This is a genomic window from Pseudomonas sp. HMSC063H08, assembly GCF_001813645.1.
Lineage (GTDB): Bacteria > Pseudomonadota > Gammaproteobacteria > Pseudomonadales > Pseudomonadaceae > Pseudomonas > Pseudomonas aeruginosa.
Genome location: NZ_KV813415.1, coordinates 1 through 54,750 on the forward strand (window position 1 = coordinate 1; position 54,750 = coordinate 54,750).

General features: G+C 67.6%; 51 protein-coding genes and 2 pseudogenes (1 of these 53 only partly in view). 16 read left to right on the plus strand and 37 right to left on the minus strand.

All coding sequences use genetic code 11. The annotated features are described in order from the left end of the window. The first annotated feature begins 187 nt into the window (after positions 1–187). From HMPREF2924_RS09995 to HMPREF2924_RS10005, 3 genes are all read left to right on the plus strand, one after another. Complete coding sequence (locus HMPREF2924_RS09995; RefSeq protein ID WP_003131774.1) at positions 188–2,599, plus strand: glucose/quinate/shikimate family membrane-bound PQQ-dependent dehydrogenase; 2,412 nt, start codon at positions 188–190, stop codon at positions 2,597–2,599. Between the two features lie 131 nt (positions 2,600–2,730). Beyond that, positions 2,731–4,863, plus strand: a complete 2,133-nt coding sequence (locus tag HMPREF2924_RS10000; RefSeq protein ID WP_003131775.1) for a TonB-dependent receptor family protein — start codon at positions 2,731–2,733, stop codon at positions 4,861–4,863. Between the two features lie 120 nt (positions 4,864–4,983). Further along, a complete protein-coding gene (locus HMPREF2924_RS10005; RefSeq protein WP_003089338.1) occupies positions 4,984–5,271 on the plus strand; it encodes a hypothetical protein in 288 nt (95 codons plus the stop codon). Between the two features lie 12 nt (positions 5,272–5,283). Here the strand turns inward: HMPREF2924_RS10005 and HMPREF2924_RS10010 are convergent, their stop codons facing one another. Genes HMPREF2924_RS10010 through HMPREF2924_RS10035 form a run of 6 tightly spaced genes read right to left on the minus strand, consistent with a single transcriptional unit; the run spans position 5,284 to position 10,670 of the window. Then, positions 5,284–5,919 carry a hypothetical protein gene (locus HMPREF2924_RS10010; protein ID WP_003111606.1) on the minus strand — a complete coding sequence of 212 codons (636 nt, stop codon included), beginning with the start codon at positions 5,917–5,919 and terminating at the stop codon, positions 5,284–5,286. Next, positions 5,906–7,450 carry a M48 family metallopeptidase gene (locus HMPREF2924_RS10015; protein ID WP_003131776.1) on the minus strand — a complete coding sequence of 515 codons (1,545 nt, stop codon included), beginning with the start codon at positions 7,448–7,450 and terminating at the stop codon, positions 5,906–5,908. The genes HMPREF2924_RS10010 and HMPREF2924_RS10015 overlap by 14 nt, the downstream gene beginning before the upstream one ends. Continuing rightward, on the minus strand, positions 7,451–8,113 hold the full coding sequence (locus HMPREF2924_RS10020; RefSeq protein ID WP_003131777.1) for a hypothetical protein: 663 nt from the start codon (positions 8,111–8,113) through the stop codon (positions 7,451–7,453). Further along, complete coding sequence (locus HMPREF2924_RS10025) at positions 8,110–8,781, minus strand: hypothetical protein (protein WP_003131780.1); 672 nt, start codon at positions 8,779–8,781, stop codon at positions 8,110–8,112. The genes HMPREF2924_RS10020 and HMPREF2924_RS10025 overlap by 4 nt, the downstream gene beginning before the upstream one ends. Continuing rightward, positions 8,778–10,235, minus strand: a complete 1,458-nt coding sequence (locus tag HMPREF2924_RS10030; RefSeq protein ID WP_003131781.1) for a M48 family metalloprotease — start codon at positions 10,233–10,235, stop codon at positions 8,778–8,780. Before HMPREF2924_RS10030 ends, HMPREF2924_RS10025 begins: the two co-directional genes overlap by 4 nt. Before the next feature lie 6 nt (positions 10,236–10,241). Next, entirely contained in the window at positions 10,242–10,670 is a 429-nt protein-coding gene (locus tag HMPREF2924_RS10035; protein ID WP_003131782.1) for a hypothetical protein, read from the minus strand. Positions 10,671–10,957: 287 nt separating this feature from the next. Between HMPREF2924_RS10035 and HMPREF2924_RS10040 the strand changes: the two genes are divergently transcribed. Further along, entirely contained in the window at positions 10,958–11,812 is an 855-nt protein-coding gene (locus HMPREF2924_RS10040) for a helix-turn-helix transcriptional regulator (RefSeq protein ID WP_003131783.1), read from the plus strand. 12 nt (positions 11,813–11,824) lie between these two features. On the opposite strand, the gene arsH is transcribed toward HMPREF2924_RS10040, so the two are convergent. From arsH to HMPREF2924_RS10065, 5 genes are all read right to left on the minus strand, one after another. Then, a complete protein-coding gene (gene arsH, locus HMPREF2924_RS10045; RefSeq protein WP_003131784.1) occupies positions 11,825–12,517 on the minus strand; it encodes an arsenical resistance protein ArsH in 693 nt (230 codons plus the stop codon). Between the two features lie 11 nt (positions 12,518–12,528). Next, entirely contained in the window at positions 12,529–12,999 is a 471-nt protein-coding gene (locus HMPREF2924_RS10050) for an arsenate reductase ArsC (protein WP_003112098.1), read from the minus strand. Between the two features lie 31 nt (positions 13,000–13,030). Next, complete coding sequence (locus HMPREF2924_RS10055; protein ID WP_003131785.1) at positions 13,031–14,314, minus strand: arsenic transporter; 1,284 nt, start codon at positions 14,312–14,314, stop codon at positions 13,031–13,033. 13 nt (positions 14,315–14,327) lie between these two features. Next, positions 14,328–14,678: a metalloregulator ArsR/SmtB family transcription factor gene (locus HMPREF2924_RS10060; protein WP_003089312.1), complete on the minus strand. Its 351-nt coding sequence runs from the start codon at positions 14,676–14,678 to the stop codon at positions 14,328–14,330. 78 nt (positions 14,679–14,756) lie between these two features. Next, on the minus strand, positions 14,757–15,647 hold the full coding sequence (locus HMPREF2924_RS10065) for an AraC family transcriptional regulator (RefSeq protein ID WP_003110753.1): 891 nt from the start codon (positions 15,645–15,647) through the stop codon (positions 14,757–14,759). Positions 15,648–15,855: 208 nt separating this feature from the next. Between HMPREF2924_RS10065 and HMPREF2924_RS10070 the strand changes: the two genes are divergently transcribed. Further along, a complete protein-coding gene (locus HMPREF2924_RS10070) occupies positions 15,856–16,917 on the plus strand; it encodes an NAD(P)-dependent alcohol dehydrogenase (RefSeq protein WP_003131786.1) in 1,062 nt (353 codons plus the stop codon). 24 nt (positions 16,918–16,941) lie between these two features. Here the strand turns inward: HMPREF2924_RS10070 and pumA are convergent, their stop codons facing one another. Further along, entirely contained in the window at positions 16,942–17,319 is a 378-nt protein-coding gene (pumA, locus tag HMPREF2924_RS10075) for a monooxygenase PumA (protein WP_003089304.1), read from the minus strand. A gap of 77 nt (positions 17,320–17,396) precedes the next feature. On the opposite strand from pumA, the gene soxR reads away from it, so the two are divergent. After that, on the plus strand, positions 17,397–17,867 hold the full coding sequence (gene soxR / locus HMPREF2924_RS10080; protein WP_003089301.1) for a redox-sensitive transcriptional activator SoxR: 471 nt from the start codon (positions 17,397–17,399) through the stop codon (positions 17,865–17,867). A 7-nt stretch (positions 17,868–17,874) separates the two neighbouring features. Here soxR and HMPREF2924_RS10085 read toward each other — a convergent pair whose 3' ends face one another. The 3 genes from HMPREF2924_RS10085 to HMPREF2924_RS10095 all read right to left on the minus strand — a co-directional run bounded on the left by HMPREF2924_RS10085 (position 17,875) and on the right by HMPREF2924_RS10095 (position 20,807). Beyond that, positions 17,875–19,572, minus strand: coding sequence for a peptidoglycan D,D-transpeptidase FtsI family protein (locus HMPREF2924_RS10085; protein WP_003110751.1), 1,698 nt, complete (start codon positions 19,570–19,572; stop codon positions 17,875–17,877). A gap of 121 nt (positions 19,573–19,693) precedes the next feature. Then, entirely contained in the window at positions 19,694–20,209 is a 516-nt protein-coding gene (locus HMPREF2924_RS10090) for a GNAT family N-acetyltransferase (RefSeq protein WP_003089295.1), read from the minus strand. 7 nt (positions 20,210–20,216) lie between these two features. Beyond that, positions 20,217–20,807 carry a TetR/AcrR family transcriptional regulator gene (locus HMPREF2924_RS10095; protein WP_003089292.1) on the minus strand — a complete coding sequence of 197 codons (591 nt, stop codon included), beginning with the start codon at positions 20,805–20,807 and terminating at the stop codon, positions 20,217–20,219. A 146-nt stretch (positions 20,808–20,953) separates the two neighbouring features. On the opposite strand from HMPREF2924_RS10095, the gene HMPREF2924_RS10100 reads away from it, so the two are divergent. Further along, positions 20,954–22,159 carry an MFS transporter gene (locus HMPREF2924_RS10100; protein WP_003131799.1) on the plus strand — a complete coding sequence of 402 codons (1,206 nt, stop codon included), beginning with the start codon at positions 20,954–20,956 and terminating at the stop codon, positions 22,157–22,159. On the opposite strand, the gene HMPREF2924_RS10105 is transcribed toward HMPREF2924_RS10100, so the two are convergent. Continuing rightward, positions 22,123–23,193: a CTP synthase C-terminal region-related (seleno)protein gene (locus HMPREF2924_RS10105; protein WP_003131801.1), complete on the minus strand. Its 1,071-nt coding sequence runs from the start codon at positions 23,191–23,193 to the stop codon at positions 22,123–22,125. The two genes, HMPREF2924_RS10100 and HMPREF2924_RS10105, sit on opposite strands and share 37 nt — an antisense overlap. An 86-nt stretch (positions 23,194–23,279) precedes the next feature. Between HMPREF2924_RS10105 and HMPREF2924_RS10110 the strand changes: the two genes are divergently transcribed. Continuing rightward, the gene (locus HMPREF2924_RS10110; protein WP_003131804.1) at positions 23,280–24,176 is read left to right on the plus strand and encodes a LysR family transcriptional regulator; all 897 of its coding nucleotides are present in this window, start codon (positions 23,280–23,282) and stop codon (positions 24,174–24,176) included. A 99-nt stretch (positions 24,177–24,275) separates the two neighbouring features. On the opposite strand, the gene HMPREF2924_RS10115 is transcribed toward HMPREF2924_RS10110, so the two are convergent. The 8 genes from HMPREF2924_RS10115 to ptxS all read right to left on the minus strand — a co-directional run bounded on the left by HMPREF2924_RS10115 (position 24,276) and on the right by ptxS (position 33,463). After that, entirely contained in the window at positions 24,276–25,595 is a 1,320-nt protein-coding gene (locus tag HMPREF2924_RS10115; protein WP_003131805.1) for a cytochrome c, read from the minus strand. 11 nt (positions 25,596–25,606) lie between these two features. Then, complete coding sequence (locus HMPREF2924_RS10120; RefSeq protein WP_003110747.1) at positions 25,607–27,382, minus strand: GMC family oxidoreductase; 1,776 nt, start codon at positions 27,380–27,382, stop codon at positions 25,607–25,609. Between the two features lie 2 nt (positions 27,383–27,384). Continuing rightward, the gene (locus tag HMPREF2924_RS10125) at positions 27,385–28,101 is read right to left on the minus strand and encodes a gluconate 2-dehydrogenase subunit 3 family protein (RefSeq protein WP_003131807.1); all 717 of its coding nucleotides are present in this window, start codon (positions 28,099–28,101) and stop codon (positions 27,385–27,387) included. A 167-nt stretch (positions 28,102–28,268) separates the two neighbouring features. Beyond that, on the minus strand, positions 28,269–29,255 hold the full coding sequence (locus HMPREF2924_RS10130) for a 2-hydroxyacid dehydrogenase (RefSeq protein ID WP_003110745.1): 987 nt from the start codon (positions 29,253–29,255) through the stop codon (positions 28,269–28,271). 18 nt (positions 29,256–29,273) lie between these two features. Further along, entirely contained in the window at positions 29,274–30,581 is a 1,308-nt protein-coding gene (locus HMPREF2924_RS10135) for an MFS transporter (protein WP_003131809.1), read from the minus strand. Between the two features lie 62 nt (positions 30,582–30,643). Continuing rightward, positions 30,644–31,594, minus strand: a complete 951-nt coding sequence (locus HMPREF2924_RS10140) for a sugar kinase (RefSeq protein WP_003089272.1) — start codon at positions 31,592–31,594, stop codon at positions 30,644–30,646. After that, complete coding sequence (locus tag HMPREF2924_RS10145; protein WP_003110742.1) at positions 31,587–32,369, minus strand: apurinic/apyrimidinic endonuclease family protein; 783 nt, start codon at positions 32,367–32,369, stop codon at positions 31,587–31,589. Before HMPREF2924_RS10145 ends, HMPREF2924_RS10140 begins: the two co-directional genes overlap by 8 nt. A 71-nt stretch (positions 32,370–32,440) precedes the next feature. Beyond that, positions 32,441–33,463, minus strand: a complete 1,023-nt coding sequence (gene ptxS / locus HMPREF2924_RS10150; RefSeq protein WP_003089268.1) for a transcriptional regulator PtxS — start codon at positions 33,461–33,463, stop codon at positions 32,441–32,443. 562 nt (positions 33,464–34,025) lie between these two features. Between ptxS and ptxR the strand changes: the two genes are divergently transcribed. Beyond that, on the plus strand, positions 34,026–34,964 hold the full coding sequence (ptxR, locus tag HMPREF2924_RS10155; protein ID WP_003110741.1) for an HTH-type transcriptional regulator PtxR: 939 nt from the start codon (positions 34,026–34,028) through the stop codon (positions 34,962–34,964). Between the two features lie 233 nt (positions 34,965–35,197). Here the strand turns inward: ptxR and pvcD are convergent, their stop codons facing one another. From pvcD to HMPREF2924_RS10180, 5 genes are all read right to left on the minus strand, one after another. Next, positions 35,198–35,845 carry a paerucumarin biosynthesis heme-binding protein PvcD gene (gene pvcD / locus HMPREF2924_RS10160; protein ID WP_003089261.1) on the minus strand — a complete coding sequence of 216 codons (648 nt, stop codon included), beginning with the start codon at positions 35,843–35,845 and terminating at the stop codon, positions 35,198–35,200. Beyond that, complete coding sequence (pvcC, locus tag HMPREF2924_RS10165; protein WP_003089259.1) at positions 35,838–37,340, minus strand: paerucumarin biosynthesis protein PvcC; 1,503 nt, start codon at positions 37,338–37,340, stop codon at positions 35,838–35,840. The genes pvcD and pvcC overlap by 8 nt, the downstream gene beginning before the upstream one ends. 51 nt (positions 37,341–37,391) lie before the next feature. Continuing rightward, positions 37,392–38,267: a paerucumarin biosynthesis oxygenase PvcB gene (pvcB, locus tag HMPREF2924_RS10170; protein WP_003131813.1), complete on the minus strand. Its 876-nt coding sequence runs from the start codon at positions 38,265–38,267 to the stop codon at positions 37,392–37,394. A 17-nt stretch (positions 38,268–38,284) separates the two neighbouring features. Continuing rightward, positions 38,285–39,271 carry a paerucumarin biosynthesis protein PvcA gene (gene pvcA / locus HMPREF2924_RS10175; RefSeq protein WP_003089256.1) on the minus strand — a complete coding sequence of 329 codons (987 nt, stop codon included), beginning with the start codon at positions 39,269–39,271 and terminating at the stop codon, positions 38,285–38,287. 214 nt (positions 39,272–39,485) lie between these two features. Then, positions 39,486–40,472: an asparaginase gene (locus tag HMPREF2924_RS10180; RefSeq protein WP_003131823.1), complete on the minus strand. Its 987-nt coding sequence runs from the start codon at positions 40,470–40,472 to the stop codon at positions 39,486–39,488. A gap of 249 nt (positions 40,473–40,721) precedes the next feature. Between HMPREF2924_RS10180 and HMPREF2924_RS35470 the strand changes: the two are divergent. The 5 genes and pseudogenes from HMPREF2924_RS35470 to HMPREF2924_RS35480 all read left to right on the plus strand — a co-directional run. Further along, positions 40,722–40,889 (plus strand): annotated as a pseudogene (locus tag HMPREF2924_RS35470) (IS3 family transposase); the annotation flags it as partial. A 250-nt stretch (positions 40,890–41,139) separates the two neighbouring features. Then, a complete protein-coding gene (locus tag HMPREF2924_RS35475) occupies positions 41,140–42,252 on the plus strand; it encodes a hypothetical protein (protein WP_123794460.1) in 1,113 nt (370 codons plus the stop codon). Then, on the plus strand, positions 42,252–42,935 hold the full coding sequence (locus HMPREF2924_RS34220) for a tetratricopeptide repeat protein (protein WP_003131827.1): 684 nt from the start codon (positions 42,252–42,254) through the stop codon (positions 42,933–42,935). Before HMPREF2924_RS35475 ends, HMPREF2924_RS34220 begins: the two co-directional genes overlap by 1 nt. A gap of 68 nt (positions 42,936–43,003) precedes the next feature. Beyond that, positions 43,004–43,500 (plus strand): annotated as a pseudogene (locus HMPREF2924_RS10195) (IS3 family transposase); the annotation flags it as partial. Between the two features lie 198 nt (positions 43,501–43,698). After that, on the plus strand, positions 43,699–44,016 hold the full coding sequence (locus tag HMPREF2924_RS35480; protein ID WP_123794461.1) for a hypothetical protein: 318 nt from the start codon (positions 43,699–43,701) through the stop codon (positions 44,014–44,016). A gap of 105 nt (positions 44,017–44,121) precedes the next feature. On the opposite strand, the gene lpdA is transcribed toward HMPREF2924_RS35480, so the two are convergent. The 4 genes from lpdA to HMPREF2924_RS10215 are packed head-to-tail and all read right to left on the minus strand — an operon-like array spanning position 44,122 to position 49,088. Then, positions 44,122–45,516 carry a dihydrolipoyl dehydrogenase gene (gene lpdA / locus HMPREF2924_RS10200; protein WP_003131831.1) on the minus strand — a complete coding sequence of 465 codons (1,395 nt, stop codon included), beginning with the start codon at positions 45,514–45,516 and terminating at the stop codon, positions 44,122–44,124. Positions 45,517–45,519: 3 nt separating this feature from the next. Then, entirely contained in the window at positions 45,520–46,806 is a 1,287-nt protein-coding gene (locus tag HMPREF2924_RS10205) for a dihydrolipoamide acetyltransferase family protein (RefSeq protein WP_003131834.1), read from the minus strand. Beyond that, positions 46,807–47,859 (minus strand): alpha-ketoacid dehydrogenase subunit beta, encoded by a 1,053-nt coding sequence (locus HMPREF2924_RS10210; protein ID WP_003089248.1) that lies wholly within the window; start codon positions 47,857–47,859, stop codon positions 46,807–46,809. Next, on the minus strand, positions 47,856–49,088 hold the full coding sequence (locus HMPREF2924_RS10215) for a 3-methyl-2-oxobutanoate dehydrogenase (2-methylpropanoyl-transferring) subunit alpha (protein WP_003124669.1): 1,233 nt from the start codon (positions 49,086–49,088) through the stop codon (positions 47,856–47,858). The genes HMPREF2924_RS10210 and HMPREF2924_RS10215 overlap by 4 nt, the downstream gene beginning before the upstream one ends. Positions 49,089–49,397: 309 nt before the next feature. Between HMPREF2924_RS10215 and HMPREF2924_RS10220 the strand changes: the two genes are divergently transcribed. Both HMPREF2924_RS10220 and HMPREF2924_RS10225 read left to right on the plus strand, forming a co-directional pair. Continuing rightward, positions 49,398–49,859 (plus strand): Lrp/AsnC family transcriptional regulator, encoded by a 462-nt coding sequence (locus HMPREF2924_RS10220; protein WP_003089245.1) that lies wholly within the window; start codon positions 49,398–49,400, stop codon positions 49,857–49,859. Positions 49,860–49,930: 71 nt separating this feature from the next. Next, complete coding sequence (locus HMPREF2924_RS10225; protein ID WP_003113727.1) at positions 49,931–50,224, plus strand: inner centromere protein; 294 nt, start codon at positions 49,931–49,933, stop codon at positions 50,222–50,224. Here HMPREF2924_RS10225 and HMPREF2924_RS10230 read toward each other — a convergent pair whose 3' ends face one another. From HMPREF2924_RS10230 to HMPREF2924_RS10245, 4 genes are all read right to left on the minus strand, one after another. Next, positions 50,225–51,226 carry a DNA topoisomerase IB gene (locus HMPREF2924_RS10230; protein WP_003131838.1) on the minus strand — a complete coding sequence of 334 codons (1,002 nt, stop codon included), beginning with the start codon at positions 51,224–51,226 and terminating at the stop codon, positions 50,225–50,227. It lies immediately after the preceding gene. A 55-nt stretch (positions 51,227–51,281) separates the two neighbouring features. Beyond that, entirely contained in the window at positions 51,282–53,015 is a 1,734-nt protein-coding gene (locus HMPREF2924_RS10235) for an FAD-dependent oxidoreductase (protein WP_003131840.1), read from the minus strand. 187 nt (positions 53,016–53,202) lie between these two features. Continuing rightward, a complete protein-coding gene (locus HMPREF2924_RS10240) occupies positions 53,203–54,270 on the minus strand; it encodes an acyltransferase family protein (RefSeq protein WP_003089238.1) in 1,068 nt (355 codons plus the stop codon). A gap of 82 nt (positions 54,271–54,352) precedes the next feature. Further along, positions 54,353–54,750 carry the final stretch of a lipid II flippase MurJ gene (locus HMPREF2924_RS10245; RefSeq protein WP_003131842.1) on the minus strand. It continues 1,012 nt past the right edge of the window, so 398 of the gene's 1,410 nt are visible here — the last part of the coding sequence; the start codon falls outside the window, past its right edge — the gene reads right to left on this strand; the stop codon is at positions 54,353–54,355.

Here is a 54,750-nt window from a genome sequence, read left to right on the forward strand (position 1 = left end):
GGTGGCGGGGATCAAGATCCAGACGGTGTTCTAGGCTGTTGCTTCGGACAACCGCGATTCGGTCATGGCCAGCGGCCATTTCTTCAGCGCCGCCCAACGCGGCGCGGCGGGCTGAACAGCCCGGCGTGCAGAACGTAATAGGAGAGTAAGCAATGCCTGTCATCAACCCCGAAGGGAGTACCGGACGATGAGCGAAGGTAACCACAGTCGATCGCGCCTGCTGCCGAGCCTGCTCGGCCTGTTGATCCTGCTGTCCGGCCTGGCGCTGCTGGCCGGCGGCATCAAGCTGGCGAGCCTGGGCGGCTCGCTGTACTACCTGCTGGCCGGCATCGGCCTGGCCCTGAGCGGGCTGTTGCTGCTGCTGGGCAAGCGTGCGGCGCTAGGCCTGTACGCCCTGGTGCTGTTCGCCAGCACCGTCTGGGCGCTGTGGGAAGTCGGCCTGGACTGGTGGCAACTGGTGCCGCGCCTGGCCCTGTGGTTCGTCTTCGGCCTGCTGCTCTGGCTGCCCTGGTTCCGCCGCCCGCTGCTGGCCGAGGGGCCGGCGCCGCTGGGCACCGCGGCGCTGGGCGTGGCGGTGGTCCTGGCCGGCGCCGCCGCGGTGGGCAGCCAGTTCACCAATCCGGGGCAGATCGTCGGTCGCATCGACCGCGACAGCGGCATGACCAGCACCGCCCCGGCGATGCCGGACGGCGACTGGCAGGCCTACGGCCGCACCGAGTTCGGCGACCGCTACTCGCCGTTGAAGCAGATCACCCCGGCCAACGTCGGCCAGCTCGAGGAAGCCTGGCGCATCCGTACCGGCGACCTGCCGACCGCCGACGATCCGCTGGAACTGACCAACGAGAACACCCCGCTGAAGGTCAACGGCATGCTCTACGCCTGCACCGCGCACAGCAAGGTGCTGGCCCTCGACCCGGACACCGGCGCGGAAATCTGGCGCTTCGACCCGCAGATCCAGAGCCCGGTAGGCTTCAAGGGCTTCGCCCACATGACTTGCCGTGGCGTCTCCTACTACGACGAAGAGCAGTACGCCAGGAGCGACGTCGGCGCGCCGCCGGCCGCGCTCTCCGAGGCCGGCAAGGCGGTCGCCGCCAGTTGTCCGCGGCGCCTGTTCCTGCCCACCGCCGACGCCCGCCTGATCGCGATCAACGCCGACAACGGCAAGGTCTGCGAGGACTTCGGGGTCAAGGGCGCGGTCGACCTGACGGCCGGCATCGGTCCGTTCACCCCGGGCGGCTACTACTCCACCTCGCCGGCGGCGGTCACCCGCAACCTGGTGATCATCGGCGGCCACGTCACCGACAACGAGTCGACCAACGAGCCGTCCGGGGTGATCCGCGCCTTCGACGTGCACGACGGCAAGCTGGTGTGGAACTGGGACAGCGGCAACCCGGACGAGACCGAGCCCCTGGCCCCCGGCAAGTTCTATACCCGCAACTCGCCGAACATGTGGTCGCTGGCCAGCGTCGACGAGAAGCTCGGCCAGGTCTACCTGCCGCTGGGCAACCAGATGCCCGACCAGTGGGGCGGCAACCGCACCCCCGGTGCCGAGAAGTTCAGCGCCGGCCTGGTGGCCCTCGACCTGAACACCGGCAAGCTGCGCTGGAACTACCAGTTCACCCACCACGACCTGTGGGACATGGACGTCGGCAGCCAGCCGACCCTGCTCGACCTGAAGACCGCCGATGGCGTCAAGCCGGCGCTGATCGCGCCGACCAAGCAGGGCAGCCTGTACGTGCTGGACCGCCGCGACGGCACGCCGATCGTGCCGATCCGCGAAGTGCCGGCGCCGCAGGGCGCGGTGGAGGGCGACCATACCGCGCCGACCCAGGCGCGTTCCGACCTCAACCTGCTGCGCCCGCCGCTGACCGAGCGCGACATGTGGGGCAGCAGCCCGTTCGACCAGATGCTCTGCCGCATCCAGTTCCGCTCGCTGCGCTACGAGGGCCAGTACACCCCGCCGTCGGAGCAGGGCAGCCTGATCTATCCGGGCAACGTCGGGGTGTTCAACTGGGGCGGGGTGTCGGTCGACCCGGTGCGCCAGATCCTCTTCACCAGCCCCAACTACATGGCCTTCGTCTCGCAGATGGTGCCGCGCGACAAGGTGCCCAGCGGAAGCAAGCGCGAGGGCGAGACCAGCGGCGTGCAGCCGAACACCGGCGCGCCCTACGCGGTGATCATGCATCCGTTCATGTCGCCCATCGGCCTGCCGTGCCAGGCGCCGTCCTGGGGTGACGTGGCGGGTATCGACCTGACCACCGCCAAGGTCGTCTGGCAGCACAAGAACGGCACCAGCCGCGACAACACCCCGGTGCCGATCGGCCTCACCGTCGGCGTACCGAGCATGGGCGGCTCGATCACCACCGCCGGCGGCGTGGCCTTCCTCAGCGGCACACTCGACCAGTACCTGCGCGCCTACGACGTGAAGGACGGCAAGCAGCTCTGGCAGGCGCGCCTGCCGGCCGGCGGCCAGGCCACGCCGATGAGCTACACCGGCAAGGACGGTCGCCAGTACGTGCTGATCGTCGCTGGCGGACACGGCTCCTTCGGCACCCGCATGGGCGACTACATCATCGCCTACGCCCTGCCCAGGCAATGACCCGCCCACCGGGAGCCCACAGCCGGCTCCCGGCCTTCCGGGCTTCGGCCCGGAAGGGGCTTTGCCAAGGGGAGGCGCGTTCCCGCCCTTGGCAAAGCCCCTTCGATACCTTGCGACCCGCGGAACCCTGCATGCCGTCCCGACCCCGTCCCAGCTTCGTCTCCCACCTGTTGCCCGGCTCCCTCGCGCTCTGCGGCCTGGCCATCGCCTGCGCCGCCCAGGGCGAGGAGCGACGCAGCCTCGAACCCATGGTGGTGACCGGCAGCTACAACCCCAGCGACACCTTCGACCTGCCGTTCTCGGTGGATAGCATCGAGCGCCGGCAGATCGCCGACGGCCAGCTCGGCATCAACCTCTCCGAAGTCCTGCCGCGGGTACCCGGCCTGGTGGTGCAGAACCGCCAGAACTACGCCCAGGACCTGCAAATCTCCTCGCGCGGCTACGGCGCCCGCTCGGCCTTCGGTATCCGCGGGCTGAAGCTGCTCGCCGACGGCATCCCGGCCAGCACGCCGGATGGCCAGGGCCAGGCCGCGACCCTCAACCTCGATGTCGCCGAGCGCATCGAGGTACTGCGCGGGCCGGCCTCGACGATCTACGGCAGCAACGCCGGCGGGGTGATCCAGATGTTCTCCCGCGACGGCCAGGGCGCTCCGCGGGTCGGCGCGGAAACCACCGTCGGCAGCGATGGCCTGAGCCGCAACCACCTGTACACGGAAGGCGAGGGCGACGGGGTCGGTTTCCTGGTGGATGCTTCGCGGATGGACACCGACGGCTACCGCGACCACAGCGCCGCGCGCCGCGACCAGACCTTCGCCAAGCTCAACTTCAGGCCCGACGCCGACAGCCGCCTGGCGCTGATCTACAGCAGCCTGGAACAGAACGACACTGAAGATCCGCTGGGGCAGACCTGGGACGCCTACAAGCACGACCCGCGCTCCGTCACCGCCAACGCCGAGCTGTACGACACGCGCAAGAGCATCGACCACCAGCAGGCCGGGATGAACTACGAGCGCTACTTCGGCGAGGCGACCTTGCAGGTCAACGCCTACGTGGGCAAGCGCAGTGTCGTGCAGTATCAGGCGATACCCAAGCAGATAGGATGCGAGAGTAATCCGCGTTGCCAGAGGAATGGCGCGGTGATCGACTTCGACCGCGACTTCCACGGTGGCACCGTGCGCTGGCTGCAACCGGTACGCCAGGCGCCGGGCGAGCTGAACCTGACCGTCGGCCTCGACTACGACCAGAGCCGCGACGACCGTCGCGGCTACCAGAACTTCAACGGCGACCAGCTCGGCGTGAAGGGCGAGTTGCGCCGCGACGAGGTGGACACCGCCACCAGCCTCGATCCCTACCTGCAGGCGAGCTGGGCCATCGACGCCTGGACCCTGCAGGCCGGGGTGCGCCACAGCACCATGAAGATGGAGGTCGACGACCGCTACTTGAGCAACGGCGATGCCAGCGGCTCGCGGCGCTACCGGAAGAACACCCCATCGTTCTCGGTGATGTACGCCTTCACCCCCGACCTGCACGGCTACCTCAGCGCCGGCAAGGGCTTCGAGACCCCGACCCAGGCGGAGATGGCCTATGCGCCGGTGGCGGCGAACGCGCCGGACGTCTTCAACTTCGGCCTCAAGCCGGCCACCAGCAGCCAGTACGAAGCCGGGCTGAAGGCGCGCCTGTGGGGCAATACGCGGGTCAACGCGGCGATCTTCCAGATCCGCACCGAGGACGAGATCGTCGTCGCCAGCTCCCTCGGCGGTCGCACCAGCTACCAGAACGCCGGCAAGACCCTGCGCCGCGGCTTCGAACTGGGCCTGGAGAGCGAACTGAGCGAGCACTGGAACGCCAACCTGGCCTATACCCGGCTATCCGCCACCTACGATTCGGATTTCGAGGCCGGCGGCAAGACCATCGGCAAGGGCAAGCACCTGCCGGGCGTGCCGGCAAGCAGCCTGTTCGGCGAACTGGTATGGAAGCCCGTGGAGGGCATCAGCATGGGCTGGGAAGGCATGTACCGCAGCCAGGTCTACGTCGAGGACAGCAACAGCGAAAAGGCCGCGCCGAGCTATGCGGTATTCAACTGGCGCACCCGCTTCGAACAGCGCCTGGGGGCCTGGACCTTCCACCAGCTGGTGCGCCTGGACAACCTGTTCGACCGCCAGTACGTCGGCTCGGTCATCGTCGGCGACGGCAACCGGCGTTACTACGAAGCGGCCCCCGGGCTGTCCTGGTACGCGGGAGCCGGGGTCGAATACCAGTTCTGAAGTGCCGGGCGCGCTTGTTCGCGCTACCCGGCCAGCCCTTGTCAGCGTCGTCAATTCCGATTACTGTATGGATGTACAGTAATCGGAAATCGCCTGCCTGCGCGACAAGGAGCACCGATCATGAGCCACAACCTTGCCGAACTGCCGCTGTCCCGACGCCGCGCCCTGGAGCGCGAGAAACAGGCCTGCCTGCGCCTCCACCTGTCCCGCAATCGTGCCAGCGAACGCCTGGAGCGCGCCGTGCGCGACGAAGTCGAGCGCCTGCTGGGTGCCCGCGAACGCCAGGGGGCCGGCTGGCCGGAGTGGGTCAGCGCGGAACTCTGCGTGGCGGACGACCCGCTCTTCGTGCGCAAGGTGGTGGCGCGTCTGAAAGCCGCGGTGGACTGGCAACGCCAGCGCGCAGCCTGAGTGTTGCTCGCTTCAGGCCCCGCTGCCGTCGCTCCCAGGCGCGCGATGATGTTGCAGGGCGCGCTGGCGATGGCCGGCGAGGATGTACCGGTAGATCAGTCGGGCGAGCGGCTCCAGTTCCATTTTCTGGCCGTTCAGCGCGGCGCCGCAGAGTGCCAGCTTGACCCGCTTGCCTCCGGCCACCGCACGGGCTTCGGGGCGGGCGAAAGCCCGCGGGTCGAAACGGGCATGGCTGTCGAAGCGCGGTGCCGTGCAATCGAAGGTGGTCGCGAAGGTGAGTTCCAACCAGCGCCCGCGCTCGATCTCCAGCGACTGGAAGGTGTACATCGGCACCTGCGGCGCGTTGGCGAAGGTGATGCTCTCCGGGGTCAGGGTGAGCGCGACCTGGCCGTGGCGCCGGTAGAGGAACACGCCCGCCAGGCAGGCGTACAGGCCGCCGCCCAGCAGCAGCGCGGCTGGCAGCCAGAACAGCCATTGGCCACTGGCCAGGCGCCAGGCGTGGGGCAGCGAAGCGAGCCAGAGACCGGTGGCGCCAGCCACCAGGCCAGCGAGCAGGGCAACGCAGGCGGTGCCCCGCGAGACCTCGCGGATCTCGCAGCGGGCTTCCAGCGGCGGCAGTTCGTCGAGGGTTTCGTCAGTTTCTTGCATGGGGATTCTCACAGGTCTTGCCGAGCAGGTCGGCGCTGAGCGCTCGGCTCAACGCCAGGGGGGCGCCGAACCAGACGCTCAGCGCCTGGCTCGGCGGTCGTGTCGGAACGGCCCGGCCGGCGGTCCCGGCCCAGGTGCGTTCGAAGCTCTCTCCCAGCGCCGTGCAGCGCAGGCCCAGCGGAGGGTGGGTATCCTGCGGATGGACCTGGAGTCCCTCCGCCCCGGGGTCCGGTGCTTCCAGGCCGGACTGGCCCAGGTAGACGTGGATGGCGTCCACCAGGTTGTCCGGCGCGCGCGCCGGAGCGAGCAGGCAGTGTTCGAGGAACGCCCGTATCGGCGCGCCGGCCGCCGCGCTGCGCAGCAGGGCCGAGGCCATCGCCGGCGCACCGGCCAGTTGTGCGGCGCGGCGGTCGGCGGCGAATTCGCGCAGGCGGCTCCAGTGGTTCACGGCGAGGCCGAAACGTTCGAGGAAGTACCCGGCCAACAGTCGCGCCGGTTCCAGTGCCGCACGTTCGAAGACGTTGGCTTCCTGCTCCTCGATGGCGGCCAGTTGGCTCGCGGCGTCCTGGTAGATCGGCAGGAAGCGCAGGCTGTAATGGGCGTCGCGGCCGGCGAAGTGGGCCAGTTCGTGAGCGATCACTGCACTCAGTTCGGCGCGGTCCAGCAGGCCCAGCAACGGTAGCGAGAGGTATAGGCTGCGTCCTTCCAGATGCTCGCCGGAAGGTTGCAGGCAGACGCGGTTGGTGGTCACGTAGAAGCCGTCGCAGAGACCTACCAACAGGTGCTGCGGGGCTGGCGTATCGAGGCGCGCCGCCAGCTCGCGCAGCAGCGTCCAGAGTTCCGGTGCATCCTCTTCGCCCAGCCGGCGGCCGATGACATCCAGGGCCGGCGCCGGGCGCAGGCGCAAGCGGCTGATCTTCGCCAGCATTTGCCACGCCGACGCCAGCAGGCCGAGCAGGATCAGCGCCACGCTCAGCTGGGTGCGTCCTTCGCTGACCGGAACCTGGCCGACCCGCCACAGCCCGAGGATCTCGAACGTTCCGGCACAGGCCAGGGCCAGGGCGAGCAGGCCGATCTGGGCGAGGAGCAGGCAGGGCAGCAGGCGTCGGCCCAGCTCGAACCACAGGAGCAGGCAGCGACGCGAGCGCAGTGCGCTGCGTGCGGCGCCGGCGATGCCGGCCAGGGAGACGGCTCCCAATACGGCGACCAGCGCCGCCAGGCAGGCTCCGCTATCGGCGAGGACGGCGGCGAAGCGATTCAGGCGCTGTGCGCTTCGTGTGTCGGCGAGTTGCTCGTCGAGCCGCGCCAGGGCCAGGTCGCGCACATAGGCCCGGCCGTCCACCCGGACGCTGGCCCTCGGCGGCAGCGCCCGCGCTTCGGCGAGCGCGCGCTCGACCCGCTGCTGCGCGGCGCCCAGTCGCTCGGCCTGTTGCTCGGCGCGCCAGGACTGCCAGGCGCCGAGCCCCGCCAGCAGCGCTGGAACCAGCACCAGGCAAAGCAGCAGCCTTCGCGGATGGACCGTGCCCTTCACTCAGCCCTGGTTGCGCAGTTGTTGCAGGTAGCGCTGGGCGTGGGCGGCCTGGATGTAGGCGTCGAGGATCGCCGCCATGTCGTCGCAGTCCAGCTTCTTGCCGTCGCTCTGCAGGCCGGCCGACATGATGGTGATGCGCGGGTCCTTGCCTTTGAAGGCCATGGCCTGGGAGGCGAACACCTGGCGTACGGCGCGATGGGTCGGCAGCGGCGTTTCGGGCCGCAGGTGGAGGGTCTGGGTGGTTTGCAGCATGTCGGCCTTGACGCTGAAATCGATGACGTCGGCCAGCTCGACCGGAGCCGACAGGCTGTCGGCCCAGAGCTGGGTACGGGTCAGGCGCATGAAGGGGGTCTTGCCGGAGTTGCGATGCTGGTAGCCGAGGAACAGCCCGAACAGGCCGAGCAGCAAGCCGACGACGCCGACCCCCGGCTTGCCCTGGGAGAACCACATGCCGCTCATGATGAAGGGCACGATGCTCAGCAGCGGACCCAGCACCACGTACTTGCGGGTATTGGTGAACTCGGTGGCCGGCGGCACGTTGGCGATCACCCGCTCCAGGTGGGCGATGACCTCGGCGGTCTTCGCCTGGTTCAGTTCTTCGTGTTCGGCGCCGAGGGTTTCGGCGAGGTTGGAGACGAGGTCCCGGGGTTCCTGGTTGCTCATGGAAATATCCTTGGAGTTGGGAGTGAAGAGGAAGCACTGGGCGGGATTTCGCCCAGTTGGCGGAGCCGGGCCTGGGCGCGGGCGATGTCCAGGTAGAGGTCGATGACCTCCGCGGCCTCCAGTAGCGACAGGTTGCGACCATTGAGGCGCCAGCCGGGGGACAGCAGGCGAACCCGTGGGCCGTCCCGGCATTCGCTGACGGCACGCGCGGCGAACGGGTCGAGCGGGCGCGTGGATGGCGCCGGTAGCGCCTTGCCGTGCAGTTCGAGGACTATCGCGGAGAACCAGACCCCGTCCTCCAGGCGCAGGTCGGCGACCTCCAGCAGGTCCAGCGGCGCCGACAGGCTGCGGGCGCGCAGGCGCCCTTGGCCGAGTACGAGGAACGGCGCGTTCCTGGCGTTGCGCTGCAGGCAGGCCAGACACATGAGGAGGGCGGCCGCCGCCAGCAGGCACAGCGCCGCCGCCTCATGCCCGGGACCGGGGTGGTCGCGCAAGGTCCAGGCGCCGCCGAGCAGCAGCAGGCCGAGCAGGGCGGACAGCGGCGCCGCGCCACGGGCGGCGCCGATGCTTATCCGGTTGGGAACGCTGGCGACGAAGCGCCGCAACCGCGTGGCTTCGTCGTCCCTTGCCCCGGCGGGGCAGGGTGCTTGCGCGCCCGGCGGGATCATCGGCTTTCCCCGTGGCCTGCATCGAGCAGGCGGTTGAGCCACTGCGTGTCGTCGGCGCTGACGATGCGCCTTGCCTGTCGCAGCAGATCGTCGTCGAGCGCCAGGGAAAGGTCCGCGATCCGCTGGTAGGTCGGCGGGTGACTGTCGAAGGGGTGTTCCAGGCGGCGCGCGCTGTCCTGTTCGTCCAGTTCCAGGGAGTTCCCGCGCAGATGGTCGGTCAGCGCATGCACCAGGTTGCGCGTCTGCGGGCTGGCCAGCAGGCGTTCGATCAGCCCTGCCAGGGCGCAGGTGCGTAGCAGCGCGATGGCGAAGACCCGCGCGCCGGCTACCCGCGCCCCGACCTTGTCGGCGGCCAGTTCCTGGCGGCGATTCCAGTGCAGGTAGGCGCGCTCGAAGCGTTCGAGGAAGTACAGCGCGGCCCACAGGCCCGGCTTGCCGAGCAGGCCGACACGCCCATCCTCGGGTGCGGCGATGCGTTCGATGCGCAGGCGCACCTGCCGCTGCAGGAGCGACAGGGAGGCGCCGTGGGCGGTGTCGCCGGCGGCGAAGTGGCCCAGTTCGTGGCCGATGATCGCGGCGCTTTCGGCCTCGCTCATGACCGTGGCGTAGGTCAGCGGGATGTACAGGGTACGCCCCTCCAGCGGAATGCCGCGGGGGGCCAGCAGGATCTTGGCCTGGGTGACGAAGTAGCAGTGCTCGATGCCGGTGACGACATGGTCCGGCAGCGGCGCTCCGGCGCGGTCGGCGATCTGTCCCAGCCATTGCCAGAGGCCGGGCGCGGCGACCCGGTCGAGTTCGCGGCCGAGCAGGTGGAGCACCGGTTCCTCCAGCGGCAGCAGTTCGCCGCGCAGGCGCCGCAGCATGAGCAGGCCGCCGAGGAACAGCAGCCACAGCGGCAGCGAGAAGAGCAGGGCGACGAAGCCGTGGCTGTGCCAGTGGCTGTAGCTCCACAGCGCTTCGTAGAGCAACTGGCTGGCCAGGGCGGCGACCAGCAGGCCGGCGTGCAACGGGACCAGTCGACCGAGGCGCCGCCAGGCCGGCGCGAGGTGGCCGAGCAGGTAGGCTTGCGAGCGCATCGAGCGGCGCCCGTCGTATTCCAGTTTCGCCAGCAAGGCGGCCGCGACCAGCGCCGACGCCAGCGCGCAGAGCTTGCCGATAGCGGCCAGCCAGCCGCGCAGAGCCAGCCAAGGATGGTCGCGGCGGATGGCCTCGGCGTCTTCGGCGAACTGGTGAAGATGACCTTCGACGCCATAGGCCGGACGGAACAGGTGACGGGGAATGGCGCCGGCGGCGTCCGGGTCGTTGCGCGCCGAGGCGCTCCAGTCGCGCATGAAGCGTTCGTCGCGCAGGGTCGAGTCGACCCGGAAGGCCTGCACGGCGGACCAGGCGTAGAGCGCCAGGGGAATCAGGAAGAGGAACGCGAGCAGCCTTACCCGCAGCGTATCGTGGCTCATCCGCGTTTATTTCTGCTCGAGGTAGTCGGTCAGGAACGCCTGGGGCTCGCCTGCGGACGACAGCGCCTCGCTATAGGCGACCTGCCGCGTCTGCTGTTCGCCGGGCAGGTAGAGTTCGCCCCAGCCGTCGCGCACGATCAGGATCACATACTTGCTGCCGTTCAGTTCGGTGGAGTAGCGACTGTCCCTGGCGCTCTTTTCCACCTTTACCTTGTGGATCAGGCGGTCCCAGTCGTGGTCCAGTCCTTCGACCTGCAACAGCGCTTCGCCGGCCGCCGCTTCGCCGATACGCAGGGTCCAGACCTTGAGCCCCTGCTGACCCTGGTAGGCCACCACCTTGTCGGCGACTGGCGGCCGCGCCTGTTCGGCCTGCGCCGTGCAGGATCCCCAGGCCAGCGCGCCCATCAGCAGCGCCGCAGTCCACTTTGCTATCATTCTCGCCCCCTTTGGCAACGCGATGTAAAAGGGGCGCATCTATTAATACAGGCTCGGACCATGAACAACCGAGGCGGCCGCCGCTCACAGGAAAAGTGTCGTCGCCCACAGGTTCGGTTCGATCAGCGCACGGAACCATCCTGGAAAGCCGCTGCCTGAACCGGTTCAGATGGTTGCGTCCCACCGATACCTACGCCATGGAAAGCTGGAATCCCTACCACGACACGGAGCTTTATTTCGACGCTCCTTCGCCCCTGTGCCAGTCGCAGATCCTCGACGCGCGCGAAATGCTCGGCAGCGCCACCGGTCACTACCAGGCGCGGACGGTGCGCCCGTCGATGCAGTATTTCGATTGCGACCTGAGCTTCACCGAGCCGCTGCGAACCCACAAGGTGCTGCCGGAAGGCCTGTGCATCGTGCAGATGTTCGACGGCCAGTGGCGGCACAGCGTCGACGGCGGCGAGCCTTATCTCTACAACCTGGGCGGTCCTTCGGTGCTCGGCACCGGCGAGCCGATGGAGGCCTTCGACATCCTGCCGGCGGGCAGCCGCGTGCGCCTGGGCGGGCTGCGGATCGCCGCCAGCTATCTGGAAGAGGAACTGGAAACCGGCGATGGCGCCCTGCGGCCGCTGGCGCGGCTGAAGGGCGACGGCGCGAGCTTCACCCAGTTGTCCCGTTGCGGCGCCATCAGCGCCCTGTTCGAGCGCCTCTACCAGAATCCATACCGCGGCGCCCTCGGACGCCTGCACGAAGAGAGCCTGACCCTGGGCCTGCTGGTGGAGCTGGCCGCCTACCTGGGTGGCGCGGACCTTCGTCGCGCGCGCACCCCACGCGCCCAGCGCGACCTGGCCCATGAAGCGCGCCGCCTGCTGGAGGCGAACCTCGGTGAGCCGCCTGCCAGCCTCGAACTGGCGCGCCAACTGGGGGTCGGCGAAACCACCCTGCGGCGGATTTTCAAGAACGAGTTCGGTCGCTCGATGTTGCAGTACGTCCGCGACCGGCGTCTCGAGATCGGCCGGCAGATGGTCCGCGAGGGTCGCTGGCAGATCGCGCAGATAGCCTATCGCCTGGGTTACTCCAGTCCGGAAAACTTCACCCATGCCTACCGCGCGCGCTTCGGCCATCCGCCGGGGCGCGAGTGAGGCGGACGCGGTTCAGAGCGAACGCTGGTCGACCCGCGCGGAAAGCTGCTCGGCGCTTTCCTTGCGCTCCGAATAGCGGTCCACCAGGAACTCCGTGCGTTCGCGCAGGAGCAGGGTGAACTTGAACAACTCCTCCATCACGTCGACCACCCGGTCGTAGTAGGGCGATGGCTTCATCCGGCCCGCTTCGTCGAACTCCAGGTAGGCCTTGGGAACCGAGGACTGGTTGGGGATGGTGAACATGCGCATCCAGCGACCCAGCACGCGCAACTGGTTGACCACGTTGAACGACTGCGAGCCGCCGCAGACCTGCATCACCGCCAGGGTCTTGCCCTGGGTCGGGCGCACCGCCCCGAGCGCCAGGGGAATCCAGTCGATCTGCGCCTTGAATACCGCGGACAGCGCACCGTGGCGTTCGGGCGAGCACCAGACCTGGCCTTCCGACCACTGCACCAGGTCGCGCAACTCGCGGACCTTGGGATGCTCCAGCGGTGCATCGTCGGGCAATGGCAGCCCGGAAGGGTCGAAAATCCGCGTTTCGGCACCGAAGCGTTCGAGCAGGCGTGCGGCCTCCAGCACCAGCAGGCGGCTGAAGGAGCGCTCGCGGGTCGAGCCGTAGAGCAGGAGGATGCGCGGCCTGTGCCCGGAGACGGGGGGCGGGTCGCCGAGCAGCGCGGGATCGAGGTTGGGTAGTTGTTCGGACATGCTTCCTCCGGTCAGAGCGAGCCGATGCGCTCCAGCTCACGCTTGAGCTGGTCGCGATCCAGGGTAGCGAAGGGCAGGCCGAGGAAGGCCCGGCAACGCTGTTCGATGCGTGCCAGGGTGGCGTGGAACGCCGCATCCCGCAGGGCTTCGTCGCCATCCAGGGCGGAAGGATCGGCCAGGCCCCAATGGGCCTTCAGCGCTGCGCCGAGATACAGCGGGCAGGCTTCCCCCGCGGCGGCGTCGCAAACGGTGATGACGATGTCCGGCGGTGCGCCTTCGAAGGCTTCGCTGCCCTTGCTGTACAGGCCGTGGGTGGCGATGCCGGCCTGTTCGAGGGTCGCCAGGCTGCGCGGATGCACCCGCCCGCTGGGCTGGCTGCCGGCGCTGCATGCCTCGAAACCCGGCGGGGCCAGGTGGTTGAACATGGCTTCGGAAAGAATGCTGCGGCAACTGTTGGCCGTGCACATGAACAGGACTCGCATGGGATGCTCCTGCCGCCGTCGCCGGCGGCCGTCAGATGGCCAGGCGCAGGGCCAGGGCCGAAAGGGTCGCCAGCAGGACCGGCAGGGTCAGCAGGGCGCCGACCCTGAAGTAGTAGCCCCAGGTGATGCGCATGCCTTTGCGCGCCAGCACGTGCAGCCAGAGCAGCGTCGCCAGGCTGCCGATAGGGGTGATCTTCGGACCCAGGTCGCAGCCGATGACGTTGGCGTAGATCATCGCTTCGCGCACCGCGCCGGCGGTGTCGCTGGCCTGGATCGACAGGGCGCCGAGCAGCACGCTGGGCATGTTGTTCATTACCGACGAGAGGGCGGCGGAAAGCAGTCCGGTACCCAGCGCGGCCGCCCATACGCCGTGCTCGGCCAGGCGGTTCAGGAGCTGCGCCAGGAGGTCGGTGAGACCGGCGTTCTTCAGGCCGTAGACCACCAGGTACATGCCCAGCGAGAAGACCACGATCTGCCAGGGCGCTTCGCGCAGCACCCGCCGGGTCGAGATCACCCGCCCGCGCCCGGCCACCGCCAGCAGCAGCGCCGCACAGGCCGCGGCCACCGCGCTGACGGGGACGCCCAGCGGCTCCAGGGCGAACAGCCCGGCGAGCAGGACCAGCAGCATCCAGCCACCGACGACGAAGGTCGCGCGGTCGCGGATCGCCGCCCGCGGCGGCTTCAATTGCTCCAGCGCATAGACCGGCGGCAGGTCGCGGCGGAAATAGAGGAACAGCACCAGCAGGGAGGTCGCGACGCTCATCAGGTTTACCGGCAACATCACCGCGGCGTACTCGCCGAAGCCGAGCCCGAAGTAGTCGGCCGAGACGATGTTCACCAGGTTCGAGACCACCAGCGGCAGGCTGGCGCTGTCGGCGATGAAGCCCGCCGCCATGACGAAGGCCAGGGTCGCCGCCGGGCTGAAGCGCAGGGCCAGCAGCATCGACATCACGATGGGCGTGAGGATCAGCGCCGCGCCGTCGTTGGCGAACAGCGCCGAGACCGCCGCGCCGAGCAGCACGCAGAAGGCGAACAGGCGCCGGCCGTCGCCGCCGGCCCAGCGCGCGACGTGCAGCGCTGCCCATTCGAAGAAGCCGGCCTCGTCCAGCAGCAGGCTGATGACGATCACCGCGATGAAGGTGGCGGTGGCATTCCAGACGATGTTCCAGACGGTCGGGATGTCGCCCGGCGCGACGCTGCCCAGCGCCAGGGCGAGCAGGGCGCCGATGCTGGCGCTCCAGCCGATGCCGAGGCCCCTGGGCTGCCAGATGACCAGGACCAGGGTGAACAGGAAGATGGCGAAGGCGATCAGCATGGGGCGGCTCGCGCTATTGGCAGCAGGCGGAGGCGCGCTGCGGGCGGCCGTCCATGTCGCGCAGGCGCGCGGCGTCGGCTTGCAGCCAGTCGCCGTTGGCCCGCAGGGTCACTTGCAGGACTTCGTGGATCCAGGCCGGCAGCGCAGGGTTCAGGCGGTAATACACCCACTGGCCCTGGCGACGGTCGAGGAGCAGCCCGGCACTGCGCAACTGGGCCAGGTGGCGGCTGATCTTCGGCTGGCTGTCGGCGAGGGCGCACATCAGTTCGCAGACGCACAGTTCGCCCTGGTCGACGATCAGCAGGGTGGCGCGAACGCGCGTCTCGTCGGCCAGGCACTTGAACACTTCGGCGGGGCTGGGCATCGCTGGGCCTTCCTGAATATATGGAAAGCCGAATATACGGACATCCGTATGTATTGCAAGCGCCCCCGATCCTGCCGGCTAGCGGCGGGCGGCCTGGACTTCCTCGCTCGGCGTGCGCCCGAAGTAGCGCTTGAACTCGCGGCTGAACTGCGAGGGGCTCTCGTAGCCGACCTGGTTGGCGGCGGTACTGGCGTTCAGCCCGTCCTGCACCATCAGGCTCCAGGCCTTGTACAGGCGCACGCTCTTCAGGTACTGGAGGGGCGAGGTGAAGGTCATCGCCTTGAAGTTGTGGTGGAAGGTCGACACGCTCATGTTCGCCTCGCGAGCCAGGGTGTCGATGTCCAGCGCACTGGCGTAGTCGGTGTGGATGCGCCGCAGGGCCCTGGCCATGCGCCCGTAGCCGCTGTGCCGGCCGGCCACCGCACGCAGGGCGTTGCCCTGCTCGCTGCGCAGGGCGCGGAAGATGATCTCGCGGACCAGTTGCGGGCCGAGGATATGGCTGTCCAGCGGGCTCTGCAGGCAGCGCAGCAGGCGCATCACCGCATCGGCCATCCCCGCGTCCAGCGGTACCGAAGCCATCGGCGCGCTGGGCGCCAGTTCGTTGTCGTCGTCGCTGCCGGGAGCCTCTTCCATCTGTAGCAGCAGTTCCTTCAAGGTGCCGATTTCCACGTCGACGCTCACTCCCAGCAAGGGCTCGGCGGCGGAGGCGTGGGTTTCGCATTCGAACGGCAGGGGCACCGACATCACCAGGTAGCGTTCGGCGTCATAGCGGTAGGTTTCGCCACCGAGGAAACCGATCTTCTGGCCCTGGGCGAGGATGCAGATGCGCGGCTCGTAGAACACCGGGCTGCGCGGATAGGCCTGTTCGGCGCGCATCAGGCGGACGCCGGGGATGCGGGTGGCGTCGAAACCCGGTTCGCCTTGCAGGGTGGTGATCAGCGACGCCATGTCGGTGGAAGTAGTGCTCATGCCTTGGCTGTTTCTCCAGGAGGGGAGGCAAACGTAGCAACCCCGCGCGCGCCTGGGCAGTGGCGGGACGCAACATCGGCACGAATGGGCAAGGCTTCGACAGGAATGGACATTCTGCGGCGGCGCCCATCCGGCGAACAATTGCCCCCCGAACGGACCGCCGCCAGCAGGTCGTCGCGGCCCGCCATCCTGCGAAGAGGACACACCGATGACCCTACAGATCCGCGGCTACGCCGCCCAGTCCGCCAGCGCCCCGCTGGCCGCCCATCGCTTCGAACGCCGCGCGCCGCGCGCCGACGACCTGGTGATCGACATCCTCTACTGCGGCGTCTGCCACTCGGACCTCCATCAGGCGCGCAACGAATGGCACAACAGCCTGTACCCGCTGGTGCCGGGCCACGAGATCATCGGCCGGGTCGCCAGCGTCGGCGAGGCGGTGAGCGGGTTCGCGGTCGGCGAACTGGTCGGCGTCGGCTGCATGGTCGACTCCTGCCGGCACTGCGCCGCCTGCGCCGAGGGCCTGGAGCAGTATTGCGCGGAATACCCGACCCTGACCTACAACGGCCGCGACCGCCACGACGGCCTGCCGACCTTCGGCGGCTACTCGGAGCGCATCGTGGTCTCGGCCAGGTTCGTCCTGCGCATTCCCCAGGGACTCGATCCGAAGGCGGCGGCGCCGCTGCTGTGCGCCGGGATCACGTCCTACTCGCCACTGCGTCATTGGAAGATCGGCCCCGGTAGCCGGGTGGCGGTGGTCGGCCTGGGCGGCCTCGGTCACATGGGCCTGAAGTTCGCCAGGGCGCTCGGTGCCGAGGTGGCCCTGTTCACCCGCTCGCCGGGCAAGGAAGAGGAAGCGCGGCGGCTCGGCGCCGACCAGGTGATCCTTTCCACCGACCCACAGCGGATGGCCGCCGTCGCCGGACGCTTCGACCTGATCCTGGACACCGTGCCGCACCAGCACGACCTCAATCCCTATCTGGCGACCCTCAAGCGCGACGGCACCCTCGTACTGGTCGGCCTGCTCGAGCCGCTGGAGCCGGCGGTGCACGGTGCGCAACTGGTGATGGGACGCCGCTCGATCGCCGGCTCGGCCATCGGCGGCATCGCCGAGACCCAGGAAATGCTGGATTTCTGCGCGGCCCACGGGATTGCCTGCGACATCGAGATGATCGAGATCCAGCAGATCAACCAGGCCTACGAGCGGATGCTGGCCAGCGACGTGAAGTATCGCTTCGTGATCGACATGGCCTCCCTGCAGAAGTCCTTCTGAGACGGGCCGTCGGCGCCGGCGGGCTCAGCAGCCCTCGGCGTCGACCAGGAAGGTCTCGAAACGCACGCTTTTCGCCCCCAGCCGCCAGACGCCCGCGCTCAGCGGGCCTTGCGCGTCCTCCCGGGCTTGCCAGGCGCGTTCGCAGTCCTCGCGTGAACGCCAGCAGGTGTAGTTCAGCACGTGCTGGCCGTCCTCGCTGGGGTGCAGGCTGGCGGACAGGTAGCCCGGGCAGTTCCTGAAGCAGCGTTCCAGGCGTTGCAGGTGCGCGTTCTGTTCCAGCGCCAGCGACAACTGGCTGGCGGGTTCCACCTCGATATCGATGAGTTGCGCGTAGCACGGCGACCGCTCGCTAGCGGCCGGGCACTGGTCGTCGGTGCAGCAGTAGGAGGAGGGGATGAGCATGGCGGGTTACTCCGGGTGACTTGTGTCGAGGGCCGGCCCAGGGTAAAACCTCAAGCAAACTTGAGGTCAAGCCAATCATGAAGAATTCCTGCGCATCCCGCGAACTGAGCGTCGGCGAACTGGCCAGGCGTGCCGGCGTGGCGGTCTCCGCCCTGCATTTCTACGAAACCAAGGGGCTGATCAGCAGCCAGCGCAACGCCGGCAACCAGCGGCGCTTCAGTCGCGAGACGCTACGCCGGGTGGTGGTGATCAAGGTCGCCCAGCGGGTCGGCATTCCCCTCGCGGAGATCGCTCGCGCCCTGCAGACCCTGCCGGCCGGGCGCAGCCCTAGCGCGGCGGACTGGGCGCGCCTGTCGGCGCAGTGGAAGGAGGATCTCACCGAGCGCATCGACAAGCTGCTGCTGTTGCGCGACCAACTGGACGGCTGCATCGGTTGCGGCTGCCTGTCGCTCCAGGCCTGCCCGTTGCGCAACCCCGGCGACCAGCTTTCCGCCGAGGGGCCGGGAGCGCACTGGCTGGACGCCGAGGGCCGCGAGCACGACGGCTAGGCAGCGGTCAGCCGTGGTGCTGGCGGTCGGCGACGGCCGGGCTGTCCTGCAGGTTGTCCGGCGGGATCGCCAGGGCGCGTAGCGATCCGGCCATGATGTCGCTGAAGGTGGGCGCCGAGACCAGGCCGCCGAAGTAGCCGATCCTGGTTGGCGAATCGATCATCACCGCCAGCACCAGTTGCGGGTCGGACGCCGGCGCCATGCCGACGAACAGCGAACGGTAGGACTTGTCCGCGTAGCCCCGGCCCGAGGCCTTGCGCGCGGTGCCGCTCTTGCCCGCCACGTGGTAGCCCGGCACGCGGGCGCGGACCACGCCCTTCGGGTCTTCCACCACGGTTTGCAGCATCGCCCGGATGCGCCGTGCGATCTGCGGGTCCATCGCCTGGCGCACCTGGTTCTGCGGGTTGTCGCGGAGCAGGCTGAGCGGCACCAGCTTGCCGTCGTTGGCGAACACCGAGTAGGCCTGGGCCAGCTCGGCGGTGTTCACCGCCAGGCTGTAGCCGAACGACATGCTGGCGGTGGCGATGTTCGACCATTTCTCGTGGAACGGCAGGTAGCCCGGGTTCTCGCCGGGGAAGCCCAGCGATAGCGGCGCGCCGAAACCGACCCGGCCGAGCTGTTCGAGGATCGGCTTGGGTCCGATCTGCAGGGCGACCTTGCTCATGCCGATGTTCGAGGAGTTGATCAGCACCCCGGTCATGGTCAGTACGTCGCGCCGGGCGACGTCGTGGATGGTGTGCCCGTCGATGGTCATCCAGCCCGGTGCCACGCTGACTTGACTGTTCTCGTCGAACTTGCCGGAGGCCAGCGCCGCCGACATGCTGAACGGCTTGATCACCGAGCCCGGCTCGAAGGTATCGGTGAGGGTGCGGTTGCGCATGAAGGCCGGGGCGAAGCTGGCGCGGTTGTTCGGGTTGTAGGAGGGGAAGTTGGCCATCGCCAGGATCTGCCCGCTCTTCGGGTTCACCAGGACCGCCGAGCCGGAGTGCGCGCCGAACTTGAGCACGGCCTTTTCCAGCGCCTTGTAGGCGATGAACTGTAGTCGCAGGTCGATGCTCAGGGCCACGTCCTGGCTGGCCTTGGGCGTCTTCAGCACCTTGATGCTGTTGACCAGCGAGCCGCGCGGGTTGATCGCCACCTCGCGTACCCCGTCCTTGCCGCTCAGCCAGTCGTTGAAGCCCAGCTCGGTGCCTTCCTGGCCGCGGCCGTCGATGTTGACCAGGCCGATCAACTGCGCGGTCAGCTCGGAACTGGGGTAGAAACGCTTGTATTCCTTGATCTGGTGTACCCCGGTTATGCCCAGGGCCATCACCTCGCTGGCCTCGATCGGCGACAGGCCGCGCTCGAGGTAGAGGAAGCGCTTGTTCGGGTTGGCCTGGAGCTGGGCCAGCAGCGGCGCCGCGGGGCGGTGCAGGGCGCCGGCCAGGCGCGGCACCTCGTCGAGGTGGGCGGCCATTTCCCTGGGGTTGCACCAGATCGACGCGACTTCGGTGGATACCGCCAGCGGCTCGCCGTTGCGGTCGGTGATCATGCCGCGGGTGACCGGGATCGGCAGGTCGCGGATCGAGCGGAGGTCGCCCTGGTCGGCGAGGAATTCGTGGTCGTGGACCTGGAGATAGACCAACCGTCCGGAGACGGCCAGGGAGGCGAGGACGAACAGGGTGACGACAAGGATGAAGCGGTAGTTTCGGCGTTGACTGCTCATGCAAGGGCACACTGGGGAAGAGGGAGAGCGGAAGCCCGTCCGGGGCAGTGCTGAAACATCCTGTTGCAGTTGGCAACTGTACCGTCACCCGCCACCCGCCGGTCAAGCCCTTTGCCGCCGTCTAGAGCACCAGGCGCATCGCGCAGCGGCTGTCGGCGGCGAAGCCGATCTCCTGCTCGTGGCCGAGGATCGCGCGCAAGCGCTCGCCGGCTTCCTGCCAGGTCAGCCGCTGGAAGCCCAGGCGTGCGTAGAACGGCGCGTTCCAGGGCACGTCGCAGAAGGTCGTCAGGGTCAGCGCCCGGCAGTGGCTGGCGTGGGCGTAGGTCACCGCGCGCTCCAGCAGGCGGCGGCCCAGGCCCTGTTGCTGGTGGGCCTGGGCGATGGACAACTCGGCGATGTGCAACTCGTCGGCGCAGCGTTCGGCGGCGAGGAAACCGACCGGCTGGCCATCGGCGTCTTCCGCCAGCCAGTGGCTGCCGCGCTCGATCAGGCGGCGATGGAAGTCCACCCCGGCGACCCCGGCGTCGGCGATCCAGGCCAGCTCGGGCAGCAGGCGGAAGCTTTCCCCGGCTGAGCGCTCGATGGCCGGGAGCAGCGCGGCGTCCTCGTCGCGGCTGGTTCTGATGCGGTAGTCCATTGGCTTTTCACTCCATGAGCAGGCCGTCGAGCAGCACGTCCAGGGCCTGGCAGGCCCTGGCCAGGCTCTCCGGCGGGTGTTCGGCGTTGGCGATACGCAGGGCGGCGTCCACCAGCGCGCCGTTGAGCAGCCAGGCCAGGGCCTCGGCGTCGGTGCGGCGGACCCGCCCGCTGTCCATCAGTTCGCGCAGTTGCCCGGTCATCGAGCTTAGGCAGCGCAGTTGGCTGGCCTCGCTGCTGGGGCTGCCGAGGATGGCCGGGGCATCGCGCAGGACGATGCGCTGGATTTCCGCTTCCAGGGCCATTTCCAGGTAGGCCCGGTTGTAGGCACGGAAGCCGCTCCAGAGGTCCTCGCCGGCAGCCAGGATGGCGCCGAGGCGAAGGTTCATCTCGTCGTCGATCTGCTGCACCACCGCGGCCAGCAGGCCTTTCTTGTCGCCGAAGTGGTGATACAGCGCGCCGCGGGTGAGGCCGGCGCTGGCGGTCAGGTCGTCCATCGAGGCGCCGGCGTAGCCGTTGTCGGCGAACGCTCGGCGCGCGGCGTCGATCAGCTTGGCGCGGGTTTCCTCGATCATCTCGGCGCGAGGCTTGCGGGCCATGCGAGGTCTCCGGGTGGCGAAGGGGCTTCAGGATAATTGACATACGCTGCGTATGTCTCCATGATTTTTGACATACGCAGCGTATGTTAATTTCGTCTTCTCCCGTCGTCGCCGGTTCCGCTGGAGCCGGCCAGCCGAGGCTTTCCATGAGCAACCCCTATCTCGAACTGTTCGCCGCGCCCGGCGCCAAGGGCTTTTCAGCCGCCGGCCTGCTGGCGCGGATGCCCCTGTCGATGACCGGCCTGGGCATCGTCACCATGCTTTCCCAGGTGCATGCCGACTACTGGCTGGCCGGTACCGTGGCGGCCACCTTCGTGTTCTGCAATGCCTTGCTCGCGCCGCAGGTATCGCGCCTGGTGGACCGCTTCGGCCAGGGCCGGGTGCTGCTCCCGGCCGCGTTGGCCAGCGCCCTGGCGATGAGCGCGCTGTTGCTGTGTACGCACTATCGAGCGCCGAATACCTGGCTCTACCTGTTCGCCTTGCTCGCCGGGGCGATGCCGAGCATGCCGGCCATGGTGCGGGCGCGCTGGACCGAGCTGTACCGGGGCTCGCCGAAGCTGCACACGGCGTTTTCCTTCGAATCGGTGATGGACGAGGTGTGCTACATCATCGGGCCGGTGCTGGCGGTGAGCCTCAGCGTCGGCTGGTTCGCCGAGGCGGGGCCGCTGCTGGCGACGCTGTTCCTGGTCGCCGGGGTGAGCCTGTTCAGCCTGCAACGCGGCACCGAACCGCCGCTGCATGCCCATCCGCGGCGCCGCGCCGGCAGCGCGCTGGCCTATCCGGCGGTACGCGTGCTGGCGCTGGTACTGGCCGCCATCGGGGTGATCTTCGGCGCGGTGGAAGTGGTCAGCGTGGCCTTCGCCGAGGCGCACGGCAACAAGGCTGCGGCAAGCCTGGTGTTGTCGGTCTATGCCGTCGGCTCATGCCTCGCGGGATTGCTGTTCGGGCTGCTGCGCTGGCGCCTGGCGCTTTCCCGGCAACTGCTCTGCATGGTTACGCTGATGGCCCTGAGCCTGATGCCGCTGCTAGGGGTGGAGAGCATCCTCGCGCTTGCCCTGACCGTGCTGGTGGCCGGTTTCAGCGTGGCGCCGACGATGATCCTGGCCATGGGCCTGGTCGAGCGCGCGGTGGACCCGGCACGCCTCACCGAAGGCCTGACCTGGGCCATCACCGGGCTGGGCATCGGCATGGCCCTGGGCTCGGCGCTGGCCGGTTGGGTGGTGGAGGGCTACGGCGCCGCCAGCGGTTTCCTCGTCGCGGTCGGCGCCGGCTGGCTGGCCTGGCTGCTGGCCCTGGCCTGCTTCCGGGTGCTGGCTCAGGACGAGGCCGGAGACTGCGCGGTGTCCGGCTGAGCCGGGAAGGCGTATTCGCGTTCGACCCGGGCGATCCGCGCGCTGAAACCGGCGTACCAGTCGCGCCGGCCGCGCGCCTGGGTGTCGCGGTGCTCCGCGTGGCGGCTCCAGGCACGGATCGCCGCCTCGCTGTCCCAGTAGGACACGGTGATGCCGAAACCGTCGGCGCCGCGGACCGACTCCACGCCGAGATAGCCCGGCTGGCGGCTGGCCAGTTCCAGCATGCGCTCGGCCGCTTCGGCGTAGCCGTCGTCGACGGCGCTGCGATGGGAGCTGAAGATCACTGCGTAATAGGGCGTAGGGCCGCGCCGGGGGCGGTCGCGGCGCTGCGTCCGGCACGCCTCGACGAATGCCTTCGGCAGTGGCGGCAGGACGCCGGCCAGGGCTGCCCGCTCGGGTTGGAACAGGGTGGCGACGAAGAACGGATGCTGTTCCAGCTCCACCGCGCGGATCGCTCCGTCGGCGCTCCAGGCGCTGGCCCGCAGTGCGCCGCCGGTAAGTTCCGCGGCGAAGCGCGGGGCGATTGCGTAGCGGCAATGGTAGTCCGCCTCGATCCAGTCGGCGGCATACGCCAGGGCCAGGCGCGAGCCGCGCAGCAGGCGGACTTCCTCGCGGGCTTCGAGCAGGGTGCAGGGCAGGGCGGCGATCACCGCCTGGTCGCTGTGCGGATGCTGCTCGCCATGGGTCGCCGCCTGCCAGCCGAGGGCGTTGCGGGCGAACTCGAGGATCGTGTGCTGGAAGCCGGCGCAGGTACCGAGGAACGGCCGGCGCCGGCCCCGGGCATGGGCGATCAGGCGCAGCACCGCGTCGGCGTCGCGATAGGGGCTGCCCGGCACGCACCAGAACCCGTCATAGCGCTCCAGCGCCGGTTCGGCGGGCAGGCGGTCGCTGGCCAGCCAGTCGAATGCGATCTCCAGGCCGAGTGCCTCGCCGGCCAGGCGCAGGGCCAGGGGAATCGCCCGGTGGGCGGTGATGTGCGGGTCGTGGTCGCCGACCAGGGCAATGCGCAGCGGTGCCGCGGGAGGGGTGGACATCCGTTTTCGCTCCAGTTTCGCCACGCCGGTTGGCGGGCCCTGGCGCTCACTCTATAGTTGCGTTTCCGCACTCGATATCGGCGCCAATGCAAAAGATGAATGCACCGCTGCAATATCGCCTGGACCATGCCGATCTTGCCCTGGTCCTCGCTCTGGTTCGCGGCGGCAGCCTGGCGCGGGCCGCGGAGTTGCTCAGGGTCGATGTGTCGACGGTCTTCCGGGCCATCCGCCGGCTGGAGAAGAACCTCGGCAAGGCGTTGTTCGACAAGAGCCGCAGCGGCTACCTGGCGAACCAGACCGCCCGCCGCCTGGCGCAGCAGGCGGAACTGGCGGAACAGGCGCTGGAGGCGGCGCGCATCGGCCTCGAACTGGAGCGCGAGGTGCTCAGCGGTACCGTGCGCCTGACCTGCTCCGACGCCGTCCTGCATGGCCTGCTGCTGCCGGCGCTGGCGCGCTTCATGCCTGGCTATCCGGCCCTGCAACTGGAGCTGGCGACCTCCAACGACTTTGCCAACCTCAGCCGGCGCGACGCCGACATCGCCCTGCGCATGACCCGCACGCCGCCGGAACACCTGGTCGGGCGCAACCTCGGCGAGGTGCGCTACGTGCTCTGCGCCAGCGAACGCTACCTGGAGGGCCGCGACGCGACGGAGCCCGCCATGCTGCACTGGATCGCCCCGGACGATTTCCTTCCCGACCACCCGAGCGTGGTCTGGCGTCGTCGACACTATCCTGGGGTGCTGCCGGCCTACCGCTGCAACGGCGTGCTGGCGGTCGCCGAGATGGCCCGCGCCGGCCTCGGCCTGGCGGCGATCCCTGCCTACCTGCTACGCGACGGCGACGGCCTGCGGGTACTGGACGCCAACCTCGAGGGCTGCGCCAGCGCCCTGTGGCTGCTGACCCGTCCGGACTGCCGGGCGTTGCGCTCGGTGGTCGCGTTGTTCGACGAGCTGGGGCGGCATGTGCGATTGGGTGATGAGTGAAGGAGGAGGGCCGTGCCCGGTACGGCGCGCTCCCGCTCCCCAACCCTCTCCCGCGAGCGGGAGAGGGGCTGGAATGGCGTTTCGCCAGAGGCCTGGCGCTCAGCCGCGATCCGCCGCGGCCGGTCCCGGCGGCGGAATGTCGCCCACCGCCGCCGCGCCGGTGTCCTTGCGCAGGCGCTTGACCTCGTCGACGCTGACGCTCGGCGCCTGGTTGCCCCAACTGGTGCGGATGAAGTTGACCACGTCGGCGATCTCCTGGTCGTTCATCCGCCAGCCGAACGGCGGCATGGTGAAGCTCGACGGTGCCTGGTGGGTGGCCGGCAGGGTGCCGCCCTTGAGCACGATGTGCACCAGGGAGGTCGGGTCGCTGCCGGTCACCACCGGGTTGCCGGCCAGGGCCGGGAAGACCCGCGCATAGCCCTTGCCGTCGGTGCGGTGGCAGGCCCCGCAGTTGTCGACGTAGAGCGCCGCGCCGGTCTTGCTGTCGTCGCCGTGGAACAGTGCCTGGGCCACGCTCTCGTCGTAGACGTGCGGCTGGTCGGCGGGGTCCGCCGGCGGCAGCGACTTGAGGTAGCGGGCGATGGCGGTGAGGTCGGCGTCGGTCATGTACTGCATGCTGTGCACCACCACGTCGGACATGCCGCCGAACACCGCGCTGCGCTCGCTGCGGCCGGTGCGCAGGAAGCTGACCAGGTCGGCTTCGCTCCAACTGCCCAGTCCGGTCCGGTGGTCGCCGCGCAGGCTCTTGGCGATCCAGTTCTCCAGCGGCGCGCTGCCGGACAGGTAGGCCGCGCCATCGCTCGCCGCCAGGGCCTCCTCCTGCATGCCCAGCCCACGCGGGGTATGGCAGGCGCCACAGTGGCCGAGGCCTTCGACCAGGTAGGCGCCGCGCGCCAGCACCGGGTCCTGCCCGGCGGCGGCCTGGAAGTCCTTCACCTCGGGAGCGAAGGTCCAGCGCCAGAATGCCAGCGGCCAGCGCATCGACAGCGGCCAGGGGATGTCGCTGGCCTTGTTGGGCTGCTCCACCGGCTCCACGCCATGCATGAAGTAGGCGTAGAGGGCGCGCATGTCCGCTTGGCTGACTCGCGCGTAGGACGGGTAGGGCATCGCCGGGTAGAGGGTGTCGCCGGACCTGGCCACGCCGTGGCGCACGGCGCGGTCGAAGTCCTCGAAGCTGTAGTCGCCGATGCCGGTCTTGCGGTCCGGGGTGATGTTGGTCGAGTACACCGCGCCGATCGGCGTTTCCATCGGCAGGCCCCCGGCGAACGGCTTGCCGTCCCTGGCGGTGTGGCAGGCCACGCAATCGCCGGCGCGGGCCAGGTATTCGCCCTGCCTGACCAGGGTCGGGTCCGGCGCTGCGGCGGCCTGGGCGATGCCGCAGGCGAGGGCGGAGAGGGCGAGGAAGGCTGTCGGTTTCATCGTTGCGCTCCTCATGCCTGCACCAGCGGACCGGGGTTCTTCAGGTATTGCTCGCGGATCGCCTTGGCCGACCAGTAGGCCAGCGCCGCCACCAGCCCAGTGGGGTTGTAGCCGGTGCCCTGGGGGAAGGCCGAGGCGCCCATGACGAAGACGTTGTGCACGTCCCAGCTCTGCAGGTAGCGGTTGAGCACACTGGTCTTCGGATCGCTGCCCATGATCGCCCCGCCGAGCAGGTGGGTGGTCTGGTAGACCCGTGTATTGAAGTGGTCGCCGAAGTTCTTGACGCTCACCGAGATGGCCTTCGGGTTCATCGCTTCGGCGATCTTGCGCATGTGCTCGGTGACGTAGCGGCTCATGCGGATCTCGTTGTCCTTCCAGTCGAAGGTCATGCGCAGCAGTGGCTGGCCGTAGGCGTCCTTGTAGGTCGGGTCGAGGTCGAGGTAGTTGTCGCGGTAGGTCATGTTGCTGCCGTGGGCGTCCATCGACACGGTGTGCGTGTAGGCGTCCTTGACCGCCTGTTTCCAGCCGCTGCCCCAGCTCGGCGTGCCGGGCGGCACGGCGAGGCCGCCGATCGGCTTGGAGCCGGCCTGGTTGACCCACATCGGCGAGCCGCCGACGAAGCCCAGCGGTCCGTGGTCGAAGTTGTCGGCGTTGAAGTCGTCCACCGCCACGCCGCCGCCGCCGGTGCCGACGAAGGGGTTGGTATGCACGTCCTTGTCGAAGAACGCCTTGATGGTGGCCATGTTCTGGTAGGCGAAGTTCTTCCCCACCACGCCCTCGCCGGTGCGCGGGTCGTAGGGCTTGCCGATGCCGGAGAGCAGCAGCAGGCGCACGTTGTGGAACTGGAAGGCACTGATGATCACCAGCTTCGCCGGCTGCACGATCTCGCGCCCCTGGGCGTCGACGTAGGTCACGCCGGTGGCCTGCCTGCCGTCGCTGTCGAGGTTGACCTTGAGCACGTTGCAGTTGGCGCGCAGTTCGAACAGCGGGGTCTGGCGCAGCGCCGGCAGGATGTTCAGGTTCGGCGAGGCCTTGGAATACATGTAGCAGGCGTAGCCGCTGCAGAAGCCGCAGAAGTTGCACGGCCCCATCTGCACCCCGTAGGGGTTGGTCCAGGGCCCCGAAGCGTTGGCCGCCGGCAGGTCGTAGGGGTGCAGGCCGAGTTCCTCGGCGGCCTTGCGGAACAGTTGCGCGGAGTACACCTGGCGCAGTGCCGGCAGCGGGAAGTCGTCCGAGCGGTCGGCGGCGAACGGATTGCCCTTGCCGACCACCTGGCCCTTGACCGTATGCGCGGTGCCGGAGGTGCCGAAGACCTTCTCGGCGAAATCGAAGTGCGGTTCCAGCTCCTCGTAGCTGACCCCGTAGTCCTGGATGGTCATGCCTTCGGGGATGAATTTCTTGCCGTAGCGTTCCTCGTAGTGACTGCGCAAGCGCAGTTCCTCGGGCATGATCCGGAAATGCACGCCGGACCAGTGCAGGCCGGCGCCACCGACGCCGTCGCCGGGAAGGAAGGCGGAGAGCTGGCGGTAGGGCAGCGCGGTATCGTTGATCCCGTGGCGGATGCTCACGGTGCTCTTGGAGAGATTCTGGAACAGCTTGCCGCGGGTGTTGTAGGTCAGCTCGTCGAGGGTGTTCGGGTAGGCACCGTCGGGATAGGTATCGCGGTTCTCGCCGCGCTCCAGCGCCACCACGTTGAGCCCGGCCTCGGTCAGCTCCTTGGCCAGGATCGCTCCGGTCCAGCCGAAGCCGACCACCACCGCGTCCACCGGTTTGAGTGTCGTCGCCATGTTCAGCCCCTCTCGCCGGAAATCGCCACCGGCGGGAAGGGATACTTCTCGCCGCGGTCGGCCCAGTCCATGAAGTCGGCGCGGGCGCCGGGGAAACCGACCAGCTTCCAGCCCACCAGGCCGCGATTGCCGCCGTGCTGCGGATCGGAGAAGAAGCCTTCGTGGGTGTTTTGCAGCAACTGGCCGAAGAGCAGCTTGGCCGGCAGGTCCTGCAGGTCGATCTGGCCGGCTTCCAGGCGTTGCAGGATGTCGTCCTGCGCCGACGGCTCCAGCTCGGCGAACGGCTTGCCCTGGTTGGTCTTGCTCCAGCGTTCCAGGGCGGCGATGCCGACCCGGTAGATGTCGCGTGGCACCAGCTTCAACTGATGGCCGAACTCCGGCGCGGCGTCGGTGACGAACGGCCCCTGCATGTACCAGAGTGCGCCGTGCCCGTAGGGGGTTTCCATCTGTCGGTCGATGAACTCCGGCACCCCGGCCTCGATGGCGCCGGGGCCGTTGTCGTCGCTGGGGATCAGTCGCGCCACCGCGGCGTTGACGAAAGCCCATTCGGTGTTGGTGAAGAAGCGAGGCTGGTAGCGTTCGCGGGGTTTGTCCTGCTCGGCGGCGGGCGTCTGCATGGCATGGCCGACGCCATAGCCGGCCAGGGTCACCGCCGGGATCACGGTCAGGGTCTTGCGCAGGAAGTCGCGGCGGCCGTTGACGGCCTTGTCATCGGGCATGGTGGGGTCCTCTCTGGATCATCACGGTTTCGTCTTTCTGATAATGATTAGCAGGCTAATTATAAGTTCATGTGTCACGTTGAAAAAACGTTTCAGCAAGGATTCAGGCAGGCCAATACCGGCAAGTGAAGCAGAACGGCGCGCCGGGCGTCGGCCCGGCGCGGCCTTCAGGCGCCTCGCCGTCGCGCCCAGGCCGAAGGGTTGACCAGGTTCAGCGGCCGCTCGCCGGCGAGGGCGGCCAGCAGGTTGTCCACCGCGCAGCGGGCCATGGCTTCGCGGGTTTCCTCGGTGGCCGAGCCGATGTGCGGGGTGGCCACCACGTTCGGCAGGCGCAGCAGCGGCGAGTCGGGAGACAGCGGCTCGCGCTCGAACACGTCGAGGCCGGCGGCGCGGATCCGCCGCTGGGCCAGGGCCTCGATCAGGGCCGCCTCGTCGATCACCCGGCCACGGGAGATGTTGATGAAGATCGCCTGTGGGCGCATCCGGGCGAACTGCGCGGCACCGATCAGGCCTTCGGTGGCGGCGGTCAGCGGCAGGGTCAGGCAGACGAAGTCGGATTCCTCGAGCAGCGCGTCGAGGGAGCGGTAGCTCGCTGCGTAGCGTTCTTCGACGTGGGGCTTCGGGCTATGGCTGTGGTACAGCACGCGCATGCCGAAGCCGTGGTGCCCGCGCCGGGCCAGGGCCTCGCCGATGCGGCCCATGCCGACGATACCGAGGGTCTTGCCATGCACGTCGGTACCGAACTGGGCGGCGCCGACGCTCTTCTTCCATTCCCCGGCGCGCACCCAGCCGGCCAGTTCCACTACCCGCCGGGCTGTCGCCAGGATCAGCGCGAAGCCGGTGTCGGCGGTGGTCTCGGTGAGCACGTCGGGGGTATTGCTGAGGAGGATGCCGCGGCGGTCGAGGTAGTCGATGTCATAGTTGTCGACGCCCACCGAGACGCTGGCGATGGCTTCCAGTCGCGGTGCCAGGTCGAGCAGTCCGGCGTCCAGGCGCAGGCTGGCGCCGAGCAGGCCGTGGGCCTCGGGCAGGGCGTCGCGCAGGCGGGCCAGGCCGTCGCGGCCGGGCTCCTCGATCAGGAGCACCTCGACCCGTTCGCGCAGGCGTTCCATCAGGGGCGCGGAGAGACGTTTGTAGAGAACCACTTTCTTCATCGGATGCTCCGGAGTCGGTCAGGGGTGGGCCGGCGCCGCCCGCCGCGAGGCGTGCGCGCGAGCGGCATCGGGCTCGCGCTTGTCGGCGTGCGGGTTGAGGAACACGGTGAGCAGCATCGACAGCAGCAGCGCTCCGCTCATGAACAGATAGGAAGCCCCGGGCCCGCCGGTGATGCCGTTCAGGTAGCCGACCAGCCAGGAGCCGGAGAACGAGCCCAGCGCGCCCATGCTGTTGATCAGCGCCATGGCGCCGCCGGCGACGTTGGCCGGGAGGACTTCCGGGACGATGGCGAAGAACGGTCCGTAGGGCGCGTACATGCAGGCCCCGGCCAGCACCAGCAGGGCGTAGGACAGCCAGAAGTGCTCGCTGCCGAGGGCGTAGGAACCGTAGAAGGCGATGGACGCGATGAGCAGCGGCGGCCAGACGAAACGCTTGCGTTTCTGCAACCGGTCCGAGGCCCAGGACACTCCGAGCATGGCGATCACCGCCGCCAGGTAGGGCAGCGCCGACAGCCAGCCGGCTTCGATGATGTCGATGTTGGCGCCGTGCTTGAGGATCGACGGCAGCCAGAGGACGAAGCCGTAGACGCCGATGCTCCAACAGAAATACTGCAGCGAGAGGACGATGACCTTTGGCGAACGGAACGCCTCGCGGTAGTTCTTCACTGGCTTGATGCCCTGCTGCTCGGCGGCCAGGGCGTCTTCCAGGGCGCGTTTTTCCGAGCCGCTCAGCCAGGCGGCCTGGCGCGGGCGGTCATCCACCAGGCGCCACCAGATGAAGGCCCAGATCACCGCCGGCAGGCCTTCGATGATGAACATCCAGCGCCAGCTGAAATGCTCCACCAGGTAGCCGGAGACCACCGACATCCAGAGGATGGTCACCGGGTTGCCGAGGATCAGGAAGGTGTTCGCCCGCGAGCGCTCGGCGCGGGTGAACCAGTGGCAGAGGTAGACCAGCATCGCTGGCATCACCGCCGCCTCGACCACGCCGAGGAGGAAGCGGATGCCGATCAGCAGATAGACGTTGGCGACCATCCCGGTCAGGGTGGCCAGTCCGCCCCAGAGGATCAGGCTGACGAAGATCAGCTTCTTGACGCTGCGCTTTTCCGCGTAGATCGCCCCCGGCACCTGGAAGAAGAAGTAACCGAGGAAGAACAGCGCGCCCAGCAGCGAGGACAGCCCGGGGGTGATCCGCAGGTCGTCGGCCATCCCGGAGGCGGCGGCGAAGCCGTAGTTGGCGCGGTCCAGGTAGGCCAGGCTGTAGGTGACGAAAACGATCGGCATGATGTACCACCAGCGGCTGCTGGCGAGGCGAGGCATGGTCATGGTCGGGTATCTCCTGAGCTTGTCTTGTTCTTGTCGCAACAGGTGCCGCGTGGGCGGCGGGTTCAGGCGCTCCTGCGGCGCTCGCGGTCGAGCAGTTGGCTGCGTTTCGGCAGCCCCTCCATGTCGCCGCGGACCTGTACCGCGCGGCTGCCGATCCAGTTGCCGCGCGCCACCGCGTCGGGCAGCGGCAGGCCTTCCAGCAGCGCGCTGACCACCCCGACCGCGAAGCCGTCGCCGGCGCCCACGGTGTCCACCACGGTCGCCACCGGCACGCCGGGGACCAGCCCTTCGCCGTGGGCATCGCGATAGTAGGCGCCGCTTGGGCCGAGCTTGATCGCCACCGCGTCGACGCCCATGTCCAGGTAGAACGCGGCGATATCCGCGGGTTCCTGCCAGCCGCTGAGCAGCCGGCCTTCCTCCAGGCCCGGCAGGACCCAGTGGGCATGCGCGGCGAGGGCGTTGATCTCGGCGATCATGCGGCGCTCGCTGGGCCACAGCGAGGGTCGCAGGTTGGGGTCGAAGGACAGGCTGGCGCCCTTGCCGCGCATGCGCCGCATCAGTTCGTGGGACAGTTCGCAGGCACTCGCCGAGAGTGCCGGCGGAATGCCGGTGGCGTGCAGGTGGCGGGCGCCGAGCATTTCTTCGCGGATATGGGCGAGGCCCAGCCGGCTGGCCGCCGAGCCGCGGCGGAAGTACTCGACTCGCGGGTCGGCACCATCGACCTCGCGGGACTTCATCTGGAACCCGGTGGGCGCTTGCGCGTCGACCTCGACGAAGCGGCAGTCGAGGCCCTCGCGGGTCAGGCTGTCGAGTACGAAGCGGCCGAGCGAGTCGTCGCCGACCCGGCTCAGCCAGGCCACCGCGAAGCCGAGGCGGGCGAGGCCGATGGCGACGTTGCTGTCGGCGCCGGCGATGCGCTTGCCGAACTGCTCGACGCGGTCCAGTTCGCCGGGCTGTTCGGCGACGAACATGGCCATGGTCTCGCCGAAGCAGAGGATCTCGAAGTCAGCCATGCTGGCGTTCCTCCTGGGGATGGCCGAGGCGGGCGAGGGCGGCGATGTGCCGGCGGCTGAGACTGAGCAGGTCGTCGCCCTGCAGCGGGTATTCGATGGCCCGCGCCACGCCTTCCGGGAAATGCTGCAGCAGGCGCTGCCAGTACTGCAGGTCGGCGGCCGACGGCGGTACCGCGACCAGCTTGCCGTCGCGGTTGCGGATCACCGCCTTGCAGTGCACGTAGCCGACGTAGCGGCCCAGGCGCAGGGCGGCATCGTCCACCGCCTGCTCCTGCCAGCGCCAGTTGCCGATGTCGAAGGTCATCGCCAGGTCCAGTTGCTGGCGCTCGGCGAGGCGGAAGAAGCGTTCCAGCACCTCGATCCGGCCGCCCTGGGGCGTCTGGTCGTTCTCCACCAGTAGCTGCAAGCCGTGGCGCGCCAGGCGCCGGGCGAGGGCGGCGAGGTCGGGCTGTTCCGGCAGATGACCGAGCGAGACCTTGAGCCAGCCGGCCCCGCAGGCTTCGGCGCGGCGCAGGGTCGGCTCCAGCTCGGGGTTCAACTGGCCGTCTTCGCGCCACAGCTCGAGGGGCGAGGAGAACACGCATTCCAGCCCCTGCAACTGGATGGCGGCGGTCAGCGCTTCGGTATCCGGCGGGCCGGCGAAGAGTTCCTCGCGCAGTTCCACGCGCTGCGCGCCGGCCATCCCCAGCAGGGGCAGGAAGCTGGCCTGGCCGCGACTGCGAACGAGGTCCGCGCCGTAGCTGGAAAGACTGATGGAGACAGGGTGAAGGGACATTGGCGATCCTCTGAAACCGGTTTCATTTCAGGCCGTGCGAAAGCCGCCGGCAACGCGCCGGCGGCAGGCCGCTAGCCGCGTGGATGGGTCGAGCCGCGAACGATCAGTTGCGCCGGGAAGGTCACCCGGCGCGCCGGCTCGCGGTCGCCTTCGAGTCGCGCCAGGAGGCGCTCGAAGGCGGTGCGGCCGATTTCGTCGGTGGGTTGGGCGAGGGCGGTGATGCCGCTGCCCACCAGCGGGTACCAGTCGAGTTCGTCCAGGGCCAGCAGGCCGACCTCGTCGAACAGCCGGCAGCCGAGGTCGCGCAGTTGGCGGGTGGCGCAGAGGGTGGCGACGCCGTTGCAGGTGAACAGCGCCTTCGGCCCGGGGCCGCTGGCCGAAAGGAAGGCGCGCAGGCCGTCGCGGAAGAAGTCGTCGGTCTGCAGGACCTGGCCCTTGAGCGCCGGTCGCCGGCCGATGGAGGCATTGAAGGCCTGGACCCGCTCGATCCGCGAGCTGGTGCCGTCGAGCGGTTCGGTGACCAGCAGGATGTCGCGGAAGCCGCGTTGTTGAAGGTGGTCGAGGGCCTGTTCGACGGCGTCGGCGTTGTCCAGGCCGACCAGGTCGGTATCCAGCTCGGCCAACTGGCGGTCCACCAGCACCATCGGCAGTTCGCGGTGCAGGGCGCGCAGTTCGCCGGGATGGTGGCCGAGGGTGTTCACGATCAGTCCTTCGACGTTGTAGGACTGCAGGGCGGCCAGGTGATGACGCTCCTGCTCGTCGTCGCGGTCGGTATTGCACACCACCAGGCTGTAGCCGTGTTCACGGCAGGCGGTTTCCACGCCATGCATGACGGCCACGGAGTAGGGGTTGAGGATGTCCGCCACCAGCATTCCGATCAGCCGTGTGCGCCCGCGCTTGAGGCCTCGGGCCATCTGGTTGGGGCGGTAGTCGAGCTGGTCGATGGCGCGCTCGATGCGCCGGGCGGTGGCATCGGCGAGCAACTGGCGGTCGCCGCCGATATAGCGCGACACGCTGGCCTTGGAGACGCCGGCGGCCTCGGCCACCTGGTTGATGGTGACGCGGCCACGGCTGGGCAGTACTGAACCATTCACGGACCTGGTACCTCTTGGTGCTGTTCTTATTGGTGTGTCCGGCTGGTCTTCGCCAGCGGATGCCAGGAGCTGAAACCGGTTTCAGAAAATACCAGAAGGCCGATTCCCGTCAACGGAAAAAAACGCCTACCGAGGGTCGGTCAGGCATGACAGCCAGGAGGCTGTTCATGAAAAACGAATAATCGTTTCGCATGATGGCTTTCGATTATTAATGTCGAATGGAATGAATGTGCCGTATCTCCATAAATAAAAAGGAAGTTTGTCCAATACTTGAGAAACTACTTTAAGAGTGGTTTGTCGGTAGAAAGCGATCAATCAGGCGGGGCTCGCTGACATGAAAGCACCCGGCCGACCGTCTGAAGCAGTTCTCACTTATCGGAAAACGAAGGTGGCGCGCTGAAACTTATGCGCGCCTGGCGGTCTTTAACGACGACCTGACCGCCCGGTCGCGTCATCACGCTCACCGATCGTTGCGGGTCCTGTCGAATGCCGCCGTTCCGTCGCAGCAGGATTTTTTCGACAAGACCCGTCCGGACCCACTTCCCGGCTAAGGAATGACAGGATGAGCGCCGCCCTGGAGCGATTGAATCATCTGAACCTGAATCACTTGTATGCCTTCGTCGCCGTCGCCGAACACAACAGCTTCACCGCCGCGGCAGAGGCCCTGGGCTTGTCGAAATCGCTACTCAGCGAGCAGTTGCGACGCCTGGAGGCCGACCTCGGGATCCAGTTGCTGACCCGTACCACCCGTCGCATGACCCTTACCGATCGCGGCGAACTGCTGTTCGGCGTGGCCCAGCGCATGCTCGGCGAGCTGGACGGCGCGCTCTCCGATGTGCGCGACCTGCAGGGCGAGCCCAGTGGCCGGTTGCGCATCACTGCGCCGCAGGACTTCGTCAAGTGGCACATCAGCAGCGTTTCCGCGGCGTTCATCCGGCAGTTTCCCAAGGTCCAGGTGGAAATGCTGGCCGATGACCAGTTCAGCGATCTGGTCGGCCAGCGCATCGATCTCGCGGTACGTATCGGCTGGCCGCGCGACTCCGGCCTGCATGCCAGCAAGCTGTGCGACTTCCAGCAGGTTGCCGTGGCGACGCCGGGATACCTCGCCGGCCTGCCGCCGGTGCTCCAGCCGCACGACCTGGCGCGCTGCGAATGGATCGGCCATACCCGCCTGAGCACGCCCTGGACCTGGACCTTCGAACGCCAGCGCGAGCGCGCCACGGTGCAGACCCGAGGGCGCCTGCTGGCGAACAACACCCTGGCGGTGTACCGCCTGGTGCTCGACGGTGCCGGCGTCAGCGTGCTGCCGAGCTTCCTGGTGGCCCGCGAGATCGCCCGCGGGCGGCTGGTCCGGCTGCTACCTGGCTGGCACCTGCCGCAGGGCGGCATCTATGCCCTGTACCCCTCGGCGCGCTACATGCCGGTGCGGGTCAGGGCGTTCATCGAGTCGCTGCGCGAGCATCTCGGTCGCGAGCCGTTCCGCCTGGCGCAGGGCGAATGACGCCGGGCATCCGTGCCTGGGCGGGAGGGCGAATAACGCCACCGGCGTTATCCGCCACCGACGTCATGGATAGGCGGCGGATAACCGCGAGCGGTTATTCGCCCTACGGATCGGGCTTCGGCAGCATCTCGGTCGCAAGCCATTCCAACTGGCGTAGGGCGAATAACGCCACAGGCGTTATCCGCCGCTGGCGTCGCGGATAGGCGGCGGATAACCGCGAGCGGCTATTCGCCTTACGGCCCCAGGCTGCCCAGGTAGCCGGCGAGCGCCTGGATGTCACTATCCTCCAGGCCGCCGGCGACCGCGCGCATGGTCGCGCTGTTGCCGCGCTTGCCGTCGCGGAAGCCGTGCAACTGGGTTGCCAGGTATTCCGCCCATTGCCCGGCCAGGCGCGGCGCCTTCAGCGCCGCCAGGCCCTGGGCGGCGGGCCCGTGGCAGGTGACGCAGGGGGGTACGCCGCGCTGCGCCAGGCCGTTCTCGAAGAGCTGGCGACCGCGTTCGCGTTGCGCCGGGTCGGCCAGGGTCTGCTCGCCGGCACTCATGCGCTGGGCGGCGAACCAGGCGGAGACGTTGACCACGTCCGCCGCGCTCAGCTCCTCGCCGCGACCGTTGGTGGCCGGGTTGCGCCGGCGCTGGGTCTTGAGGTCGTAGATCTGCTTGTACAGGTATTCCCGGTCGAGCCCGGCGAGCTTCGGGTAGCTGCGGTTCGGTCGTGGCCCGCCGTTGCCGTCGTCGTCGTGGCAGCGCGAGCACATCTTCTGCGCCATCGCCTTGCCGCGCGCCAGGTCGGCGGGCGCGTCCGGGCCCGGCACGGCGGCGGCCAGCGGCAGGGAAAGCAGGGCCGAGAGGCAGCCGGCCAGCCAGCGTTTACGCTCAGTCATGCTGCCAGGGCCCCCGCAGCCAGCCGTGGATGTCGTAGTCGGCCATGCAGCGCTGGACCATCGCCTCGCAGTAGGCCAGGTGCCCGCGACGGCTGGCCCAGGCCAGCGAGTCGAGGCGGATCTGCTCGGCATTGCCGGAATAATGGCTCTCATAGACCGCGTGGCGCGCGCCGAACTCGCTGCCGGTGGCGTCCCAGATCAGCTTGAACAGCTTCAGGCGCTGCTCCGGCTCCAGCTCGGCACCGCGGTAGTAGCTGTCCACCAGCCGCCGCGCCTCGCCGTCGCGCAGGTCGGCGGCGCCCGAGACGGTGACCAGCGGGGCGCCGCCGAGGGCGCTTTCCAGCAACTCGCGGACACGCTTCCAGATCTGCGGCACCTGGATGCGCAGGGCATTGGCGTACTCCAGGCGCGGCACCGCCGAACCGGCGGCGTTGCGCTCCGGGTCGCGGGCCATGGCGGTGGTCAGCGCCTGCAGCAGGTGCTGCAGGGCGATCAGCTCGCCGAGGGCCGCCTGTATCCCGCGGAAGCCCTGGGTGCCATTGGCGCGCACGCCGAGGGAAAGCAGGCCGATCATCAGTTCCAGCTTCACCCCGAGGCGGATGCCGGACTGGAAGTTGTACAGGTTGGCGAAGCCCGACTCGGCATAGAAGCCGGTGGCGCGGCGCAGGTCGCGGTAGACCAGGACGTCCTCCCAGGGAATCAGCGCCTTGTCGAACAGCAGCACGCTGTCGTTCTCGTCGAAACGACTGGACAGCGGGTAGTCGAAGGGACTGCTCGCGCGCTCCTCGTAGGATGGCCGGCACATCAGGCGCAGGCCGGGGTTGTCCATGCGGGCGAAGAACACAACGGCGAAGTCCTCGGCCTTGCCGGCCTCCATCTGCGCCGAGGCGACCGGGGCGACGAAGGTGGCGTTGGTGATGGCGCTGCCGGTGGCGAGCATCTTCGCCCCGCTGACGACGATACCCTGGTCGGTCTCGCGTTCGACGTGGACGAACACGTCGCGCATCTCGTGGATCGCCTTGCTGCGGTCCAGCGGCGGATTGATGATCGCGTGGTTGAGGAACAGCCCGCGGTCGGCGAAGGCGCGGTGCCAGGCGCAGGCGTTCTGCCGGTAGTCGCCGTAGAAGCCGGCGCCGGCCTCCAGCCCGGACATGAACGCCGCCTTGTAGTCCGGGGTACGCCCCATGAAGCCGTAGGTCATGCGCGACCAGCAGCCGATCGCCTCGCGCGCGCCGAGCAGGTCCTCGGCGTTCTGCGCGGGGGTGAAGAAGCGGTGGCTGCGGCGGCCCTGGGCATCGACCCGGGTGAGGACGTCGCGCTGCTCGCCGTGGAGGCCGTCGTAGAGCCCGGCGATGCTGCGGCAGGCGTTGCGGAACGCCCTGTGCCGGGTGACGTCGGCGACCCGTTCGCCGTTGAGGTAGACCTGGCGACCGTCGCGCAGGCTGTCGAGATAGTCGGCGCCGGTCATCAGCGCGTTGGGGACGGAATGGCTCATGCTGGTTCCTTGTCGGGACGCCGGCCGTGGCGCGCACGGCCGGCGGGGCGGTCAGTCGCGCTGCAGGTGCGGGTTGCGCAGCGCCGGCTCGGCGTGGATATGCACCCGCCGCAGGTGGCGCGGCGCGCGGTGGGCGAAGGCCTCGCGACCGTGCAACAGGGTCAGGTTGTCGGCGATCACCAGGTCGTCGCTGCGCCAGCGGTGGGCGTAGTGCGCCTGTGGGTGGTACAGGCAGCGGCGCAGGCTGGCGAGCAGTTCGCCGCGCTGTTCCGGGGCGATGCCGTCGTAGTGGAACTCGGAGGGGTTGATGAAGCTGGCGTCGCCCTCGACCGGCGGTTCGCAGAAACGCAGGATAGGGAATTCGCGGCGCGGGTGGCGCTCGACTATCGGCGCCGCCGAGCGGCTGCTGTAGTGCGCCGCGCTGCGCTGGTACCGGCCGCTGGCGCGGCGCCAGAGTTCCAGCTCGCTACTGTCGGCCAGTTGCAGCGCCGCCGGGGTCGAGCTGAAGGTGGTGCGGCCGCCGTCGCTGTCGCCGGGCGCGTCGACACAGTGGAACAGCTGGAATTCCGGCACCGTCTCCAGGTACATGCCGTCCCAGTGCAGCGGCACGTAGTTGTTGGCGAAGATGTGGTCCTCGGCGCCCTCCTGTTCCACCAGCTCGAGCACCGCGCCGAACGGCCACAGCATCACTTCGCCGAAGTCGTGGCAGTAGCGGGTCAGGCTCTCGGCATCGGCGAAGGCGGCGAAGCCGCGCAGGAGCAGCAGGTGGTGGCTGCGCGCCAGGCCCTTGAGCCACTGCGCCGGCAGCTCGCCGACGTGCATGCCGGGGCGGCCGGGCTCCAGCAGCAGGCCGAAGCGCGGCTGGTTGCCCTGTTCGTCGCGCAGCGGCGAGAGACGTACCGGTTGATCGCTGAGATAGGCGTTCATCGTCTGGCTCCTCGGGCTCAGGCCACGGCGGCGCGCCGGGCGGCCCTGGCCGGCAGGCGGTAGTGACTGGGCTGGCCGTTGATCTGCACCAGTTCGCCGCCGAGTTCCAGCACCTCGCTGCGCTTCATCAGCACGAAGCGGTCCTCGGTGTTCACCGCCACGCCGTGCCAGGGCGTCAGCCAGTCGTCGCGGGTCGGCATCATGTGGATGCCGAACTTCAGACTGTCCGCCGGCTGCGGATGGATGGACAGGCGGATCGCGCGGGGGAACTGGTCGGCCAGCAGCGCGCCCCAGGCCCAGCTGCGCTGGATCACCCCGTAGGCGCGCTCCTTGGCGTCGCGTTGCAGGGCGGTCTTCGAGCCCTGGTAGTCGGGGGTCAGGCCGTCCTCGTAGAGGAAGCGGGTGATGGCGCGGTACAGCAGCAGGCCTTCTTCGCTGGCCAGCAGGGTCTCGCGGATGCTTTCCAGCGGCTCGGCGTAGCCGTCGATCAGCAACTGGCGGAGCTGCTCGTGGTTGTCGCGCTGGGCCTCGAAGGCGCGTACGTCCTCCAGGTTGAACACGCCGATATGGGTGGCGCCGATCTCCTCGATCATCAGGCGCAAGGCATCCTGGTAGGCGCTGATGTGCGCATCGCCGATCCTCACCAGGTCGCCGAACACCCGGCCGTCGGAGCAGACGGTGATCTTCGCGCCCGGTGCATAGAACAGCTGGATGCGCTGGCACAGGTGGTTGAGGAACGACAGCGACAGGCGCTCGGCCATGTCCGGACGGCTGTCGAGGACCTTGCCGGGGTTCGGCGACTTGGCCGGAAACGCCGGCAGGACGAATTCGATGGGCTCGCCGGCTTCGATGAAGGCGGCGATGCGCGGCAACTGGACCTGTTCGATGCGGCGGATCTCGTCCGCTTCGCTGGCGCTCTGGCGATGCTCGGGGTAACGGCGGCGATAGAGCAACAGTTCTTTCAATACGCGTGCGGGAAGGGTGTCTTCGGCGATGGCGTACATGCAGGTGTTTCCTCCTTGTGGGCGGATGCCGGCGGGGCCGGCAGCGGAAGGCGACATCCTGTGGACTCGCCGCCGGGGGATAAACCGGGGAAGGCCGGAAACACTGTTCGCTGAAGCTTGACGATGGGCGCCGGGCACGGGCGGGCCGCCGGCGTTGTCGCGTATCGCGGGGAGGGCGGAAGGAAGCGGCCGCCGGCGGGCGGCCGCAGGGCGGTCAGTCGGCGTTCTCGCCGCACAGGTCGAGGGCGAACCAGCGTTGCGCTTCGTCGCGTCCGAGGCCGGCGCCGAGCAGGCCGAAGAGCTTGCCCAGGGCCGCCTCGCGGGTCATTCCGCCAGCCGAGAGCAGGCCGGCGTCGCGCAGGCGGCTGCCGGCGGCGTAGACGCCGAACTCGACCTGGCCGTAGGCGCACTGGCTGACCGCGGCGAGCAGCACGCCGCGGGCGTGGGCTTCGCGCAGGGTCGCCAGCAGCTCCTCGTCGTCGGACGGGCCGGTGCCGCTGCCATAGCATTCCAGCAGCAGCGCTTCCACGCCGCTGTCGAGCAGCCCGCGCAGGTGCGCGGCGCGCAGCCCTGGATAGAGCGGCAGCACGGCGAGGTTCACTTCCCGGCGCGGCTGGCGGTAGCCGAGCGCCGCAGGCACCGGCGCAGGCTCGGCGTGGCGCGGTCGCGGCAGTTCGGCGAAGGCGTCGAACGCGTCGCTGCGCAGCTTGCTGACTCGCGCGCCGTGCAGCAGGGCATCGTTGAAATAGACCTGTACGCCGCGCGCGTGGCCCTCCTGGAGGACGCGCAGGGCGCCGACCAGGTTGTCCCAGGCATCGCTGCCCGGCGCGCCGGCCGGCAGCATGGAGCCGGTCAGCAGCACCGGGATCGGCAGGTCGAGGAGCAGGAAGGACAGCGCCGCGGCGCTGTAGGCCAGGGTGTCGGTGCCGTGCAGGAGCAGCACGCCGTCGTGGCCGGCGTCGAGCGCGGCGACGATGGCGTCGCGCATCGCCAGCCAGTTGCCCTGGGTCATGTTGGCGCTGTCCAGCGGCGGTTGCAGTTCGGCGAAGCGCCAGCGCAGGTCCGGGGCGTCGCCGAGGCTTTGCAGGTGGTCGCGCATGCGCGCTTCGAAGCCGCCGGCCGGGGCCAGGCCCTGCGGGGTCTGCAACATGCCGATGGTGCCGCCGGTGTAGAGCACGAAGAGGTTCTTGACTGGGAGCATCCGTAATCCTTGTGTCGGGCCTTTTCGCGACGGACGTGCGAAGAGGGGACGCCATTGTGGCGCAGGCGCCGCTCCAGGGGGAGGGCGTCTGCGCTTAGGTTTACAGGTTGTTCGGTAGTACTTCGCTATTCTCCAGCGTCAGGCTTCCGGCGCGCCGATGTAGTTTTCCTGACTGACAACGTAGTGAATAGTGATCTTGCCCAGTCCCAGTGGACACCCCGTTAAGCGATACACTGCACGAGGTGAACCATGGCAAGACCAGCATCTCTGATGAAACAGACCCGCCCCCGCCATTCCCAAGCCTACAAGGACGAAGCGCTGGCTTTGGCCGAGCGAATTGGCGTCCGCGAGCAGTCGCTGGCCGACGAGAACGTCCGACTCAAGCGGCTGCTGGCCGAGCAAGCCCCAGTGATAGCCACATAAAGAGTAGCGTCTCTAAAGATCATGCTGAGAACATCGTTATAAATAGAATTATGGCTAAAAAAGTAGCGTCTCTGGCTACCGGCGACCCTACCGTAACTAGCCTGTCGATGGAACCGAAGTGATTGAGCATGGAGAACTGATTATGGGTGAGAAAATACACTACTATCGCCTTGTGGGAGAGGAAGGTGTTCTGATGCAGTCCGGGCGCGTACCTGACCCCCTGTATTACGGGGGAGATAGAACGATGAACTCGCTGAATCAGAATGTCTCTTCTTTTACCATCCATGCCGCCCCGGCCGGCAGCAGAATAGTTAACGACCAAGGTATAGATGCTGGAAACTCTTCGACCGGTCACGTTTTCTTAAGCGTTAGGCAGTTTGACCACAATACGGGTAGTTTTAAGACTACAAGCATCGGCCTAAGCCCAGGTGCTGACTGGAGTACAAGCAAGGACAACCTGTCATTCAACGACAACCTACGGTATCCGGACGCCTCTACAATAACAGTTGAAGGTGGCGGATTTCCGCATCATCGGAATGTGGGAAACCTGTTTGACAGCATCATGGACTACAAATCTGGAAAGAAAGAACCGCCAAACTATAATCTACTACTGAATAACTGCATCCAGTTTGCGCAAGATTTATTGGAAAGTGCTGGAATAAAAGGAATTAAGTTGGGGCTGACACCTGATGGTGTAGAGAAGAACCTTGAGCACTCTGCGGATAGTTATGTAACACCTCTGATTCTCGACCTCAATGGCGATGGCGTACACACTCTGGATAGTGGCCATGGGGTGAGCTTCGATTTCGATGGCCATGGGCAAAAAAGTAAAACTGGCTGGGCCCATCCTGACGATGGACTCCTCGTGCTTGATAAGAATGCCGATGGAGTCATCAATGTGGGGGCTGAATTGTTTGGCAGTAATAGTTCTGGTAAAGAAGGTGGCCTGGCTAAGGATGGATTTGAAGCACTATCTCTCTACGACGCCAACGGAGACGGCTTCATCAATGCGGCGGACAGTGTCTGGCAAAGCCTCCAGATCTGGCAGGACAGGAACTCCGATGGCGTAAGTCAGCAGGATGAGCTGACTTCGCTCGATACATTAGGTATTGCTTCGATCTCGCTAAATGCAACGCGGGTTGGGGCGTTTGATGATAGTGGTAATATCCACCAGCTGATTGCGTCCTTCCAGTGGGCAGATGGCAGAGAGGGTGATATGGTTGATGTACTATTGCACCAACAATCAGAAAAACTGTCTAGTGACCAATCCGGTATGGACGTTCCGAGTATTTTCCCCACTGTTGATCTGATTGGGCAAAGCCCTATGCTAGACGAAACCATGGGGATACACATGTGATGAAATTTCTTAAACCTCTTCTCTTGATTGCAACGACCATGATGATAGTCAGCGCAGAAATCGCAACAGCGGCCGGGCCGATTCAAGCCAGCAAAAGAATGCTTGAGTATACTTACTCAAAAACAGACATTCTATTTTGCAAGGATATCCGCAACAACGCTCCTGAGCCCAGAACTCAGCAAGAGTTTGAGGCTCTTCATAGGAGGGCTGATGAGGGAGGCGCTGATAGCAACTATTTGCTTTCTGATCTGTATATATTGGAAACGGAGTTCAATGCATATTATAATTCCGACCTGGTCTCTGAGGTCGAAAGCAAAAGGCGAGCTAGTGAAAGTCTGCGTTTCCTTCAGCGCTCTCTAGATATAAATCCTGCCCATCCATTAGCACTCAATAGAGCTGGAATAAACTATGAAATGGGAAGGGTAGTTCCAAAGGACATGAAGAAAGCGGTCCACTACTTTGACCGGGCTGCACGCAGCGGAAATGGTGTTGCAGCTCATCGGCTGTTCGAAATATATATGATTGGCTATGATGATATCTCGAAGGATACAGCAAAAGCGCATTATTACGCTGATCTGGCCAAAGAGCTAGGTAGCAACTTTCATAAATATACTACGACACACTGGGACGAAACGCTTAAGTACTATGAGCGCTTCGACAAGGTACAGACTAAAAAGCCCTGAGGTGTGAAGACTGGGTTCTGACCGTCTACCTAGTCGGCCGTCGGGAAATCCCTGTTGTATTAAAACGCCGCAGCGGCTACTACGCCTGGTGCTCTCGCAGGACGTCAATGCGCCACCGGCGAAGAGCCGAGCTGGATGGGCAGGTCGCTCAGGCATACAACGCACGCAAGGGCCGCAGCGGGGCTTCACGGCTGTGTCACGACTTGCGGGAGGTCGGGCTACCCTGCAATCGCAAGACAGTAGCCGCCTCGATGCAACGGCAAGGACTGCTGTGCCAAGGCCGCCAAGAAGTTCAAGGCCACGACCAATTCCCAGCACTCGTTGCCGCCCCCATCACTTGCGATGCAACATGAGCGCCAAAGGCAACTGCTACGACGATGCCTGTGCAGAGAGCTTCTTCCACAGTCTGAAGGTCGAGTGCATCCACGGCGAGCGCTTCACGAGCCGTGCCCAGATGCGTGAAACCGTGTTTGAATACGTCGAAACCGATTACAACCGTCAGCGGCGACACAGCACGCTGGGGCACATCAGCCCGGAGGCCTTCGAGGGACGGATGAGTGCTTAAACCCGTGTCCACGACTACTGGGCAAGATCATAGGTTCATTTCCAACCGCACCCGGTGTACTGCTGAGTCGTCTGGGAATAAGTGTCTTAACGCCTAGCGCACCTACATCGGCATTTGGTCATTTTTTGATTTATGGTGGCGTTACCTGATAGCTGCTTCTAAATTGATAGGACTACTTTCCGACAGGGACGAACGGTCATGAACATATCGTTAGAAGCTGCTTTTACTACCCACCTTCGGGATTCCATACAGGAGTGCCGTAAACTGGGTTATTCGCCGACTGAGTTTGAGAGGATGCTCAATACATGGGGAGGCTTAGCAGCCGCTAAACGTTTGCTTGGTCCATCAACTAAAGAAGGACAAACAGGGTTTCAGCGGGTTATGAAGCTGAATCGTCGGGAACTCACCGTGGAGTACGCGGTGTTGCTAGATAGATTTCGTGATCTTTTTTCCCCAGAGGAGTTGAAACTTGCTCAGTGGCGGCTGGATAACCCGCAATGGGCGGAAGGACTCTGATGGTTGGAGCAGTTAGTCGGGTAATTTGGTAAAAAAGCCCCCTTGCCCGACGGGCAAGGGGGTAATGTGCGCCGGTGGTTGGCCGGCTACCGAGGTTCGCGGGAATCAGATGTGCAGGGCGTGTCCCAGCGCGCGCAGGGCGGCTTCCTGGACCGCTTCGCCGAGGGTCGGATGGGCGTGGATGGTGCCGGCGATGTCTTCCAGGCGGGCGCCCATCTCCAGCGACTGGGCGAAGGCCGTGGACAGTTCCGAGACCGCCTTGCCCACCGCCTGCCAGCCGACGACCAGGTGGTTGTCGCGACGCGCCACCACGCGGACGAAGCCTTCGTTGGCCTCCAGGGTCATGGCGCGGCCGTTGGCGGCGAACGGGAAGCTCGCCACCAGGCAGTCCAGGCCGGCATCCTTCGCCTGCTCCGGGGCCAACCCGGCGACCACCACTTCCGGATCGGTGAAGCACACCGCGGGGATCGCCACCGGGGCGAACTGGCGACGCTTGCCGGCGATCAGCTCGGCGACCATCTCGCCCTGGGCCATGGCCCGGTGCGCGAGCATCGGCTCGCCGGCGAGATCGCCGATGGCCCAGACATTGCGCATCGAGGTGCGGCACTGGTCGTCGACCTTCACCGCCCGGCCGTTCATGTCCAGGCCCAGGCTTTCCAGGTTCCAGCCTTCGCTGCGCGGCTTGCGGCCGACCGCCACCAGTACCTGGTCGGCGGCGATCTCGCGCTCCTCGCCGGCGCCGTCGCGGACCCGCACGCCGTTCTCGCTCGGGCCCAGCAGGCTGTGCCCGAGGTACAGCTCGACGCCCAGCTTGCGCAAGGCCTGGGCCACCGGCTTGGTCAGTTCTTCGTCGTAGCCCGGCAGGATGCGCGGTTGCGCTTCCACCACCGCCACCTCGACGCCGAGCTTGCGGTAGGCGGTACCCAGCTCCAGGCCGATGTAGCCGCCGCCGACCACCACCAGGCGCTTGGGCAGGCTGCCGGGCGCCAGCGCCTCGGTGGAGGAGATCACCTTGCCGCCCAGCGGCAGGATCGGTAGCTCGACGCTCTGCGAGCCGGCGGCCAGCAGCAGGTGCTCGCACTCGATGCGCTGGCTGCTGCCGCCGGCGAGTTCGACCGCCACGCTTTTGCCATCGAGGATCCTCGCCCAGCCCTGGACGACATCGACCCCGTGTTTCTTCAGCAGCGCGGCGACGCCGCTGGTGAGGCGGTCGACGATGGCGTCCTTCCATTCCACGGTGCGGGCGATGTCGATGCTCGGCGCCTGTACCTGGATGCCCAGCGCCGACCGGCCGGCATAGTGGCGGGCCTTGAGGTATTCCTCGGCGGCGTGGATCAGCGCCTTCGACGGGATGCAGCCGACGTTCAGGCAGGTGCCGCCGAGGGCGGCGCCCTCCACCAGTACGGTGGGAATGCCCAGTTGCCCGGCACGGATCGCCGCGACGTAGCCGCCGGGACCGCCGCCGACGATCAGCAGGGAAGTCTTCAGGATCTGGCTCATCGCTTACTCCAGGAACAGGGTGGCGGGATGTTCGAGCAGGCCGCGCACGGCCTGGATGAAGGCCGCCGCGTCCATCCCGTCGACCACCCGGTGGTCGAAGGAGGAGGAGAGGTTCATCATCTTGCGCACGACGATGTTGCCGCCGACCACCATCGGTCGCTCGACGATGCGGTTGACGCCGACGATGGCCACCTCAGGATGGTTGATCACCGGTGTGCTGACGATCCCGCCGAGCGCGCCGAGGCTGCTCAGGGTGATGGTCGAGCCGGACAGCTCCTGGCGTTGCGCCTTGCCGCTGCGCGCGGCTTCGGCCAGGCGCGCCACTTCGCTGGCGTTGCCCCAGAGGTCGCGCGATTCGGCGTGGCGCAGCACCGGCACCATCAGGCCGTTGTCGCTCTGGGTGGCGATGCCGACGTGCACCGCGCCGTAGCGGGTGACCACCTCGGCCTCGTCGTCGTAGCGCGCGTTCAACTGCGGGAAGTCGCGCAGCGCCACGACCATGGCGCGGACCAGGAACGGCAGCAGGGTCAGCTTGCCGCGCTGGCCGCCCCATTTCTGGTTGAGATGGGCGCGCAGGGCTTCCAGGTCGGTGACGTCGATTTCCTCGACATAGCTGAAATGCGGGATGCGTCGCTTGGCGTCCTGCATCTTCTGGGCGATCTTGCGACGCAGGCCGATCACCGGCACCGCCTGTTCGTCGTGTCGCTCGGCATACCCTTGCGCGGCGCCGCCGCTGCGCGTGACGCTGCCGTCCTGGGTCAGGTAGGCATCGAGGTCCTCGTGGAGGACGCGTCCGGCGGGACCGCTGCCCTGCACGAATTGCAACTCGATGCCCAGGTCGCGGGCGCGCTGGCGCACCGCGGGGGAGGCCAGCGGGCGTTCGCCGGGCTGGCGCCGCTGCCGTGGCGCCTCGCTGTCGCGCAAGGCGCGCGGCGCTTCGGCGGCGGCTTTCGGCGCCGCGACCGGGGTCTCCTTGGGTTCCTCCGGGGCGGCTGCGACGGGCGCGGCCGGCGTCGCCGCGGCCGGACTCTCGGCGAGGTTGCCGGCGCCTTCCACCTCCAGGCGGATCAGTTCGCCGCCCACCGCCATCACCTGGCCCGGCTGGCCGCCGAGGGCGAGGATGCGTCCGGCCACCGGCGAGGGAATCTCCACCGTGGCCTTGTCGGTCATCACCTCGGCGAGAACCTGGTCTTCATTGACCGAATCGCCGACCTGGACATGCCACTCCACCAGTTCGACCTCGGCGATGCCTTCCCCGATGTCCGGCATCTTGATCACATGGGTACCCATTCAGACCTCCATCACACGCTTGAATGCCGCGCCGACGCGCGCGGGGCCGGGGAAATACGCCCACTCCTGGGCATGCGGGTAGGGGGTGTCCCAACCGGTGACGCGCTCGATCGGCGCCTCCAGGTGGTGGAAGCAGTGCTCCTGCACCAGCGACATCAGTTCGGCGCCGAACCCGCAGGTGCGGGTCGCCTCGTGGGCGATGACGCAGCGGCCGGTCTTCTTCACCGAGGCGACGATGGTTTCCAGGTCCAGCGGCCAGAGGCTGCGCAGGTCGATGATCTCGGCGTCCAGGCCGGTCTCGTCGGCTGCGGCCTGGGCCACGTAGACCATGGTGCCGTAGGTCAGCACGGTCAGCGCCGCGCCGGGGCGGACGATCGCCGCCTTGTCCAGCGGCACCTTGTAGTAGCCGTCCGGCACCTGGCTCGCCGGATGCTTGGACCAGGGCGTCACCGGGCGGTCGTGGTGGCCATCGAACGGGCCGTTGTAGAGGCGCTTGGGCTCGAGGAAGATCACCGGGTCGTCGTTCTCGATGCAGGCGATCAGCAGGCCCTTGGCGTCGTAGGGGTTGGACGGCATCACCGTGCGCAGGCCGCAGACCTGGGTGAACATCGCCTCCGGGCTCTGGCTGTGCGTTTGCCCGCCGTAGATGCCGCCGCCACAGGGCATGCGTACGGTCATCGGCACGATGAAGTCGCCGGCCGAGCGATAGCGCAGGCGCGCCGCCTCGGAGATCAACTGGTCGGAGGCCGGGTAGACGTAGTCGGCGAACTGGATCTCCACCACCGGGCGCAGGCCGTAGGCGCCCATGCCGACCGCGGCGCCGATGATGCCGCTCTCGGAGATCGGCGCATCGAACACCCGCGAGGTGCCGTATTTCTTCTGCAGGCCTTCGGTGCAGCGGAACACGCCGCCGAAGTAGCCGACGTCCTGGCCGAATACCACCACGTCGTCGTCGCGCTCGAGCATGATGTCCATCGCCGAGCGCAGCGCCTGGATCATGGTCATGCTGGTGACCGTCTGGGCGTTCTCGTGTTGCGGGTTCATGGCATTCATACCCCGAGCTCCTGGCGTTGCCGGCGCAGGTGCTCCGGCAGTTCTGCATAGACGTCCTCGAACATGCTGGCGGCGCTCGGCACCCGGCCGTCGATCAGGGTGCCGTGGCTCTCCGCCTGTTTCTGCGCGGCCAGCACTTCGGCTTCGAGGGCCTTGTGGGTGGCTTCGTGCTGTTCCTCCGACCAGATGCCGAGGCCGATCATGTGCCGCTTCAGGCGGGCGATCGGGTCGCCCAGCGGGAAGTTGGTCCAATCGTCGGCGGGGCGGTACTTGGACGGGTCGTCCGAAGTCGAGTGCGGGCCGGCGCGGTAGGTGACCCATTCGATCAGGCTCGGCCCGAGGTTGCGCCGGGCGCGCTCGGCGGCCCACTCGGAGGCGGCGTAGACCGCCAGGAAGTCATTGCCGTCGACCCGCAGCGAGGCGATCCCGCAGCCCACGCCACGGTTGGCGAAGGTGGTGCCTTCGCCGCCGGCGATGGCCTGGAAGGTGGAGATCGCCCACTGGTTGTTGACCACGTTGAGGATTACCGGCGCGCGATAGACATGGGCGAAGGTGAGGGCGGTGTGGAAGTCCGACTCGGCGGTGGCGCCGTCGCCGATCCAGGCCGAGGCGATGCGCGTGTCGCCCTTGATCGCCGAGGCCATGCCCCAGCCGACCGCCTGGATGAACTGGGTGGCGAGGTTGCCGGAGATGGAGAAGAAACCGGCCTCCTTGCTCGAGTACATGATCGGCAGCTGGCGGCCCTTGAGCGGGTCGGCCTCGTTGGAGAGAAGCTGGCAGATCATGTCCACCAGCGGGTATTCGCGGGTGATCAGGATGCCTTGCTGGCGATAGGTCGGAAAGCACATGTCGCCGTCGCGCAGGGCCAGGGTGTGGGCGGTGGCGATGGCTTCCTCGCCGAGGCATTGCATATAGAAGGAAAGCTTTTTCTGCCGTTGCGCGGTGAGCATGCGCGCGTCGAACAGACGGGTCTTGAGCATCGCCCGCATGCCGCGCAGCAGTTGTTCGTTGCTGAGCTGCGGATTCCAGGGACCGACGGCGTGGCCGTCGTCGTCGAGCACGCGTACCAGGCTGTAGGCCAGGTCGCTGGTCGCGGCGGGCTCGACATCCACCGGCGGCTTGCGTACCTCGCCGGCGGGGGACAGGTGCAGATAGGAAAAGTCGGTCTTGCAGCCAGGACGCCCGGTGGGCTCCGGGACATGCAGACGCAACGGCTCGTAATCACTCATGACAGGCCTCCGGCCCGGTCCGGGCCAAACGGTTGGAGAGATCAGAAACGGGCGAACGGCGCTCGAAGCGGCGGACTGGGCGGATGGCGGGTTCCCGTCCTGTGGGTGGGGGCGGGTTGCAGGCATGCCGGGGTACGGCAGGCGCGGTCGTACTGGGTGACGTCACTCATGGTGAGGCCCTCGGGTTTTGTTTTTGTAATTTCAGTATAGGCTTCGGGTGCTAGTTTTTTGCTCCAAATTGACTAAGGTATTCCGGCAGTATTGGGTTGTTTGAACTACAAGAATCGCTAACAAGAGAAACAACGCACCATGGCTGAACTCGACCGCATCGACCTGAAAATCCTCCGTGCCCTGGCCGACGACGGCCGCCTGAGCTGGCGCGATCTCGCCCAGAAGGTCGGCCTGTCGCTGACGCCGACGCTGCGCCGGGTACGCCGCCTGGAAGAGGAACACTACATCCAGGGCTACTTCGCCCGGCTCGACGAGGAGCGCCTGTCCGGGGCGATGAGCGTGTTCGTCTCGGTGTCCCTGGAAAAGCAGACCGGCGACTACCTCGCTCGCTTCGAGGAACGCATCGTCGATGCGCCGCAGGTCATGAGCTGTTTCCAGATGACCGGCGATGCCGACTACATGCTGCGGGTTGTGGTCAAGGATCTCGCCGCCTACCAGGCGTTCCTCACCAATACCCTGACCTGCATTCCCGGCGTGGCTGGCATCAAGTCGGCCTTCGCGCTGAAGTCGGTGATGCTGCGCTCGGCCCCGCCGCTCTAAGCATAGACCCTGTTTATCTGCGTAACGTTACGCTATTCTGATTGCGTAACGTTACGCAGATGGAGGCGTTCATGAAAGCCAGCAAACCCGGGCCCAAGCCGAGCGGCAAGGCCAAGTCGGCCGCCCAGCGGATGCGCGAATACCGCGCGCGCAAGGCCGAAGAGGCCCTCGGCGCCGAGCATTCCGACAAGGAGCGCGAGCGGCAGATCCGCCGTGAGGCGCGCGCCGAACTGGAACGCGTGAAGCTGGAGCAGCAGCGCCGCGAACACACCCTGCGTAAGGAACTGGAAGCCTGCCAGACCGAGATTGGCCGCCTGCTCGGCCTGCTGCGCCGGCACGGCATCGATCCGCACCCGGGCAACTGATCAGCCGGGCGTGTCGAGGAAGGCCAGCAGGGTCGCTTCCTCGGCACTCAGCCAGCGGCGCTTGCGGGCGCGCCTGAGCTGGCCCAGTTGCCCGGCCTGGTAGGCCTCGATGATCGCCGGGTGGATGTAGCATTGCCGGCAGATCGCCACGCTGTTGCCCAATTCGGCGGCGACCTCCGCCACCACCGCGCCAAGCCCGTCGGCTTCGGCACGCCGCAGGCGCTCCAGCGCCAGCGCGCTGCCGGCCCAGGTACGGTAGTCCTTGGCGCTGAAGTCCTCGCCGGTATGCCGGCGCAGGTACTCGTTGATGTCGTGGGAGCCTATGCGGTGCGGCTGGCCGTCCTCGTCCAGGTACTGCAACAGGTCCTGGCCGGGCAGTTCCAGGCAGCGCCGCAGCACCCGCGCCAGGCGCGGATGCTCCAGGCTGACGTCGTGCTCGATGCCGCTCTTGCCCTTGAAGCGGAACCGGATGCGACTGCCGTTCACGTCGACGTGCCGGGTACGCAGGGTGGTCAGGCCGTAGGAGCGGTTGTCGCGGGCGTAGCGGTGGTTGCCGACGCGGATCAGGGTGGCGTCGAGCAGCGCCACCGCCAGGGCCACCACCTTGTCGCGACCGAGGCCGGGCAGGCGCAACTGGGCGTCGATGTGCCGGCGCAGCCCCGGCAGCGCCTGGCCGAAGCGCAGCAGGCGCTCGTACTTGTCGGCATCGCGTACCTCGCGCCAGCGCGGGTGGTAACGGTACTGCTTGCGCCCACGGGCGTCGCGGCCGGTGGCCTGGAGATGGCCGTTGGGGTCGGGACAGATCCAGACCTCGCGATAGGCCGGCGGAATGGCCAGCTTGTCCAGCCGGCGGATTTCCTCGGCGTCGCCGATGCGCTGGCCGTCGGCGTCGAAATAGACGAAGCGCTTGCCCTGCCGGCGTCGACGGATGCCCGGCTGGCGGTCGTCGACGTAGTAGAGGCCGGCGGGCAGGGCGGGGATATCCGGTGGCGCTGCGCTCATGCTTGGGTTCCGAAGGAAAGCTTGCCTGTTTAGGCCGCTGCGCCCGCTGGAACGTTCAACCGCGCTGCGCTTGCTCCTGCTCGTAGCCGAGGGCGCCGGCGATATGGCGGCCGGCGATGTAGCCGAAGGTCAGCGCCGGCCCCAGGTTGATGCCGCCGGAGGGATAGTGGCCGGCGAACAGGCTCGCCATGTCCGCGCCCGCCGCGTACAGGCCGGGGATCGGCTGGCCGCCGCCGTCCAGCACGCGGGCCTGGGCGTCGGTCTTCAGCCCGGCGAAGGTGCCGAAGCAGCCGGGCTCGACCTGCACCGCGTAGTACGGTCCGCGTTCGATGGGGGCGACGCAGGGATTCGGCCCCGGATACGCCGGGTCGCCCTGCTTGCGGTTGAATGCCGTGCCGCCGCGGCCGAACTCTGGGTCGCGGCCCTCGCGGGCGTGGCGGTTGTATTCGGCGACGGTGGCGGCCAGGCCGGACGGGTCGATGCCGCAGCTCCTTGCCAACTGATCCAGGCTGGCCCCGCGCTTGAGATAGCCGCTGCGCAGGTGCGCGGCGATCGGCAGCGGCGCCGGACGCACGTAGCCGAGGCCGTAGCGGCGCAGGAAGCGCCGGTCGCAGACCAGCCAGGAGCGTGCCGGCTGCCCGGGCGGGGTGGCCTCGAGCAGGGCGGCGACATAGTCGTGGTAACCGTGCGCCTCATTGACGAAGCGCCTGCCGTTGGCCAGCACGCCGATCACCCCGGGCTTGCCGCGCTCGATGATGTGCGGGAAGTGCCCGGTCTCGCCATCGCCGTGGGGAACTCGCGAGACCGGCGCCCAGGCGATCGGCGAGCGCAGGTCGTCGGCCACACGGCCGCCGGCGCTTTCCCCCAGGCGCAAGCCGTCGCCGTTGCAGCCCGGCGGCGGCAGCGGCAGGAGGGTGTCCAGGGTGGGGGCCAGCTCGGCGCGGCGCTGCGGATCATGGGGAAAGCCGCCGCAGGCCAGGACCACGGCGCCTGCCTCGATGCGCAGGAGTCCCTCGGCGCTCTCGACCAGCGCGCCGACCACCTTGCCGTCACGCAGCAGCAGTTCGCGGGCCGGCGCCGATTCGATCAGACGCACACCCAGGGCTTCGGCGGACTTCGCCAGGCGCGCCACCAGCGCCACGCCATTGACCAGGTACATGGCGCGACCGTAGCGCAGCAGGTGCCAGAGGTGGCTGGAAAGGCGCCGGGCGACATGCAGGAAGGCCGGCAGCGAGCGGGTCAGGTCGAGGAAGGCGGCGAGGTCGGCGCCGGCCATGATCGGCATGCCCATGAACGAGGTCTCCCGCAGGGTCTTGCGCAGGCGCGGCAGCAGCGGGCCCAGTTGTCGCGCGTCGTAGGGTGCGGCGACCAGCTGGTGGCCGCCATCGGCGGCGCCCGGCGTGTCGCCATGCATGTCCGGGATGCCGTTGCCGTCGACGAACCGCAGGTGGGTGTGACGCTCGAAGAAGGCCACCATGTGCGGGCAGGCTTCGAGGAAGGCGTCGATCCGCGCGGCGTCGTAACGCTCGCCCAGTTCGTGGCGCAGGTAGGTACGCGGTTGTTCGATGTCCTCCTCGATGCCGGCGCGACGCGCCAGCGGGTTGCGCGGCAACCAGGCCCAGCCGCCGGACCAGGCGCTGGCGCCGCCGAACACCGGGTCCTTCTCCACCAGGACTACCCGGCGCCCGTGCCAGGTCGCGGTCACCGCCGCCGCCAGCCCGGCGGCGCCGGAGCCGACGACCAGCAGGTCACAGGTTAGCGGGGTGGTCTCGACGGCCGCAGAGGTCATGGCTTCTCCCTTTTTTCAAGATTTCGGAACGATGTTCCATATTCTAGGGAGGCAATGCCCGCCTACCAACCCGCTCAGCGAAAGGAGCGGGCGATCATCGGCCAGGTCGAAGCGAGGTCGGCCGCCCGTTAGGGAAAAGGGAGACGGGAGGGGAAAGGCCCGGCGCAGGCGCACCGGGCCGAGGGCGTCAGCGCGCTTCGCCGCCGCCCTGGACCGCGGCGGCCTTCTTGCGCACCGGGAAGGGGAAGTAGAGGGCGCGCAGCAGCGCGACGCGCTTGATCACTTCGCCGATCAGCAGCGAGACGATCACCGAGATCACCAGGGCGACGCTGGCAGCGGCCGGTTCCGACAGGCCCAGGTGGACCAGCAGGTTGAAGGTCTTGTGCTGGATCTCGCCGTGGAAGATCAGCAGGATCAGGGTCGACTGGCCGATGTAGGTCATCGCCTTGCCCAGCCAGTCGATCTTCATCATCAGCCCGGACAGCGCCCAGCACAGGTAGACGCCGCTCACTGCCTGGACGGTGGCCCAGAACCAGTGGTCGTAGCGGCGCTGCGCCATGTCCACCACCGTCGGGTAGTAGAGGAAGCTGGCGGTGGTCACGGCAAGGGCGATGCACAGGGTCAGCAACGAACTCTGGTGGCGACGCAGGACGTCGCGCAGGACATAGCCGAACATGAAGTGGGCGCTGCTGATCAGGGTGATGTCCAGGCTGAACGGCAGGCCGGGCAGCAGGTACTGTTCGCCGCCGAACTCCACCGGGATCTGCCAGAACGTCTTGAGGAACAGGATGCCCAGGCCCAGTTGCACGGCCAGCAGCACGCAACTGGCGGCGAGGGACAGGCCGAGACGCTGGATGACGCGCAGCATGAACCAGGCGAACAGGGTCGCTACCCAGAAGTGCGGCAGGTACCAGAGCGCCTGCCAGGGCAGGGTGTCGACCGAGGCGTACAGCACTCCGCCGATGTCCGGCAGCAGCGGCTGGCCGCGCAGCAGGTCGCGGAGGATGACGTAGCCGAGCATGGTCACGAAGAACGGCTTGAGCAGGGCGTCGGCCTTGCGCAGGGCCATCTCGCCGAAGGGTTGCTCGGTCCTGAAGAACACCCCGGAAATGAAGAAGAACAGTGGCAGGATGAACGGAGAGAGCAACGGATAGAGCACGGTCGGCGAACTGGCGACGAACCAGCTGTGCCCGAAGACGATGATCAGGATGCCCACGCCGCGGGTCACATCCATCTGAATCCAGCGTTTTTTCACTTTGCAACTCCCGCTTGACGCGCTAACTCACAGTGGTTGTTCGAAGGCCCCCAGGGCCAGGCTCCCTACCCGGAGCCATGGGTCAATCGGTGCGCCAGGGCCGCAGCCAGAGCGCCATGCCGAGCAGCGCCAGGCAGCCGGCGACGGTGCCCAGGCCCAGTTGCAGCCAGATACCGTCGATGCGGAACAGCAGGCCGGCGGCGAGCGCCATGGCCAGGGCGCTCAGTAGCCACAGCCGGGCCCAGGGCAGGGCGCCGAGCAGGGCCTGGCGACGCATCAGCAGCAGCGCGGTGCAGAGCACCCCGCCAAGGGCCGCGAGGGGAATCCCTGGCAGTCCGAAAATCAACGGCAGGACCGCCAGCAGCGCGGCGTTCAGCGCGCTGCCGAGCAGCTCGCAGCGCAGCGGCAGGCGAGTATCGCCGGCGGCGTAGGCGTAACGCGCCAGCAAGGCATTCCAGGCGCCGAACACCAGTGGCACGG

Excerpts from the sequence above, each read along its gene's own strand:
- HMPREF2924_RS09995 (WP_003131774.1), top strand. The coding sequence starts at position 188 with ATGAGCGAAGGTAACCACAGTCGATCGCGCCTGCTGCCGAGCCTGCTC.
- HMPREF2924_RS10000 (WP_003131775.1), top strand. The coding sequence starts at position 2,731 with ATGCCGTCCCGACCCCGTCCCAGCTTCGTCTCCCACCTGTTGCCCGGC.
- HMPREF2924_RS10005 (WP_003089338.1), top strand. The coding sequence starts at position 4,984 with ATGAGCCACAACCTTGCCGAACTGCCGCTGTCCCGACGCCGCGCCCTG.
- HMPREF2924_RS10010 (WP_003111606.1), bottom strand. The coding sequence starts at position 5,919 with ATGCAAGAAACTGACGAAACCCTCGACGAACTGCCGCCGCTGGAAGCC.
- HMPREF2924_RS10020 (WP_003131777.1), bottom strand. The coding sequence starts at position 8,113 with ATGAGCAACCAGGAACCCCGGGACCTCGTCTCCAACCTCGCCGAAACC.
- HMPREF2924_RS10025 (WP_003131780.1), bottom strand. The coding sequence starts at position 8,781 with ATGATCCCGCCGGGCGCGCAAGCACCCTGCCCCGCCGGGGCAAGGGAC.
- HMPREF2924_RS10030 (WP_003131781.1), bottom strand. The coding sequence starts at position 10,235 with ATGAGCCACGATACGCTGCGGGTAAGGCTGCTCGCGTTCCTCTTCCTG.
- HMPREF2924_RS10035 (WP_003131782.1), bottom strand. The coding sequence starts at position 10,670 with ATGATAGCAAAGTGGACTGCGGCGCTGCTGATGGGCGCGCTGGCCTGG.
- HMPREF2924_RS10040 (WP_003131783.1), top strand. The coding sequence starts at position 10,958 with ATGCTCGGCAGCGCCACCGGTCACTACCAGGCGCGGACGGTGCGCCCG.
- arsH (WP_003131784.1), bottom strand. The coding sequence starts at position 12,517 with ATGTCCGAACAACTACCCAACCTCGATCCCGCGCTGCTCGGCGACCCG.
- HMPREF2924_RS10050 (WP_003112098.1), bottom strand. The coding sequence starts at position 12,999 with ATGCGAGTCCTGTTCATGTGCACGGCCAACAGTTGCCGCAGCATTCTT.
- HMPREF2924_RS10055 (WP_003131785.1), bottom strand. The coding sequence starts at position 14,314 with ATGCTGATCGCCTTCGCCATCTTCCTGTTCACCCTGGTCCTGGTCATC.
- HMPREF2924_RS10060 (WP_003089312.1), bottom strand. The coding sequence starts at position 14,678 with ATGCCCAGCCCCGCCGAAGTGTTCAAGTGCCTGGCCGACGAGACGCGC.
- HMPREF2924_RS10065 (WP_003110753.1), bottom strand. The coding sequence starts at position 15,647 with ATGAGCACTACTTCCACCGACATGGCGTCGCTGATCACCACCCTGCAA.
- HMPREF2924_RS10070 (WP_003131786.1), top strand. The coding sequence starts at position 15,856 with ATGACCCTACAGATCCGCGGCTACGCCGCCCAGTCCGCCAGCGCCCCG.
- pumA (WP_003089304.1), bottom strand. The coding sequence starts at position 17,319 with ATGCTCATCCCCTCCTCCTACTGCTGCACCGACGACCAGTGCCCGGCC.
- soxR (WP_003089301.1), top strand. The coding sequence starts at position 17,397 with ATGAAGAATTCCTGCGCATCCCGCGAACTGAGCGTCGGCGAACTGGCC.
- HMPREF2924_RS10085 (WP_003110751.1), bottom strand. The coding sequence starts at position 19,572 with ATGAGCAGTCAACGCCGAAACTACCGCTTCATCCTTGTCGTCACCCTG.
- HMPREF2924_RS10090 (WP_003089295.1), bottom strand. The coding sequence starts at position 20,209 with ATGGACTACCGCATCAGAACCAGCCGCGACGAGGACGCCGCGCTGCTC.
- HMPREF2924_RS10095 (WP_003089292.1), bottom strand. The coding sequence starts at position 20,807 with ATGGCCCGCAAGCCTCGCGCCGAGATGATCGAGGAAACCCGCGCCAAG.
- HMPREF2924_RS10100 (WP_003131799.1), top strand. The coding sequence starts at position 20,954 with ATGAGCAACCCCTATCTCGAACTGTTCGCCGCGCCCGGCGCCAAGGGC.
- HMPREF2924_RS10105 (WP_003131801.1), bottom strand. The coding sequence starts at position 23,193 with ATGTCCACCCCTCCCGCGGCACCGCTGCGCATTGCCCTGGTCGGCGAC.
- HMPREF2924_RS10110 (WP_003131804.1), top strand. The coding sequence starts at position 23,280 with ATGCAAAAGATGAATGCACCGCTGCAATATCGCCTGGACCATGCCGAT.
- HMPREF2924_RS10115 (WP_003131805.1), bottom strand. The coding sequence starts at position 25,595 with ATGAAACCGACAGCCTTCCTCGCCCTCTCCGCCCTCGCCTGCGGCATC.
- HMPREF2924_RS10120 (WP_003110747.1), bottom strand. The coding sequence starts at position 27,382 with ATGGCGACGACACTCAAACCGGTGGACGCGGTGGTGGTCGGCTTCGGC.
- HMPREF2924_RS10125 (WP_003131807.1), bottom strand. The coding sequence starts at position 28,101 with ATGCCCGATGACAAGGCCGTCAACGGCCGCCGCGACTTCCTGCGCAAG.
- HMPREF2924_RS10130 (WP_003110745.1), bottom strand. The coding sequence starts at position 29,255 with ATGAAGAAAGTGGTTCTCTACAAACGTCTCTCCGCGCCCCTGATGGAA.
- HMPREF2924_RS10135 (WP_003131809.1), bottom strand. The coding sequence starts at position 30,581 with ATGACCATGCCTCGCCTCGCCAGCAGCCGCTGGTGGTACATCATGCCG.
- HMPREF2924_RS10140 (WP_003089272.1), bottom strand. The coding sequence starts at position 31,594 with ATGGCTGACTTCGAGATCCTCTGCTTCGGCGAGACCATGGCCATGTTC.
- HMPREF2924_RS10145 (WP_003110742.1), bottom strand. The coding sequence starts at position 32,369 with ATGTCCCTTCACCCTGTCTCCATCAGTCTTTCCAGCTACGGCGCGGAC.
- ptxR (WP_003110741.1), top strand. The coding sequence starts at position 34,026 with ATGAGCGCCGCCCTGGAGCGATTGAATCATCTGAACCTGAATCACTTG.
- pvcD (WP_003089261.1), bottom strand. The coding sequence starts at position 35,845 with ATGACTGAGCGTAAACGCTGGCTGGCCGGCTGCCTCTCGGCCCTGCTT.
- pvcC (WP_003089259.1), bottom strand. The coding sequence starts at position 37,340 with ATGAGCCATTCCGTCCCCAACGCGCTGATGACCGGCGCCGACTATCTC.
- pvcB (WP_003131813.1), bottom strand. The coding sequence starts at position 38,267 with ATGAACGCCTATCTCAGCGATCAACCGGTACGTCTCTCGCCGCTGCGC.
- pvcA (WP_003089256.1), bottom strand. The coding sequence starts at position 39,271 with ATGTACGCCATCGCCGAAGACACCCTTCCCGCACGCGTATTGAAAGAA.
- HMPREF2924_RS10180 (WP_003131823.1), bottom strand. The coding sequence starts at position 40,472 with ATGCTCCCAGTCAAGAACCTCTTCGTGCTCTACACCGGCGGCACCATC.
- HMPREF2924_RS35475 (WP_123794460.1), top strand. The coding sequence starts at position 41,140 with ATGAACTCGCTGAATCAGAATGTCTCTTCTTTTACCATCCATGCCGCC.
- HMPREF2924_RS34220 (WP_003131827.1), top strand. The coding sequence starts at position 42,252 with ATGAAATTTCTTAAACCTCTTCTCTTGATTGCAACGACCATGATGATA.
- HMPREF2924_RS35480 (WP_123794461.1), top strand. The coding sequence starts at position 43,699 with ATGAACATATCGTTAGAAGCTGCTTTTACTACCCACCTTCGGGATTCC.
- lpdA (WP_003131831.1), bottom strand. The coding sequence starts at position 45,516 with ATGAGCCAGATCCTGAAGACTTCCCTGCTGATCGTCGGCGGCGGTCCC.
- HMPREF2924_RS10205 (WP_003131834.1), bottom strand. The coding sequence starts at position 46,806 with ATGGGTACCCATGTGATCAAGATGCCGGACATCGGGGAAGGCATCGCC.
- HMPREF2924_RS10210 (WP_003089248.1), bottom strand. The coding sequence starts at position 47,859 with ATGAATGCCATGAACCCGCAACACGAGAACGCCCAGACGGTCACCAGC.
- HMPREF2924_RS10215 (WP_003124669.1), bottom strand. The coding sequence starts at position 49,088 with ATGAGTGATTACGAGCCGTTGCGTCTGCATGTCCCGGAGCCCACCGGG.
- HMPREF2924_RS10220 (WP_003089245.1), top strand. The coding sequence starts at position 49,398 with ATGGCTGAACTCGACCGCATCGACCTGAAAATCCTCCGTGCCCTGGCC.
- HMPREF2924_RS10225 (WP_003113727.1), top strand. The coding sequence starts at position 49,931 with ATGAAAGCCAGCAAACCCGGGCCCAAGCCGAGCGGCAAGGCCAAGTCG.
- HMPREF2924_RS10230 (WP_003131838.1), bottom strand. The coding sequence starts at position 51,226 with ATGAGCGCAGCGCCACCGGATATCCCCGCCCTGCCCGCCGGCCTCTAC.
- HMPREF2924_RS10235 (WP_003131840.1), bottom strand. The coding sequence starts at position 53,015 with ATGACCTCTGCGGCCGTCGAGACCACCCCGCTAACCTGTGACCTGCTG.